The sequence below is a fragment of the Actinoplanes couchii genome, assembly GCF_016862075.1.
Taxonomy (GTDB): domain Bacteria; phylum Actinomycetota; class Actinomycetes; order Mycobacteriales; family Micromonosporaceae; genus Actinoplanes; species Actinoplanes couchii.
This window is the reverse complement of record NZ_BOMG01000074.1, coordinates 1-55,900: the sequence shown is the minus strand read 5'-3', so window position 1 is coordinate 55,900 and position 55,900 is coordinate 1. Positions and strand designations below refer to the sequence as shown.

General features: G+C 69.8%; 52 protein-coding genes (1 of these 52 cut by a window edge). 30 read left to right on the top strand and 22 right to left on the bottom strand.

Annotated features, from left to right (window positions below):
• The 3 genes in view from Aco03nite_RS30010 to Aco03nite_RS53250 are tightly spaced (at most 38 nt apart) and all read right to left on the bottom strand, a layout consistent with a single transcriptional unit that may run on beyond the window.
• On the bottom strand, positions 1-450 hold the 5' portion of the coding sequence (locus tag Aco03nite_RS30010) for a GNAT family N-acetyltransferase (RefSeq protein ID WP_203800697.1). It extends 291 nt beyond the left edge of the window; 450 of the gene's 741 nt are visible here — the first part of the coding sequence; it begins with the start codon at positions 448-450; its stop codon lies beyond the left edge, outside the window.
• 38 nt (positions 451-488) lie between these two features.
• Positions 489-719: a DUF4229 domain-containing protein gene (locus Aco03nite_RS30005; protein WP_203800694.1), complete on the bottom strand. Its 231-nt coding sequence runs from the start codon at positions 717-719 to the stop codon at positions 489-491.
• 35 nt (positions 720-754) lie between these two features.
• Positions 755-2,236: a family 43 glycosylhydrolase gene (locus Aco03nite_RS53250; RefSeq protein WP_239145543.1), complete on the bottom strand. Its 1,482-nt coding sequence runs from the start codon at positions 2,234-2,236 to the stop codon at positions 755-757.
• A gap of 165 nt (positions 2,237-2,401) precedes the next feature.
• Between Aco03nite_RS53250 and Aco03nite_RS29995 the strand changes: the two genes are divergently transcribed.
• The 4 genes from Aco03nite_RS29995 to Aco03nite_RS29980 all read left to right on the top strand — a co-directional run bounded on the left by Aco03nite_RS29995 (position 2,402) and on the right by Aco03nite_RS29980 (position 7,339).
• Complete coding sequence (locus tag Aco03nite_RS29995; protein WP_203800690.1) at positions 2,402-3,829, top strand: family 43 glycosylhydrolase; 1,428 nt, start codon at positions 2,402-2,404, stop codon at positions 3,827-3,829.
• Between the two features lie 253 nt (positions 3,830-4,082).
• Positions 4,083-5,693 (top strand): lysyl oxidase family protein, encoded by a 1,611-nt coding sequence (locus tag Aco03nite_RS29990; protein WP_203800687.1) that lies wholly within the window; start codon positions 4,083-4,085, stop codon positions 5,691-5,693.
• 53 nt (positions 5,694-5,746) lie between these two features.
• Complete coding sequence (locus Aco03nite_RS29985) at positions 5,747-6,541, top strand: SAM-dependent methyltransferase (RefSeq protein WP_203800683.1); 795 nt, start codon at positions 5,747-5,749, stop codon at positions 6,539-6,541.
• Between the two features lie 69 nt (positions 6,542-6,610).
• Positions 6,611-7,339 carry an SDR family oxidoreductase gene (locus tag Aco03nite_RS29980; protein ID WP_203800680.1) on the top strand — a complete coding sequence of 243 codons (729 nt, stop codon included), beginning with the start codon at positions 6,611-6,613 and terminating at the stop codon, positions 7,337-7,339.
• A gap of 338 nt (positions 7,340-7,677) precedes the next feature.
• On the opposite strand, the gene Aco03nite_RS29975 is transcribed toward Aco03nite_RS29980, so the two are convergent.
• Positions 7,678-8,823 (bottom strand): aromatic ring-hydroxylating oxygenase subunit alpha, encoded by a 1,146-nt coding sequence (locus Aco03nite_RS29975; RefSeq protein ID WP_203800679.1) that lies wholly within the window; start codon positions 8,821-8,823, stop codon positions 7,678-7,680.
• A gap of 53 nt (positions 8,824-8,876) precedes the next feature.
• Between Aco03nite_RS29975 and Aco03nite_RS29970 the strand changes: the two genes are divergently transcribed.
• Positions 8,877-9,437 (top strand): TetR/AcrR family transcriptional regulator, encoded by a 561-nt coding sequence (locus tag Aco03nite_RS29970; RefSeq protein WP_203800677.1) that lies wholly within the window; start codon positions 8,877-8,879, stop codon positions 9,435-9,437.
• A gap of 4 nt (positions 9,438-9,441) precedes the next feature.
• Here Aco03nite_RS29970 and Aco03nite_RS29965 read toward each other — a convergent pair whose 3' ends face one another.
• A complete protein-coding gene (locus tag Aco03nite_RS29965; protein WP_203800675.1) occupies positions 9,442-10,059 on the bottom strand; it encodes a DUF5701 family protein in 618 nt (205 codons plus the stop codon).
• Between the two features lie 82 nt (positions 10,060-10,141).
• Between Aco03nite_RS29965 and Aco03nite_RS29960 the strand changes: the two genes are divergently transcribed.
• Positions 10,142-10,888, top strand: coding sequence for a TetR/AcrR family transcriptional regulator C-terminal domain-containing protein (locus Aco03nite_RS29960; RefSeq protein WP_203800673.1), 747 nt, complete (start codon positions 10,142-10,144; stop codon positions 10,886-10,888).
• Here the strand turns inward: Aco03nite_RS29960 and Aco03nite_RS29955 are convergent.
• From Aco03nite_RS29955 to Aco03nite_RS29945, 3 genes are read right to left on the bottom strand one after another with little or no spacing between them, the layout of a single operon-like run.
• The gene (locus Aco03nite_RS29955; protein WP_203800670.1) at positions 10,874-11,518 is read right to left on the bottom strand and encodes a hypothetical protein; all 645 of its coding nucleotides are present in this window, start codon (positions 11,516-11,518) and stop codon (positions 10,874-10,876) included. The two genes, Aco03nite_RS29960 and Aco03nite_RS29955, sit on opposite strands and share 15 nt — an antisense overlap.
• A 4-nt stretch (positions 11,519-11,522) precedes the next feature.
• A complete protein-coding gene (locus Aco03nite_RS29950; RefSeq protein WP_203800667.1) occupies positions 11,523-12,305 on the bottom strand; it encodes a hypothetical protein in 783 nt (260 codons plus the stop codon).
• 34 nt (positions 12,306-12,339) lie between these two features.
• Entirely contained in the window at positions 12,340-13,167 is an 828-nt protein-coding gene (locus tag Aco03nite_RS29945) for a DeoR/GlpR family DNA-binding transcription regulator (RefSeq protein WP_239145542.1), read from the bottom strand.
• 300 nt (positions 13,168-13,467) lie between these two features.
• On the opposite strand from Aco03nite_RS29945, the gene Aco03nite_RS29940 reads away from it, so the two are divergent.
• The 6 genes from Aco03nite_RS29940 (at position 13,468) to Aco03nite_RS29915 (ending at position 19,623) form a co-directional block, all read left to right on the top strand.
• Positions 13,468-14,751, top strand: coding sequence for an ABC transporter substrate-binding protein (locus tag Aco03nite_RS29940; RefSeq protein WP_239145541.1), 1,284 nt, complete (start codon positions 13,468-13,470; stop codon positions 14,749-14,751).
• A gap of 64 nt (positions 14,752-14,815) precedes the next feature.
• Positions 14,816-15,721 (top strand): carbohydrate ABC transporter permease, encoded by a 906-nt coding sequence (locus Aco03nite_RS29935; RefSeq protein WP_203800664.1) that lies wholly within the window; start codon positions 14,816-14,818, stop codon positions 15,719-15,721.
• Between the two features lie 3 nt (positions 15,722-15,724).
• Positions 15,725-16,567 (top strand): carbohydrate ABC transporter permease, encoded by an 843-nt coding sequence (locus Aco03nite_RS29930; RefSeq protein ID WP_203800662.1) that lies wholly within the window; start codon positions 15,725-15,727, stop codon positions 16,565-16,567.
• Positions 16,568-16,602: 35 nt separating this feature from the next.
• Positions 16,603-17,466: a ketose-bisphosphate aldolase gene (locus Aco03nite_RS29925; RefSeq protein WP_203800660.1), complete on the top strand. Its 864-nt coding sequence runs from the start codon at positions 16,603-16,605 to the stop codon at positions 17,464-17,466.
• Between the two features lies 1 nt (position 17,467).
• The gene (locus tag Aco03nite_RS29920) at positions 17,468-18,679 is read left to right on the top strand and encodes an ADP-dependent glucokinase/phosphofructokinase (protein WP_203800658.1); all 1,212 of its coding nucleotides are present in this window, start codon (positions 17,468-17,470) and stop codon (positions 18,677-18,679) included.
• Positions 18,676-19,623: a class I mannose-6-phosphate isomerase gene (locus Aco03nite_RS29915; protein ID WP_203800656.1), complete on the top strand. Its 948-nt coding sequence runs from the start codon at positions 18,676-18,678 to the stop codon at positions 19,621-19,623. Before Aco03nite_RS29920 ends, Aco03nite_RS29915 begins: the two co-directional genes overlap by 4 nt.
• Before the next feature lie 6 nt (positions 19,624-19,629).
• Here Aco03nite_RS29915 and Aco03nite_RS29910 read toward each other — a convergent pair whose 3' ends face one another.
• On the bottom strand, positions 19,630-20,043 hold the full coding sequence (locus Aco03nite_RS29910; protein ID WP_203800654.1) for a VOC family protein: 414 nt from the start codon (positions 20,041-20,043) through the stop codon (positions 19,630-19,632).
• Between the two features lie 75 nt (positions 20,044-20,118).
• Between Aco03nite_RS29910 and Aco03nite_RS29905 the strand changes: the two genes are divergently transcribed.
• A complete protein-coding gene (locus tag Aco03nite_RS29905; protein ID WP_203800652.1) occupies positions 20,119-20,523 on the top strand; it encodes an SRPBCC family protein in 405 nt (134 codons plus the stop codon).
• Here the strand turns inward: Aco03nite_RS29905 and Aco03nite_RS29900 are convergent.
• On the bottom strand, positions 20,495-21,412 hold the full coding sequence (locus tag Aco03nite_RS29900; RefSeq protein WP_373872643.1) for a S1 family peptidase: 918 nt from the start codon (positions 21,410-21,412) through the stop codon (positions 20,495-20,497). The two genes, Aco03nite_RS29905 and Aco03nite_RS29900, sit on opposite strands and share 29 nt — an antisense overlap.
• A 141-nt stretch (positions 21,413-21,553) precedes the next feature.
• On the opposite strand from Aco03nite_RS29900, the gene Aco03nite_RS29895 reads away from it, so the two are divergent.
• Both Aco03nite_RS29895 and Aco03nite_RS29890 read left to right on the top strand, forming a co-directional pair.
• Positions 21,554-22,213 (top strand): response regulator transcription factor, encoded by a 660-nt coding sequence (locus Aco03nite_RS29895; protein WP_203800646.1) that lies wholly within the window; start codon positions 21,554-21,556, stop codon positions 22,211-22,213.
• Positions 22,210-23,280 carry a sensor histidine kinase gene (locus tag Aco03nite_RS29890; protein ID WP_203800643.1) on the top strand — a complete coding sequence of 357 codons (1,071 nt, stop codon included), beginning with the start codon at positions 22,210-22,212 and terminating at the stop codon, positions 23,278-23,280. Before Aco03nite_RS29895 ends, Aco03nite_RS29890 begins: the two co-directional genes overlap by 4 nt.
• Here Aco03nite_RS29890 and Aco03nite_RS29885 read toward each other — a convergent pair.
• Positions 23,270-25,927: a TIM-barrel domain-containing protein gene (locus Aco03nite_RS29885; protein WP_203800641.1), complete on the bottom strand. Its 2,658-nt coding sequence runs from the start codon at positions 25,925-25,927 to the stop codon at positions 23,270-23,272. The genes Aco03nite_RS29890 and Aco03nite_RS29885 overlap by 11 nt on opposite strands.
• A 155-nt stretch (positions 25,928-26,082) precedes the next feature.
• On the opposite strand from Aco03nite_RS29885, the gene Aco03nite_RS29880 reads away from it, so the two are divergent.
• Together Aco03nite_RS29880 and Aco03nite_RS29875 are read left to right on the top strand one after the other, a co-directional pair.
• Entirely contained in the window at positions 26,083-27,084 is a 1,002-nt protein-coding gene (locus Aco03nite_RS29880; protein WP_239145540.1) for a serine hydrolase, read from the top strand.
• Entirely contained in the window at positions 27,084-27,251 is a 168-nt protein-coding gene (locus Aco03nite_RS29875) for a hypothetical protein (protein WP_203800635.1), read from the top strand. The genes Aco03nite_RS29880 and Aco03nite_RS29875 overlap by 1 nt, the downstream gene beginning before the upstream one ends.
• A gap of 162 nt (positions 27,252-27,413) precedes the next feature.
• On the opposite strand, the gene Aco03nite_RS29870 is transcribed toward Aco03nite_RS29875, so the two are convergent.
• Positions 27,414-28,202 (bottom strand): carbonic anhydrase, encoded by a 789-nt coding sequence (locus Aco03nite_RS29870; RefSeq protein WP_239145539.1) that lies wholly within the window; start codon positions 28,200-28,202, stop codon positions 27,414-27,416.
• Between the two features lie 182 nt (positions 28,203-28,384).
• Here Aco03nite_RS29870 and Aco03nite_RS29865 point away from each other — a divergent pair, with 182 nt between their 5' ends.
• The 3 genes from Aco03nite_RS29865 (at position 28,385) to Aco03nite_RS29855 (ending at position 31,236) form a co-directional block, all read left to right on the top strand.
• Entirely contained in the window at positions 28,385-29,677 is a 1,293-nt protein-coding gene (locus Aco03nite_RS29865) for a sensor histidine kinase (RefSeq protein WP_239145538.1), read from the top strand.
• A complete protein-coding gene (locus Aco03nite_RS29860; protein WP_203800629.1) occupies positions 29,674-30,330 on the top strand; it encodes a response regulator in 657 nt (218 codons plus the stop codon). The genes Aco03nite_RS29865 and Aco03nite_RS29860 overlap by 4 nt, the downstream gene beginning before the upstream one ends.
• Positions 30,331-30,408: 78 nt before the next feature.
• Positions 30,409-31,236 (top strand): CPBP family intramembrane glutamic endopeptidase, encoded by an 828-nt coding sequence (locus Aco03nite_RS29855; RefSeq protein ID WP_203800626.1) that lies wholly within the window; start codon positions 30,409-30,411, stop codon positions 31,234-31,236.
• 11 nt (positions 31,237-31,247) lie between these two features.
• Here Aco03nite_RS29855 and Aco03nite_RS29850 read toward each other — a convergent pair whose 3' ends face one another.
• Both Aco03nite_RS29850 and Aco03nite_RS29845 read right to left on the bottom strand, forming a co-directional pair.
• Positions 31,248-31,697, bottom strand: a complete 450-nt coding sequence (locus Aco03nite_RS29850; protein ID WP_203800622.1) for a hemerythrin domain-containing protein — start codon at positions 31,695-31,697, stop codon at positions 31,248-31,250.
• Positions 31,698-31,797: 100 nt separating this feature from the next.
• Positions 31,798-32,805, bottom strand: coding sequence for an alpha/beta hydrolase family protein (locus Aco03nite_RS29845; protein ID WP_203800618.1), 1,008 nt, complete (start codon positions 32,803-32,805; stop codon positions 31,798-31,800).
• A 288-nt stretch (positions 32,806-33,093) separates the two neighbouring features.
• Between Aco03nite_RS29845 and Aco03nite_RS29840 the strand changes: the two genes are divergently transcribed.
• A complete protein-coding gene (locus Aco03nite_RS29840; protein ID WP_203800616.1) occupies positions 33,094-33,858 on the top strand; it encodes a PaaX family transcriptional regulator C-terminal domain-containing protein in 765 nt (254 codons plus the stop codon).
• A 3-nt stretch (positions 33,859-33,861) separates the two neighbouring features.
• Here the strand turns inward: Aco03nite_RS29840 and Aco03nite_RS29835 are convergent, their stop codons facing one another.
• Together Aco03nite_RS29835 and Aco03nite_RS29830 are read right to left on the bottom strand one after the other, a co-directional pair.
• Positions 33,862-34,059, bottom strand: a complete 198-nt coding sequence (locus Aco03nite_RS29835; protein WP_203800613.1) for a hypothetical protein — start codon at positions 34,057-34,059, stop codon at positions 33,862-33,864.
• Between the two features lie 66 nt (positions 34,060-34,125).
• On the bottom strand, positions 34,126-34,584 hold the full coding sequence (locus tag Aco03nite_RS29830) for a hypothetical protein (RefSeq protein ID WP_203800610.1): 459 nt from the start codon (positions 34,582-34,584) through the stop codon (positions 34,126-34,128).
• A 205-nt stretch (positions 34,585-34,789) separates the two neighbouring features.
• On the opposite strand from Aco03nite_RS29830, the gene Aco03nite_RS29825 reads away from it, so the two are divergent.
• From Aco03nite_RS29825 to Aco03nite_RS29800, 6 genes are all read left to right on the top strand, one after another.
• Positions 34,790-36,766: an elongation factor G gene (locus Aco03nite_RS29825; RefSeq protein ID WP_203800607.1), complete on the top strand. Its 1,977-nt coding sequence runs from the start codon at positions 34,790-34,792 to the stop codon at positions 36,764-36,766.
• 134 nt (positions 36,767-36,900) lie between these two features.
• A complete protein-coding gene (locus tag Aco03nite_RS29820) occupies positions 36,901-37,170 on the top strand; it encodes a DUF2277 domain-containing protein (RefSeq protein ID WP_203800739.1) in 270 nt (89 codons plus the stop codon).
• 65 nt (positions 37,171-37,235) lie between these two features.
• Positions 37,236-38,114, top strand: coding sequence for a carbohydrate ABC transporter permease (locus Aco03nite_RS29815; RefSeq protein ID WP_203800604.1), 879 nt, complete (start codon positions 37,236-37,238; stop codon positions 38,112-38,114).
• Entirely contained in the window at positions 38,114-38,938 is an 825-nt protein-coding gene (locus Aco03nite_RS29810; RefSeq protein ID WP_203800601.1) for a carbohydrate ABC transporter permease, read from the top strand. The genes Aco03nite_RS29815 and Aco03nite_RS29810 overlap by 1 nt, the downstream gene beginning before the upstream one ends.
• A 9-nt stretch (positions 38,939-38,947) precedes the next feature.
• Complete coding sequence (locus Aco03nite_RS29805; RefSeq protein WP_203800598.1) at positions 38,948-40,228, top strand: ABC transporter substrate-binding protein; 1,281 nt, start codon at positions 38,948-38,950, stop codon at positions 40,226-40,228.
• A gap of 106 nt (positions 40,229-40,334) precedes the next feature.
• Positions 40,335-41,795, top strand: coding sequence for a GGDEF domain-containing protein (locus tag Aco03nite_RS29800; protein ID WP_203800594.1), 1,461 nt, complete (start codon positions 40,335-40,337; stop codon positions 41,793-41,795).
• A 5-nt stretch (positions 41,796-41,800) separates the two neighbouring features.
• On the opposite strand, the gene Aco03nite_RS29795 is transcribed toward Aco03nite_RS29800, so the two are convergent.
• Positions 41,801-43,150, bottom strand: coding sequence for a DUF6114 domain-containing protein (locus Aco03nite_RS29795; protein ID WP_203800591.1), 1,350 nt, complete (start codon positions 43,148-43,150; stop codon positions 41,801-41,803).
• Between the two features lie 11 nt (positions 43,151-43,161).
• On the bottom strand, positions 43,162-43,776 hold the full coding sequence (locus tag Aco03nite_RS29790) for a DUF6230 family protein (protein ID WP_203800588.1): 615 nt from the start codon (positions 43,774-43,776) through the stop codon (positions 43,162-43,164).
• A gap of 332 nt (positions 43,777-44,108) precedes the next feature.
• Here Aco03nite_RS29790 and Aco03nite_RS29785 point away from each other — a divergent pair, with 332 nt between their 5' ends.
• Entirely contained in the window at positions 44,109-46,043 is a 1,935-nt protein-coding gene (locus Aco03nite_RS29785) for an ATP-binding protein (RefSeq protein WP_203800585.1), read from the top strand.
• A gap of 65 nt (positions 46,044-46,108) precedes the next feature.
• Here the strand turns inward: Aco03nite_RS29785 and cydC are convergent, their stop codons facing one another.
• The 4 genes from cydC to Aco03nite_RS29765 all read right to left on the bottom strand — a co-directional run bounded on the left by cydC (position 46,109) and on the right by Aco03nite_RS29765 (position 52,227).
• On the bottom strand, positions 46,109-47,833 hold the full coding sequence (gene cydC, locus Aco03nite_RS29780; protein ID WP_203800583.1) for a thiol reductant ABC exporter subunit CydC: 1,725 nt from the start codon (positions 47,831-47,833) through the stop codon (positions 46,109-46,111).
• Positions 47,834-47,874: 41 nt separating this feature from the next.
• Positions 47,875-49,731, bottom strand: a complete 1,857-nt coding sequence (gene cydD / locus Aco03nite_RS29775) for a thiol reductant ABC exporter subunit CydD (RefSeq protein WP_203800582.1) — start codon at positions 49,729-49,731, stop codon at positions 47,875-47,877.
• Positions 49,732-49,830: 99 nt separating this feature from the next.
• Positions 49,831-50,826 carry a cytochrome d ubiquinol oxidase subunit II gene (gene cydB, locus Aco03nite_RS29770; RefSeq protein ID WP_203800581.1) on the bottom strand — a complete coding sequence of 332 codons (996 nt, stop codon included), beginning with the start codon at positions 50,824-50,826 and terminating at the stop codon, positions 49,831-49,833.
• Between the two features lie 12 nt (positions 50,827-50,838).
• Entirely contained in the window at positions 50,839-52,227 is a 1,389-nt protein-coding gene (locus tag Aco03nite_RS29765; protein ID WP_203800579.1) for a cytochrome ubiquinol oxidase subunit I, read from the bottom strand.
• A gap of 154 nt (positions 52,228-52,381) precedes the next feature.
• Between Aco03nite_RS29765 and Aco03nite_RS29760 the strand changes: the two genes are divergently transcribed.
• Entirely contained in the window at positions 52,382-53,134 is a 753-nt protein-coding gene (locus Aco03nite_RS29760) for an FAD binding domain-containing protein (protein WP_203800574.1), read from the top strand.
• Entirely contained in the window at positions 53,131-55,803 is a 2,673-nt protein-coding gene (locus Aco03nite_RS29755) for a molybdopterin-dependent oxidoreductase (RefSeq protein ID WP_203800571.1), read from the top strand. Before Aco03nite_RS29760 ends, Aco03nite_RS29755 begins: the two co-directional genes overlap by 4 nt.
• Positions 55,804-55,900: the final 97 nt, after the last annotated feature.

The following is a 55,900-nucleotide window of genomic DNA, read 5'->3' as shown; positions in this document are numbered from 1 at the left end:
GGCGATCGTCTCCGGCCCGCAGATCGCGTCGAGGAGCTTCGGCTCGTAGCCGTAACTCGCCGCCGCGCAGTCCACGAACTCCCGCACGGCCTCGACACTGCGGGCGACGTCGATGGTCAGGCCGCCGGCGACCGCGGTGGCGTCCTCACTGGCGACCGCATCCCGGCTGAGGATCGGGTACAGCGGCTCCCGCTCGACGCCCCGGACCGTGGTGACCGTCGCCGGACCGGAGCTGACCAGCCGCCAGGGCAGTTCCCGTTTCCCGAAATAGCCGGCCGCCTCGGCGATCGACTCCTCGTCGTCGGCCCGGCAGTGCACCTGATTGAAGGCCGGCCCGGCGATCCCGGTGTCGACCATGACCCCGCGGTCCAGCTTCCAGTACGTCCCGCCGGTGCAGCGCGCGAGGTGGAGCCAGAAGGACAGGTGGTTCGTGTGTAGTTCCCGTAGCACCCCAGCATGCTACTGGCCTGGTCGAGGCCGTCCGGCGGCTACTTCTTCGCGGCCTTGGCGGCGCGGCGGCGGTCGATCGAGTCGACCAGCTTCTCGCTGACGTCCTGCCGGGCCTTGCGCAGCAGAAAGACCGAGAGCAGCATGCTGACCGCCATGGCGATCAGGGCCCGCAGAAAGATGTCCATCCCCAGCGGTAGCAGGGTCAGCACGAGAAAGACCACCAGAAACAGCCCGAGCCGGGCAGTACCGAGGAACAACACGGAACGCATGCCCCCCATCATGACCGACCGGCTCGGGCCGAGTCTCAGCTGGTGCGGCGGAAGGTGGCGTCGGACCGGGCCGAGGTGGTGGTGATGGGGTCCATGCGTAGTTCGTAGTTGCTGTGCCGGATGTAGCGGTCCGGGAAGTTGTAGGACTGGAACGACTGCCAGGACGCGTCGGCCAGGCCCGCTGTCTGGCGGAACGTGGCGTCCTGGCGGAACGTCGCGGTGCCCGGGTTGGGGTCCAGGCGCAGGACGTAGTTGCTGTGCCGCAGGTAGTGGCCGGGGAAGTTGACCGATTCGAAGCTGATCGCGGACGTGTCGGCCAGGCCCGGGACGACGCGGAACCGGGCGTCCAGCGCGGGACTCACCGACGGGTCGATGCGGACGGCGAAATTGCTGTGCCGTACGAAACGATCCGGGAAGTTGTAGGACTGCAGCCGCTGGACGGTGACCGCTCCGGGGTTGCCGGACTCGCCGGACGGGCCGGCCAGGACCGTCGCGTTGGAGACCGGGACGCCCAGGTCGGGGGTGCCGTCGGCGTTCCACGAGATGCGCTGCGCGCGACTGGTCCGGGTGGTTCCGCAGCCCTGCGACGCCGCGTCGTTGGCGTGGTAGACGATCCAGTCCTCGGTGCCGTCGGGGCTCTTGAAGAACGTGTGGTGGGCCGGGCCGTACACGCCGTTGCTGTCGCTGCGCTGGAACAACGGGGTGGCGGTCTTGGTCCACGAGCCGCGGGCCAGCGGGTTGGCGCCGGTCAGCTCCAGGGAACCGATCTTGTAGTCGGGGGTGCCGCAGTAGCTGGCCGAATACGTCAGGAAGGTGCGCCCGCCACGCTGCAGCGGGTACGGCCCCTCGTTGACCGGATTGCCGACCTTCTCCCAGGCGTACGTCGGTTCGGAGATGATCGTGCCGAGCGCCGCGGGCGTCCACGGGTTGGTCAGGCGGGAGATGAACAGGCTCTGCAGGCCGCCGTTCTCGAAGCCGCTGTTGTTGTTGAACGCCGAGAACACGAAGTAGTTGACGCCGGCGACGGTCAGCACGCTGCCGTCGATCGACCACCCGTTGTTCGGCATCAACACCAGGGCGCCCTTGTACGTGTACGGGCCCATCGGATCGGTCCCGGCGCTCTCCAGGACGTGCTGTCGTTGCCCGCCGCAGCAGGCGGCCGGCCCGGCCGAGTAGTAGAGATACCAGCGCTGCCCGTTCGGCCCGTCGAGCAGGTGCATGCTGGGCGCCCACATGTTGGAGACCGCGTTCGGCTGGGACATGGTGAAGACGGTGGTCTCGGCGGCGGTGCGCAGCCCGGCCAGGGTGGCCGACTTGCGGATGTAGATGCGGCCGGTCCACGTGGTGGCGGTGTAGTAGTAGCTGCCGTTGTAGTAGCCGAGCCACGGGTCGGCGCTGTTCGGCGTACCGACGACCGGGTTCTGGAAGTTGGCTCCTGGTGCCGCGCGCGCGGGAGTGGGTGCCGGGGCCACTACGGCGAGGACGATCATCATCAGGAATGCGGCGAAGGCACGCATGCGGCTCCGTTCGGGGGCACGTTAGCGCTCACATGGTTGGCCGGAATATTACAAGCATCGATATCCGTACGCAACGAACTGATTTCCTGGATGTTTCTTGACGTGACATCGCATCGACGGGCATGTTAGCGATCACACGTCCCCGTACCCCCGAGGAAGTCACCGATGAGAAGACTCGTCACGGCCGTGGTGGCCGTCGCGGTGATGATGCTGGCCGGATTCGCCGCCCCGGCGTCGGCCCAGTTCATCACCGTGAACAACCCGGTCGTCAACCAGCGCGCCGACACGGCGATCTACAAGCACACCGACGGCTACTACTACATGACCGCGTCCGTCCCCGACTACAAGCGGGTCGAGCTGCGCCGCGCCACCACCCTGCAGGGGCTGGGCAGCGCCGCCACCAGCAACGCGTTCGTCGCCCCGAGCAGCGGCGCGCTGAGCGGCTGGATCTGGGCGCCGGACATCCAGTACGTGGACGGCGCCTGGTACATGTACTTCTCGGCGTCCCCCGGCACCGCCCGGTTCGACCAGCGGCTCTACTGGATCCGCAACACCAGCGCCAACCCGATGACCGGGACCTGGAGCGCGCCGGTGCGGTTCAACACCGGCTGGGAGTCGTTCCAGCTGGACGCGGCGTCGTTCGTCAACCGTGGGGTCCGCTACTTCACCTGGGCGCAGGACAGCCCGTCGACCGACTTCAACAGCCACATGTACATCGCCCGGATGAACGGGCCGACCGCGATCACCGGCACCGCCGTGGAGATCGCCCGGCCGACCGTCGCCTGGGAGAAGGAGGGTGTCGCCGGAGTCGTCGAAGGCCCGTCGCCGCTGGTCAAGAACGGGCGGGTCTACATCGCCTACTCGGCGTCGGCGACCGACTCCCGGTACAAGCTGGGCCTGCTCTCCTCGTGGGACAACGTCGACCTGCTGAACCCGGCGTCCTGGTACAAGCACCCGAACCCGGTGTTCCAGACCGCGAACGGCGTCTACGGCCCCGGGCACGGCAGCTTCACCGTCGCCGAGGACGGGGTCACCGACATGCTGGTCTACCACGCCCGGGACTACGCCACCCCGACCCCGGACGCGCTCACCGACCCGAACCGGCACACCCGGATGCAGCAGCTGCTGTGGCGGGAGAACGGCGACCCGTTCTTCGGCCAGCCGATCCCCAGCACCGTCGTCAACCCCGGCATCCGGGGCCAACACAGCAACCGCTGCGTCGACAACTACAACCGGGACACCACCCCCGGCGCGCTGGTCCGGCTCTACGACTGCAACGGTGGCACCGCCCAGCAGTTCGAGCTCAACTACAAGGCGGGTACGTACTACGAGATCCGCAACCGCAACACCGGCACCTGCCTGTCCAACGTGAACGCCGGCACCGCGCTGAACGCCGACGTCGGCCTCTCCACCTGCACCGGCTCCACCGCCCAGCAGTGGATCGTGCAGGACCGGGGCAGCGGCTGGTTCTCCCTGAAGAACGTCGCCGGAAACATGTGCCTGGACAACTTCGAGTGGAACGCCGCCAACGGCGCCCGCCTGTCCCTCTACACCTGCAACGGCCTGGCCGCCCAGAACTGGCGCCTCGGCTGACCCGCCTGTGAGGGCCGGGGCTTTCCACGAGTCCCGGCCCGGTGTCTCCTGCGCTCATGTCCACAACCAGCGCCGCAGCGGCGATCGCATAGCGCCCCGGGTGCTGTAGGGCGTTGGGAGCGCTACCGCCGAGGATGCGACTCTCCCCGATTCGTGCCAACGGGTATCTATTTCACAGGAAACTCATAGGTGTCCGATTTGGATGGTCCGGCAGCGGCCGGAGCACCGCCGGCCGCACGACCGGAAGGACAGCATGACCGATCCGACGAACCATCGTCGCCGACGTTCCCGCCTGCTGACCTTGGGTGCCGTCACCGGCACGCTCGCTCTCACCGCCGCCGGAGTGGGGGTGGCCCAGGCCGCCGCCGCCCCGCCGGCGCTCTCGTTCCGGGCCTCGACCAGCGCGGTCACCGCCGAACGGTACGAGTACGAGGGCACCTCCTGGCTCTCGTTCGACCTCGGCCTGCACGTGGTCGCCGGCCAGGACGCGTTCGAGATCTGGGCGAAGCGCACCGGCTACGACAAGCCGATCACCGCCGAGCGGGTGGTCACCCAGAACGGCAAGAAGAAGAAGGTGGCGCTGCCGGCCGGCACCGTCACCGACTTCTGGGGTCTCAAGGACTTCACGAAGATCACCATCGTGGACGAGGCCGGGAAGCCGGTCACCGAGTACACGACGGCGTTCTGCGGCAACGCGTGGACCTCCGCGCGTACCCGTCCGGACGCCCCGGCCGCCAACCCGTACCCGACCAGCTGTGGCGGTTACAACCCGTTCACGCTCGGCCAGGTCTGGGGTGTGCAGGCCGGCTGGAGCGCCAACGTGCCGGACCAGCCCGTGTACGACGGCACCGGCCCCGAGTTCGACCTGGCCCCCGGAAAGTACACCGCCACGGCCACCGTGAACCCGGCGTACCAGCAGATGTTCGGTATTCCGGCCGCCTCGTCCACCGCCACCGTGGCGGTCACCGTGGTCGACGAGTCCCGCGGCGGTGAGGCGGGCCTGCTCGCCGCCCGCAAGGCCGACACCGCCCGGGAGCCGTCCAGCGCCCCGCCGCTGGAGGACGAGCACGCACTGCACGCCGGTCAGGGTGACGCCGCCCGCCAGGTGTCGTCGTACCTGCCGGAGTTCCGGGCGCCCGCGAAGCGCCCGGCCGGCACCCTGAAGGCCGCCCCGGCCAGTGGACCGAAGCCGGACCTGCGGTCGCTGCCGGCCTGGGGCATCTCGCTCTCCGAGGAGGAGGGCCGGACCTTCATCAACTTCGGCGCCACCGTCTGGAACGCCGGAACCTCGCCGCTGCTCGTCGACGGGTTCCGCCGCTCCGGCGCCGACTCCGGGCTGATGGACGCCTACCAGTACTTCTTCGACGCCAAGGGCAACCAGGTCGGCTCGAAGGAGGCGGGCACCATGGAGTGGGACCCGCGGGAGGGCCACAAGCACTGGCACTTCACCGACTTCGCCCAGTACAACCTGCTGGCCGCCGACAAGGCCCTCGCCGTGCGCAGCGGCAAGGAGGCGTTCTGCCTGGCCAACACCGACGCGGTCGACTTCACCATCGCCGGCGCGAAGTGGCGTCCGGAGAACACCTCGCTGGAGACGTCGTGCGGCGCGGACACCGTCGTCGCGGTCCGGGAGGTGCTCGACATCGGCAACGGTGACACGTACACCCAGGACCGTCCCGGCCAGTCGTTCGAGATCACCGATCTGCCGAACGGCACCTACTACATCGAGGTGCTGGCCAACCCGGACAACAAGCTCGCCGAACTGAGCACCAGCAACAACACGGCGCTGCGTGAGGTCATCCTCGGCGGCACGCCGGACGCGCGGACGCTCGTCGTCCCGCCGGTGCACGGCATCGATGGTTAGTTGAGGCGGGCGGGGGTGTGAGAGCCCCCGCCCATCCCCTTAGGATCTGCGCCGTGACCTTCGACAGGCTCGACACCGGCGTCGCCCACCCGGCCCGCCGCTACAACTACTGGCTCGGTGGCAAGGACAACTTCGCCGCCGACCGCGAGTCGGGTGACCTGCTCGCCAAGTCGTACCCGGCGGCCCGGATCGCCGCCCGGGCCAACCGGGCCTTCCTGCGCCGCGCCGTCGCGCACCTCGCCGGTGAGGCGGGCATCCGGCAGTTCCTGGACGTCGGCACCGGCCTGCCGACCGCGGACAACACCCACGAGGTGGCACAGCGGATCGCGCCGGACAGCCGGATCGTCTACGTCGACAACGACCCGATGGTGATGGTGCACGCCCGGGCGCTGCTGACCAGCTCCCCGGAGGGCGAGACCCGGTACATCGAGGAGGACCTGCGCGCGCCGGAGAAGATCCTGGCCGCCCTGGAGATCCTCGACCTGACGAAGCCGGTCGCGCTGATCCTGGTCGCGGTGGTGCACTTCCTGCCGTCGCAGCAGGAGTCGGTCGGCATCGTCCGGACGCTGCTCGACGCCCTGCCGTCCGGCAGCCACCTGGTGATGACACTGGCCACCACCGACCTGCTCACCCCGGAGCTGAAGGCGAACTGGGACGAGTCGTTGCGGTCCGGGCGGTCGGACGTGTACCCGCGTACGCGTACCCAGGTCGAAAAATTCGTCGTTGACCTGGAACTGGTCGAACCGGGCATCACCGCGATCAGCGAGTGGCGCCCCGACCCCGCCGACGAGGAGCAGCCGACCCCGGTCGAGGCGTCGTTGTTCGGCGTGGTGGCGCGGAAGCCGTAATTCGCCGTCACAAACGGCGGTGCTGCGTCGTCCCACTCTCGTACAGCGTCTACGAGAGTGGGAACGACCATGAGGATCGCGGTTGCCGGTGGCACGGGACTGACCGGGCGGCTGGTGGTGCAGGCCCTGGAAGCGGACGGGCACACGCCGGTGCCGCTGTCCCGGGCCACCGGCGTCGACCTGACCACCGGCACCGGGCTGGACGCGGCGCTGGCCGGCGCCGGCGCGGTGGTCGACGCGAGCAACGTCACGACCATGAGCAAAGCGGTCGCGGTGTCGTATTTCGATCAGGCCGGCCGGCACCTGGCCGACGCCGCGCAGCGTGCCGGGGTCCGGCACCTGGTCAGCCTGTCGATCGTCGGGGTGGACCGGGTGAAGCTCGGCTACTACACCGGCAAGCTGCGGCAGGAGGAGATCGTCCGGGCCGGTGCGGTGCCGTGGACGATCCTGCGCGCCACCCAGTTCCACGAATTCGCCGGTCAGACGCTGGACCGGGTTCCCGGCCCGGTCGCGGCGGTCCCGTCCGGCAAGATCCAACCGGTTGCGGTACGCGAGGTGGCCGCGTTGCTGGCCACGCTGGCCGCCGGGGAGCCGCACACCGCGATCCTGGAACTCGCCGGCCCCCGGGTGGAATCGCTGCCGGACATGGCCCGCCGTCTGATGGCCGCCGGGCGCGCGCCGCGACGGCCGGTCCTGCCGGTGTACTTCCCCGGCGGCATGAGCGGTGGCGGCCTCCTGCCGACCGGGGACGGCCCGCGCGGCACCCAGACCTTCGAGGACTGGCTGGCTGACCGGTAACGATCAGAGTTGGACGGCCTTGGTCTCGAGGAACTCCTCGAGGCCGGGCCGCCCGAACTCCCGCCCGTTACCGGACTGCCGAGGACCGGTGTCAGGCCAGCCTCGACCGCCCGCCGGAGGTACCCGCCGACCTTCTCCCGGTGCTGTTCGGAGGCCATCGGCCGGGCTGCCGCGGGGCCCGCGCCGGCGCACCGCGGACTGCGCCGGGAGGACGTCGCGAAGCTGTCGGGCACCCCGCCCGGCCGGTCGCACGCCGGCCACGTCAACCCGGCATGCGGCGCATCCTCGACGGTCTCGGCGACGCGGCCGCGACGGTGGTGAACAACGTCGGGGATCAGTCACAGGCCCTGGTCGTGCACACCGCCACGCCCGGCACCGAGAGCCACCGCGCGCTGGTACGCCTCCAGAACCAGGCCGTGGAAATGGTGCACCCCGTGCTCGGAGAGACCGGACTCGTCCGGGTCGTGGACGATCCGGCCCTGGTCGAACGCCGGGGTCGACATGCCGCGCTGGACACTCTCGACGATGGTGATGTCCTGCTGCTGTAGCACCTCGTCGATGTATTTGACCGCCTCCACCTCGGCGGGCTCCAGCTCGGGTGTCTCGAACCAGAAGTCCCAGGTCTCCCGGGTGCGGTCGGGGCCGTCCGGCAGGATCTGCAGCACCATGAAGTTGCCGCGGCCGGGGTAGCGCAGCAGGCAGGTGTTCGGCCACAGCCACCACACGGCGTGCTCGGTCACGGACGCGCCGGTCACGTCGTACGCCGGATTGTCGGCCTTGCCCGCCTCGGCGAAATGACTGGACCAGATCCCGTGCGTGCGCACCTGGTAGGTGCTCATGTCGACGAGCGCGACGAACTCCCGGTGCGCGATGTGGCAGTGGTAGCACTCCAGGAAGTTGTCGACGACGTTCTTCCAGTTGGACCGGATGTCGTAGGTGAGCCGTTTCGCGTGCGTCAGCCCGGCGACGTCCGGCGCCCAGCGCTCGATCTCGGCGGCCAGGTCGGGAGCCTGCTCGATCAGCGGCTTCGCGCCCGGATCCAGGTTGACGTAGACGAACCCACCGAACTCCTCGACCTGGATCCGGTCCAGGCAGATGCCGCTCTTGTCGAACTTCGCCAGCCGGGCGTTGCGCAACTTCCCATCCAGGTCATAGACCCAGGCGTGGTACGGGCACACGATGGTGCCCGTGGTGCCCTCGCCGCTGAGCAGCTCGTGGGCGCGGTGCTTGCACACGTTCCAGAACGCGCGCAGCACACCCACCCTGTCCCGGACCACGGCGATCGGCATCCCGCCGACGGTCGTCGCGAGGTAGCTGCCCGGCTGCCGGAGTTTCTCCACGTGACAGACCCACTGCCAGGTGCGGCTGAAGATCGCCTTCTGTTCCAGCGCGAGCCACCGCGGATCGACATAGGCCTCGGACCGTAGGGACATCGATCGTGCCGGGTCGGGGTCGTAACCTGCCGCGATCGCTTCGACATCCATACCGATCAACATAGATGAGTTTGTACGATCGTTCAAACACTAGGATGTGCCGGGTGGATGACGGTCGTGGAAGTCGGATCCTGGACGCCGTCCTGGCGCTGCTCGCCGAGAACGGCATCTCCGGGGTCAGCATCCGGGCCGTGGCCACCCGGGCCGACGTCGCCCAGGGCCTGGTCAACTACTACTACGGCGACAAGGTGGGGCTGATCCGGGCCGCCCTGGAACGCATCGAGGCCCAGGACCTGGCCCTGGTCACCGCCGACCCCGAACTGCCGCCCGAGGAACGCCTGGTCGCGGCGCTGCGCCGGATCGCCGCCCCGGAATTCCTGACCCCGGCCTACCTGTCGCTGCGGTTGCAGCTCTGGGCCCTGGCGTCCGCCCACCCCGACTACGCGGAGATCAACACCCGGGCCCAGTCCCACTACCGCGCCGAACTGTCCGCCCTGATCCGGGCGGCCCGCCCCGGCATCCCGATCACCGAGGCGAACCGCCGGGCCGCCGACGTCGACGTGACCCAGAACGGCCTGTGGCTGACCGCCCTGCTCGGCTTGGACACCCCGTCCATCCAGCGCACGGTGACCCGCTGCGAGGAGATAGCCCTCGCCGGCGCCTGACCGGTCACCCCTGAGGGCGATGATCGATGCGCTGGGTGGTGGAGGCGAAGCCGAGCCAGGTGTGGCGGTTGCCGGCCCAGCACCAGCCGACCTTGGGGGCTCCTCGGTTCTCCTTGCCGTCCCGGCCGGTGCCGCCGCTGATCCACAGGGCGGGGGTGCGGGCGTCGGACGGTTTGCGGGACGCGATGGTCATGAAGCAGTGGTTGGGTTCCAGGATCGTCGGGTTCTGCAGCAGCCAGCTGATGCCCTCGTGGATGGTCAGCGGGGTGCGGCCCCGGTCGCGGATCGCCGGCAGGGCCTCGTCGGGGCTCCAGTTGCGCATGTCGTCGCCGCGGTCCGGTTCGGTGATCAGATAGAGCGGATTCTGCGGTACGTCCACCCCGGTGATCGGCTGGAACTGATCCAGGTCGGTCATGTCCTCGACCACAAAACCGGGCTTGCCGCTGCGGGACAGCAGTGGCGCCAGCTGGTGTGCGGTGGCCAGTGCCGGGTGCACCACCAGCACGCCGCCGGGGGTGTCGGGCAGGTCGGCCGTGCAGGCGGTCAGCTCTGCCGGGGTGCGGCCGGTGACGTCGGCCAAACCGATCTCCAGCAGGCGATTCAGCTGTTGGATCAGAGTCATCTGCGGCTCCCACTGTAACTCCGTGTGGCGTACGGAAAAGGCGTCTTGAAACACCGTACACCCAACGGGGTATTGTCTTGAAATGCCGAACGACGACATCGACCGCACGCTGGGGCTGCTCTGGCGGCGCACCCTCGGCACGCCACAGGGCTCCCGCGGGCCCAAACAGCGGTTCAGCGTGGACGAGGTGATCCGGGCGGCGATCGTGGTGGCCGACGACGAGGGGCTGCCGGCGTTCTCGATGCGCAAGGTCGCCGACCGGCTCGGGCTCAAGCTGATGTCGATCTACACGTACGTGCCGGGCCGTTCGGAACTGATCGGTCTGATGGCTGACGAGGTGGCCGGTGAGCGGGAGCTTCCGCCGCACGAGGGTGCGCTCCGCGGGCGGCTCACCGGGGTGGCGCTGGAGATGTGGGACCGGTTCCATCGGCATCCGTGGCTGCTGCAGGTGGAGGACAGCCGGCCCTGGATCGGGCCGAACAGCTCCGATCTGTACGAATGGCAGCTGTCCGCGATCGAGGGCGCCGGGTTCACCGACCTGGAGATGGATCAGGTGATCACGCTGCTGACCAGCTTCACCGCGGGCGCCGCCCGGACCTCGGTGGACACCCGCCGCACGGCCCAGCGGTCCGGGATCTCGGACGCCGACTGGTGGGCGATCAACGCGCCGGTGCTGGAACGGGTGATGCCGCCGGGCGCCTACCCGATCTCCGGCCGGGTCGGGCAGGTCGCCGGGGCGGAGTACGACGCGGTGGACGATCCGGGGCGGTCGTTCCGGTTCGGCCTGGACCGGGTCGTCGACGGGCTGGAGCGGCTACTCGAGAGGTGAGTACGTCGCGTCCAGATCACCGTCGTACAGGCGGTGGTGGAACCTGTTCATCCGCTCGGCGGCGGGGGAGTGCCGGGCGATGATCGCGGCGTTGGCGGACGGGTCGGCCAGCAGGGCTGAGGCATCGGCGGGCAGGTGTTGCAGGAACAGCACCAGGCTCGCGGTGGCGCCGGCCAGCGCCTCCAACCTGGCCCGGATCGCGCGGTCGCCGCCGAACTGGTCGACCACCGCGTCGATGTCCCGGTGTTCGGGGGCTACCGGTGGGCGGCCGGGGAGCACCCGCCAGTGGTACAGCAGCGGGAACAGTGCGGGCTCCCCGGCGAGGATGCCTTCGGTCACGATCTGGTTCGCGGCCAGTTCGCGCCAGGCGTTGAAAGCGGGGACGGGGAGGCGGTACATGCCGTACTGATGGCGTACCGGCAGATCGAAAAGGTTTGTGGTGTGGCGGGGTGCGGCCAGCTCGCGGTCGGTGATCGGGATGCGTTTGAGGAAGACCGGCACGCCGTCGACGTCGGCTGTCGCGGTGCCGCCGCCCACACCTGTGCCGTCGGGGGTGGCGGCTTGCACCAGATGCAGCAGGTCGCGGTCGCTGTGTGCGGCCAGTGCCGCCGTCGTCGGTAGTCCGGGCATCGGTTCACAGTAGATCCCACTCGGCGGTGCCCAGGTTGCCCTGCGGGTCGAGGCTCACCCGGAGCCGGACCGGGGCGGCGCGGGTCGTGGTGCCGAAGGTGACGGTTCGGGTTGCGTCGCGGCCCGGTCTCAGCCACAGCCAGGGGAAACGGGCCGCCGTCGCCGGTTGCCAGCCGCCGGGGCGGAACGAACCCCAGACCACCGGGCGTACGTTCAGGCCGAAAGGCTCGATGCCCTGATAGGTGAAGCGGAGGCGGAACGCGTTCTTCGGCAGCCGGGTGGCGGTCACCTCGACCAGCTGGCCCGGGCCGCCGTTGGAGAGGAGCGCGGTCTCGCCCGGGGTGCCGCTCCAGCAGGCCGGGAAGCCGAGTTCGCCCGGTGGGATGACGCCTTCGGGTGGCAGGGACGGTTGCTCTTCCCACGACAGTGGCTCGCCGGTCATCCGGCACGGCGGGTCGGCGGGGTACGACGGCGACGGGAACGGGCGGACGGACGGGGAGGGCGCGGGTGCGGGGCGGGCGGTCACCGGGACCGGTGGAGTCCGGGTGAAGACCAGGGCGATGGCGGCCGCGATCGCCGTCAGGGCCAGCGCCAGAGCGAGAAGGCCGACCGGCTGCCTCGCGGGTTTCTCGACGGCGACGGGTTCGGGGTCGACAACCACGACCTCAGCGGGTGGCGGCTGCCGGAAGAACCGCATCGCCGCCGCGGTGCCGACGGCGAGAGCGATCACGATCGCGGTTGCCCACGCCCATGCCCGGACCCGGCGTCTCCGCGACGACGTCACCATGACCCGATCGGCAGAGCGCCGCCCGGGCTGAGGGTCAGCGCGGGCGGGGCACCGGCGCCGGGGTGATCACCTCGACGCCTGCCGCGTCCAGGGCCTCCTGCAGTGACGGCGGCGGTGCCGCGTCGGTGATCAGGTAGTCGGCCGCGCTCAGCTCGCTGACCTGGGCGAACAGCCGGCGGTCGAACTTCGAGGAGTCGGCCAGTATCGCGACCCGGGCGGCCCGCGAGATCATCTCCTGCATCATCGCGGCCTCGGCGATGTTGCTGGTGGTGAAGCCGGCGTCGGCCGCGACCGCGCCGACCCCGATCAGCGCCAGGTCGCAGGTGATGTCGAGGTCGGCGCCCCCGGCGGTGCGGAAGCTGACCGGCCCGACGGTGGCCAGGGTGAGTTGCCGGACGGCGCCGCCGAAGACGTAGATGTCCCGGACGGCGGTGACCGGCAGCGCGCCCGGAACCAGCAGGTTGTTGGTGGCGATGGTGAGGTCGCGGTGCTGCCCGAGCCGGCGGGCGGCGGCCAGCGTCGTCGTACCCCCGTTGATCATGATGGTCGAGGCGTCCTGGACCAGGTCGGCGGCCAGTGTTCCGATCTTGTCCTTTTCCTGCTCCATGAACGCGAGCCGCTGATCGACGGCGCGGTCGGTGCGGGAGGCGGTGGAGAGGCTGACGGCCCCGCCGTAGGTGCGCACGAGAGCGCCGTCCGCGGCCAGCTGATCGAGGTCGCGGCGCACCGTGTCGATCGAGACCTTGAAGCGTTCGGCCAGCTCAGCCACGGTGACCTGGCCGGCGTCGGCGACGAACGCGGCCAACTGTGCCTTGCGCCCGGCGGGCAGGTGACGCTGACGCTCGTCTTTATCGACGGCCACGGTTCCCTCCTTCGTCAGTGCGGCAGTATGCCACAACTTCGCACACGATACGCACACTACTCGCACAAAGCTGCAAGGAACCGCAAGTTGCAGCAAATGCCTGGTGGATAGCGGTGCAGGCGGCACATCTTGCAGGATGATGGCCCTACAGGGAACCCCGCTTCCGGACCCCTGCCGCCGTAGTATGCGGTAGTCCGCAGTTTTTTGCAGTTCTTCTCTTGTTTACGCCGGTAACACGCTGCTAACGTGGCCGACACCACAGCAAAGAACAGAAAGACTTAGATATAGAAGGAGCTGGCCATGGCAGTTCGTTCCACCCGGCTGAAGAAGCTGATGGCGGCACTGGCAGCGGCAACTCTGGTCGGATCGATGGCCGCGTGCGGCGGATCGAGCGACGAGAGCTCGGACGGCACCGTCACCCTCGAATTCGCCCAGTGGTGGGGAGCGGAACTCCCCGCCGGAGATTTCGACGAGATAATCAACGACTTCACCACCGCGAACCCCAACATCAAGATCAAACTGCTGAGCGCGCCGTACGCGTCGACCAAGCAGCAGCTCGTCACCGGTGCTGCCTCCAAGACCCTGCCGGACGTGGTGGGACTGGACGGCGCCTGGGTCAACGACTTCGCCAAACAGGGCGCCATCGCTGACATGTCCGCGCTGATGACCGAGGCCGGCTACGACCAGAGTCAGCTCGCGAGCCAGATTCAGCTCGACGGCAAGACCTACATGGTTCCCGTCGTCAACTTCGTCTACCCGCTCTTCGTCAACAAGGACCTGCTGACAAAAGCGGGAGTCGCCGCGGTGCCGACCACGCGCACCGAGTTCTCCGACGCCGCCAAGAAGATCACCGCGACCGGCTCCGACGTGAAGGGCTGGGCCCTCCCGCTCGACACCGCGGTCCCGAACGGGATCCAGAACGACGTGATGTCCTGGCTGTGGGCCTCCGGCGGCAGCATGCTCGCCGACGGCAAACCGAACCTGACCAGCCCCGAGGTCAAGGCCACCGTCGAGTACGTGAAGAGCCTGAACGACGCCGGCGTGATCGCTCCCGGCGCGCTCACCATGAAGGAGCAGGACAAGGTCGAGAAGTTCACCAACGGGCAGGTCGGCATGATGATCGACTCGCTGGCGCACATCAACCTGATCAAGGAGGGCAAGCCGGACCTGAACTTCGAGGTCGCGGCGCTGCCCGCGGTGGACGGCTACTCCGGCAAGCGTGGTATCCCGTACGCCTCCTGGGGCATCGGCATCTCCGACTCTACCGAGCACAAGGCCGAGGCCTTCAAGTTCGTGTCGTACCTGATGGACCAGAAGACCAACGCGAACCTGGCCACCATCGCGAACGGGTTCCCCGGCAACAAGAACGCCAAGCCGGACTTCAGCAACTCCGACCCGCTGTTCGAGAAGGCCTTCGAGATCTACCAGGCGGGCACCCCGGCGAACGAGTTCGTCGGCCTGCCGAAGTCCGAGGAGCTGATGCGCAGCTTCGACGAGCAGCTGCAGCTGGTGCTGACCGGTAAGACCACCGTCGACGAGGCCCTGGCCAAGTCGCAGGCGAGCTGGTCCGAGGTCATCAAGTAGTCGGTTGTTCGGCAGGGCGCCGCACCGGTCTCGCCCGATGCGGCGCCCGATCAAGGAGACAGCAATGACTACGAAGGCCGCCCCCGCCGTGCCCCGTTCCGGCCGGCTCCGGAGCCTGATCCCCTTCGGTTACCTGTCACCGACGCTGCTGCTGATCTTCGTCCTGATGGTCATCCCGATCGTCATGGTGATCAGCTACTCGCTACGGGACAACGTGATCGTCACCGCGAACCCGGTCTTCGCCGGTTTCGCCAACTACACCAAGGTCCTCACCGACCCCGACTTCATCGCCGCGCTGAAGAACACCGCGATCTTCATCTCGGTCAGCACCGTCGCGCACCTGGTCCTCGGGCTCACCTTCGCGATGATGCTGAACACCAAGCTGCTCAGTGGCGTCACCAAGGCGATCTTCCGGATCGTCTACATCCTCCCGTGGCTGTTCACCATCGCGGTCATCGCGGTGATCTGGCGGCTGCTGCTCGACCCGGCCGGCGTCGTCAACTACATCCTGCAGACCCTCGGTGTGGTCCAGGAGGGGATCGGCTGGTTCTCCGACCCGGACATCGCGCTCTGGGCGGTCACCTTCGTGAACGTCTGGTCCGGCTACCCGTTCTTCATGATCAGCCTGCTGGCCGGTCTGCAGGGCATCCCGGCCGACCTGTACGAGGCCGCCTCGGTCGACGGCACCACCTGGTGGCAGCGGTTCCGGCACGTGACCCTGCCGCAGCTCAAGCCGGTGATCATCAGCATGGCGGTGCTCGACCTGATCTGGACGTCCCAGCAGTTCGCGCTGATCTGGATGACGACCGGCGGCGGACCGCTGAACACCACCGAGATGCTCAGCACGTACGTCTACAAACAGGCCTTCAGCGAGTACGAGTTCGCGACGGCGTCCGCCGCGGCGGTGATCGTCCTGCTCCTCACCATGATCCTGGCCTTCTTCTACGTTCGTTCACAACGGGAGCGGTGAGACATGGCCTCCGTCCAGACCCGCCGCACCCTGGCCAAGGCCGGCGTCATCACCGGGCTCGTGCTCGGTGGGCTGTTCGCCGCACTGCCCGTGCTGTGGATGCTGTCCACCTCGCTGAAGAGCAACGGTGAGGTGTTCCAGAACCCGCCGCAGCTGATCACCGACAGCTTCTCGTTCGACGCGTACACCGCGATCCTGACCGATCCGGCCCAGCTCCAGTTCTTCCTCAACAGCTACATCGTCGCCGGCTCGGTCACCGTCCTGACACTGCTGGTGGCCATTCTCGCCGGGTACGCGTTCAGCCGCTTCACGTTCCCCGGCTCCAGGACGATCAACGCGGTCATCGTCAGCGTCCAGGCGGTGCCGCCGATCACGCTGGTCATCCCGTACTTCGGGCTCGTCGTCGCGCTCGGCCTGTACGACACCTATCCCGGACTGATCCTCACCCACATGGTGTTCACGCTGCCGTACGCGATCATCATGATCACCGCCTATCTGAACACCCTGCCGAAGGAACTCGACGAGTCCGTCAAGGTCGACGGCGGCAACGGCTGGACCGCACTGTGGCGGATCCTGGTGCCGATCTCGGTTCCCGGGCTGATCGCGGTCGGCGTCTACACCTTCATGATCTCGTGGAACGAGTACCTGTTCGCCCTGGCGCTGACCCGTACCGACGAGATGCGCACCGTCCCGATCGGTATCCAGCTCCTGATGGGCCAGCACTCGTACGAGTGGAACCAGATGATGGCGATGAGCATCCTCGGATCGATTCCCGTCCTGGTCCTGTTCCTCATCTTCCAGCGGCGATTCATCGGCGGCCTGACCGCCGGCGCCGTCAAGGCCTGACCCCGCACACCCCTAGTAACAAGGAGAAACACGAGATGCTGACCACCGGCAAGGCGATCCTCGACGTCGCCAACGAGCACGGTTTCGCCGTGCCCGCCTTCAACATCAGCGACTGGGCGATGTTCAAGGGCATCGTGGAGATCAGCGAGGAGACGAACGCTCCGCTGCTCGTCGCGATCCACCCGGACGAGGTCTCGCACATCGGCCGCGACCTGGTCAAGGCGATCGCCGAGCGCGCCCACCGCTCGAGCGTGCCGATCGCGATCCACTGGGACCACGGCGCCACCTACGAGCAGATGCTCGAGGCGTTCCAGTTCGGCTTCACCTCGGTGATGATCGACGCCTCGATGAAGCCGTTCGACGAGAACGTGGCGATCTCCAGGAAGGTCGTCGACGCGGCGCACGTCCTGGGCGTCTCGGTCGAGGGCGAGCTGGGCACCATCGGCGCCAACGACAGCTACGCCGAGGGTGGCTCCGCCACCATCATCTACACCGACCCGGACGACGCGGTCACCTTCGTCGAGCAGACCGGCGTGGACAGCCTGGCGATCGCGATCGGCACGTTCCATGGCTTCTACCCGGCGCACCTCAAGCCGGAGCTGAAGCTGGACCTGCTCAAGGAGATCAAGAGCCGGGTGCAGATCCCGCTGGTCCTGCACGGCGGCTCGAACAACCCGGACGACGAGATCCGGGAGGCCGCCCGGATCGGCATCAACAAGATCAACATCTCGACGGACATCAAGGTCGCCTACCACCAGAAGATGCGCGAGATCCTCGGCGACGACCCGAAGACCCGCGAGCCCAACGCCATCCAGCCGGCCTGCATCGAGGCGATGAACGTGGTCGCCGCGCACAAGATCGAGCTGTTCGGCGCCGCCGGCAAGGCATCGCTGTACTGAGATGGCTGACGCGTCCCGTGTAGTCCTGGGCCTCGGCGGCTGTGTCGACTACGAGCTGAGACTGACCGCCGGCGTCCTGGAACAACTGGTCACCGAGTACGGCGTCACCGCCGCGGAGCTGTCGTCGCCGACCGCGGTGACCAGTGAACGGGACCTCGTGGTGTCGATCCTCTCCTACGTGGCCCGTGGTGGCGGCGGCGAGCACTACGTCGCCTCCGCCGCGGCCCTGGAAAGTTTCGCCAACCGTTACCCGCACCGCGCGACACTCGGGGGCACGTCGGTGCGGGCCGGAATCCTGATGAGCCGGCTGGGTGTGCCGTCCACGATGCACCTGGTCAGCGTCAACGACACGTTCCGGCGCCTGCTGCCGGCCGGCACCGAGTGGATCAACAGCGGCACCGAGGACACCACCTACCCGCACCTGATCGTCCAGTACGACCGGGGCCTGCACGTCCGGGCCGGTGACATCGACGTCACCGCGCCCTTCCCGAACCGCCTGATCTACGTCAACGACCCGGCCAACAGCGCCATGCTGCTCACCGACGAACTCGGGCCGCGGCTCGCCGGCGCCCACGTCTTCCTGATCTCCGGCTTCAACGCCATGCGCGACCGGGACGAACTCGACAAGCGGATGGCCCGGCTGCGCGCGCACATGCTGCACCTGCCGGCCGGGGCGGTGACCTACTTCGAGGACGCCGCCTACCACGAGCCGGCCTTCAGCAGCCGGGTCCGTTCGGCGCTGCTGGACACGATCGACGTCTACGGGCTCAACGAGGACGAGATGCAGAACCACCTCGGCCGTACGGTGGACCTGCTCTCGCCCACGGACATCGCCGACGCCCTGGCCGAGCTGTCCACGCTGATCCCCGCGCCGACGCTGGTGCTGCACACCAAGTACTGGGCCCTGGCGTACGGCGACCATGCCGTGACCTGGGCCATCGCCCTGGACCTGGGCACCGTGACGGCAGCCGTCCGCTACGGCCACGGCGACGACTTCACCGACGCCGACGTGGCCGAGCTGCGCAGCCGCCCACGCCGATCCGCATCGGTCACGTTCGCGGCAGATCTGGAGCAGCTGCTGGGCAGCCGGGTCCACTGTGTCCCGGCATTCGCCCTGGACGTCCGGAACCCCACCACGGTCGGCCTGGGCGACACTTTTGTCGGCGGCTTCCTGACAGCCGTGGCCCGGTCATCGTCGGAGGAGACCCCGTGAGCATCCTGAAACTGCCGGCCAACCAGCCCGAGACCTTCTACTCCGGTGCCGGCCGGATAGCCGCGTTCCGTGGTGAGGAGGGTCTGCCCGACCGCCCCGAGGACTGGGTCGGCTCCACCACCGCCCGCCACGACCTGCACCCGTCCGGCCTGACCACCCTGCCCGACGGAATCCTGCTGACCGACGCGATAGCCGCCGAACCCGCCCGCTGGCTGGGCCCCGGCCGCGACGACACCGGTGTGCTGGTGAAACTCCTGGACGCCGGCCAGCGACTGCCCCTGCACGTACACCCCGACCGGCGTTTCGCCACGGACCATCTGGCCAGCCCGTACGGAAAAACCGAGGCCTGGGTGATCGTGGACGCCAGACCGGACGCCTACGTCCACCTGGGTTTCGCCCGGGACGTGGAGCCGGAGGAGCTGGCGGGTTGGGTGGCAGCCCAGCAGACCACCGAGATGCTGGCCGCCACCAACCGCATCCCGGTGTCCGCCGGCGACGCCATCCTGTGCCCCGCCGGGGTGCCACACGCCATCGGCGACGGAATCCTCCTGGTGGAGGTCCAGGAGCCGACAGACTTCTCGGTCCTGCTGGAGTACGAGGGCTTCGCCCTGACCGGAGGCCACCTGGGCCTGGGCTACGACCTGGCCCTGCAGTGCGTGGACCGCACCGCCTGGACCCCCACCCGCCTCGAAACCCTGAAAGGCACCGACCACCTCCTACCCGACTCCGCAGACCCGTTCTTCCGCGCCACCCGCTACCGGGGAGGCGACCTGGTCCCGCAGTCCTTCGCGATCGCGGTGGCCGTCTCCGGCCGGGGCCGCCTGACCACCCCCACCGAAGGCCTGAAGATCAAGACCGGAGAAACCCTGCTCATCCCGTACGAGTCCGGCCCGGCACGCCTCTACGGCGACCTCGAACTGATCCACCTGACCGGAGCCCTCTGACAGTCGTCAGTGGTGGCAGACGGCTTCCAGGTTGATGCCGTGTGGGTCGAGGACGAAGGCTCCGTAGTAGTCGTCGTGGTATTCGGGGTGTACCGCCGGTGGGTGCAGGTCGGTGGCTCCGGCTTTCAGGGCCGCGTGGTGGAAATCGGTCACCGCTTCTCGGGTCTCCACCGTGAAGGCCAGGTGCATGTTGGAGCCGACCGTGCCGCCGTCGATGAGCCAGAAGTAGGGCTTCACCCCGGCCAGGCCGAAACCCGTCATCGCGGTCGGCTGGTGGGGCCTGGCGTTCGGCGGGATCTGCAGCATCTTCGTGATGCCGATGGCGGCCAGCACCGGTTCGTAGAAGGCGACCGCGGCCGCCAGGTCCGGGACGGCGACGTTGAGGTGGTCGATGCGGGAACCCGAGCGATCAGGAGTCATGCCCCCAGCCTGCCCACGATTGCGGTCAGAATCGGTCCGTTATGGTCCTCCGGTACCGCATCGAACGGGGGAATCGTGGCAACTGTCAGTGTGGCGGTCGGGGTTGCGGCTTCGGCTGCGGTGGTCTGGGACGCCGTCTCGGACGTGGGGAACGTGCACCGGCGGATGTTGCCGGGGCGGGTTGCCGACGTCGTCATGGACGGGGACGTCCGGGTTCTGACCATGCCGGACGGGCATCTGGTCCGGGAGCTCGTTCTCGCCGTCGACCATGAGCTGCGGCGGATGGCCTACACCGTCACCGATGGGCAGCGCCTTCCCCTGACGTACCATCATGCGGCCTTTCAGGTTTTCGAGGACGGTGAGCACAGCCGCCTCGTCTGGACCACCGACGTCCTCCCGCACCCGGCCGCCGCCCTGGTCCGGCCGCGGGTCGAGATCGGGATCCAGGAGATCAAGGCCGTCCTGGAAGCCGGGCGGTAGACCGCCGGGCGCCGGACTGCCGGGCGGTGGACCGCCGGGTGGTGGACTGCCACACCAGCAGCGCGACCAGGGCGAGGGCCACCGCCGGGAGCGCGATCAGAAACGGTAAGGGCAGGAACGGGAAACCGGGGCGGTCCGACGTGGTGTCGGCGATCCAGCCGGCCAGGGTGTCGACGCGCGCGCTGAAGTCGGGGCCGGGGTGCGGGCAGCCGGGGCCGGTGCTGACCACCGCCACCAGGGCCGGCTCGCCGCCGGGCGTCTCGCGGAAGTACGGGCCGCCGGAGTCGTGCGGGCACGGGCTGGTGTCCGGGCGCGGCGCGGTGCCCGATGCCTCGACCAGGGTGTCGCCGACGGCGTTCACGGTGAACAGGCCGGTCTGCATCCGGGTCGCCGGGACCAGGCCCGACGCGTCGGTGACCAGACCGAAACCGGTCAGCCGCAGCGTCTCGCCGGAGACGGCCGGGGTGTCCGACAGCCGGATCGGGGTGATGCCGGTGATGTCGGCGGACAACTCCGCGAGGGCCACGTCGGTGTCGTCGGCCTGGTGGACGTCGACCACCTGCGCCTCCTGGCCGCCGGTGCCGGACAGGTCGGACCGGCCGACGACGGCGGTGGTCTTCTCGGCGACGGTCCGGCTCACCTTGCGGCCGTCGGCGTCCCGGAAACAGTGTCCGGCGGTGATCACCCAGCGCGGTGCGATCAGGGCCCCGGAGCAAGAGCTGTCCCGGGTGCCGCCGTCGTCCGCGGGCAGGCCGGTCATGGTCAGCAGGACCGAGAACCGGTAGTCGCCGTCCCGGGCGTCCTCGCCGTTGGCGATCGCCGCGGCGGGGCGGGGGAAGGCCAGCGTGGTCACGAGTACGGCCAGGAGAACCGTGAGATTCTTGATCAAGGGGGCCATCCGTACGGTCGATCGGCAGGACGCATCGATGGTTCCCGGTGGACCGTCGGGGGAACGTCATCGCCGTCCTTATCCACCGTTGACGAACGGTGTGCGAGCCTGAACGACGGGGAGCCGTCGAAAAGGGGACGAATGCGCGTGCTGGTGGCCGACGACGAACGACTGTTGGCCGACACGGTGGCCCAGGGCCTGCGGCGGCTCTCGATGGCCGTCGATGTGGCGTACGACGGCGAAGCAGCCTTTGACCGTCTGGGTGTCAACCGTTATGACGTGGCCGTCCTCGATCGGGACATGCCGGGGCGCACCGGGGACGAGCTGTGCCGGTGGATCGTCGACTCCGGCGCCACCACCAAGATCCTGCTGCTGACCGCCGCCGCCGGCATCCGCGACCGGGTCGAGGGGCTCGGGCTCGGTGCCGACGACTACCTGACGAAGCCGTTCGCGTTCGCCGAACTCGCCGCCCGGGTGCTCGCGCTGTCCCGGCGCAGTGCCCCGGCGCTGCCGCCGGTCCTGGAACAGGACGGGATCGTGCTGGACAGCACCCGGCACACCGTGTCCCGCGACGGGCAGGTGCTGTCGCTGTCGTCGAAGGAGTTCGCCGTCCTGCACGTGCTGATGCGGGCCGGCGGGCGGATCGTCAGCTCCGAGGAACTGCTCGAACAGGCCTGGGACGAGAACGCCGACCCCTTCACCAACACGGTACGCATGACGGTGATGACGTTGCGGCGCAAGCTCGGCGATCCGCCGCTGCTGCACACGGTCCGCCGGGCCGGATACCGGCTGGGCGCATGAGACGCCGGCTCCTGCTGCTCTGCGCGATCGTGCTGGTCCTCGCCCAGGCGGTGCCGACCATCCGGAACCTGCTGATGACCCTGCTCCGGAACGTGATCACGCTGGACTGCCCGTCGACGCTGTTCGCCCCGGACCAGAACACCTCACTGCCCTGCACACTGCTCTACATCTACCCGAGCATCCCCGAGACCGTGGCGCTGCTGCTGGCGCTCGCCCTCGCCCTGGCACTCTGCTACCCGCTGGTGCGCTGGGGGCTGCGCCCGCTGCGCGACCTGGGCCCGGTGATCGCCGCCGTCGGCCCGCAGAACCTCGGCCACCGGCTGCGCCCCGGCCCCGGACGGGACGAACTGGCCGAACTCGGGCGCGGCATCGATGAGATGATGGACCGGATCGCGGTCGGGTACGAGGCGCAGCGCCGGTTCGCCGCCGACGCCTCGCACGAGTTGCGCACCCCGCTCGCGGTGCAGCGTGCCCTGATCGAGGTGAGCATGGCCGAGGAGCTGACCGCCGAGCAGCTCGCCCTGCTCACCGAGCAGTTGCTGGACACCAACGTGCGCAACGAGCGCCTGATCGAGGGCCTGCTGGTGCTCAGCGAGAGCGACCGCGGGCTGGTCGCCCGCACCCCGTTGCGGCTCGACGAGATCACCGCCGACGTGCTGCGCGCGCACCGGAGCCGGGCCGCCGAGGCGGGCGTGACGGTGACCAGCGAACTGGAGCCACGGCTGGTCCCCGGCGAGCGGATCCTGCTGGAACGCCTGGTCACCAACCTGGTGCAGAACGCGATCAAATACAACAGGCCCGGCGGTACGGTCGACGTCCGGGTCGGCGTGGACCCGGCGCTGGTCGTCGTGAACACCGGTGAGGACGTGCCGCCGGAGGAGGTGGCCGCCCTGTTCGAGCCGTTCCGGCGGCTCGCGGGCACCCGCATCGACCACAGCGGCGGGGCTGGGCTGGGGCTGTCCATCGCCCGGTCGATCACCCAGGCCCACGACGGCCTGATCACGGCGACCTCCACCGGCCGGGACGGCCTGACGGTGGAGGTCGCCCTGCCGGGCGTCAGCGCCTGACGAAGACCGGCATGGTGTCCAGGCCCGTGGTGATCGTGGCGGTGGTGCCGCCCCGGTATCGCTTGCCGGTGAAGTAGTCCTGCCAGGTGTCGCCCGGCGGGAACCACACCGTGGTGGCCGCGGTCGTGCCCGGTGTGGTCACCGGGGCGACCAGGAAGTCCGGGCCGTAAAGGTACTGGCTGCCCGCCGTGGCGTAGGCCTCCTGCTCGTTCGGGTAGGCCAGATACATGGCCCGCACGATCGGCGTGCCGGTGCGGGTGGCCTCGGCCGCCGCGGCGTAGGTGTAGTTCTGCAGCTTCTTGCGCAGGTTCAGGAACTTCTTCGCCGACGCCTGCGCGGCCGGGCCGTACTGCCACGGCATCCGGTCGCTGTGGTTGGAGTGCAGCCGGTCGATCGGCTGGAAGGTGCCCGCCTGCACCCACCTGGCGTAAAGATCGTCGGGCAGTTTGGTGGTGCCCGGTTCGGCGCCGGGCTCCTGCAGGCCGCCGGTGTGGCCGCCGATGTCGTGGCTGACCGCCGCCAGACCGGTGGCCGCCGACTCACCGGGGGTGTAACCGACGGTGAAGCGCAGGGTCGCCCAGTTGGCGATGGTGTCCCCGGTGAAGTGCAGGGTGGTCCGCTTGTCGGCCCACGGCCCGCCGGCGACCGGGCCGGGGTTGGCGTAACCGCCGGTCTGCAGCGCTCCGTAGGCGCGGGAGAACGCGAAGCCGGTCCGGTCGGCGTACTCCTTGTTGATCAGCGCGTCCGAGCCGCGGGAGGCGTCGCAGCACCAGTCCAGCCACCAGAAGTCCAGGTTCGCGCCCATCTGTTCGTGCAGCCAGAAATAGGCCTTGAGCTGGTCCGGGTCGTCGAAGTCGAAGACATGACCGCGACTGGACGGGGTGAGCTTGCCCTTGGCGATCTCCTGCGCCTTCGCGAAGAGCGGATCCGACTCGGAGATGCTCGGGTGGATGTTCAGCCCGGTGTGGACGCCCTGCTTCTTGAGCCGAGCGGCGAAGGCGTTCCAGTCCGGGAAGCGGGTGGTGTCGACCGACCAGCCGTTCCACTTGTCCGGCGCCTTGAAATCGGTGTCCACCACCAGCACGTCCAGCGGCACACCCTCGGCCTTGAACTTCGCCACGATGCCGTCGAACTCGGCGGCGGTGCGGTCGATGTACTCCGAGTACCAGACGCCGTAAGCCCACTTCGGCAGCAGCTTCGTCGGCCCGGTCAGCACCGACAGCTCCCGCAGCGCGTGCCGGTAATCCGTGCTGTAGGCGAAGACGTACCCGTCCTGGCCGGTGCCGGGCGAGTAGTGGGAGTCGTCGAGCAGCGACCAGCCGTCCTGGTAGAGCAGCCCGGCGTAGGTGCGGGCGCCCCCGTCGACGTTGTCCAGGCCACGCCGGTAACCACCGAGCGGCGCGTGCGGGGACAGCAGCGCCGCCTTCTCGGCGGTCACCGCGATCGTGTCCACGTTGACGTGGCAGGACTCCGCCGTGGGACAGCCCAGGGCGACCGTGTTGGTGCCGGCCTTCAAAGACACCTTCACCGCTTGGGTACGCCAGAAGTCCCAGCCGCTGGTCGGTGCCAGGGTGGCGGTGGCCGTTCCGACCGAGACCGTGCGCGCCTGCAGGGGCGCGTTGCCGGCCGGGCCGTTCGCGTACCGCAGCTGCACCTGATAGGTGCCGGCGGCGGGCACCCCGGTCACGGTGAAGGCGGCCCCGTCGCCGGTGCCCTCCAGCCCGGCCAGGAAACCGTCACCCGAGTGACCGTTGTGGTCGTCGGCGAGCTTCGCCCGGCCGGTGAACTGCCCGGTCTCCGCCTCGCACAGCGTCCCGAACACACACGGCACCGGAGCCGGCGGGGTCGGCGCGGGATAACCGGCGCCCGGCTCGACCACGGCCAGGCTGTCCACGTTCACGTTGCCCGAGTCGGTGGCGGTGCGGACCAGGCTGACGTCGTGCCGCCCGGCGCTCAGCGGCAGCGGCAGCGAGGCGAGACCCCAGGTGTCCCAGTTGCCGGTCGGCGGCAGGGTCAGGGTGCCCGCGACGGTGCCGTCCACGGTCACCGACAGGGTGCGGGCCACGTTCTGGCCGTCGCCGCCGGTGCTGTTGGCATAGCGGACGGTCAGCTGCCGGGCGCCCGGGGTCGCCGCGGTGACGGCGAACCTCACCGCGGCGCCGGTGCCCTCGAAACCGGCGGCGAAACCACGCCCGGTGAAGTCCCGGTGGTCGGTGGCCACACTCGGGCCGTCGAGTGTCAGCGACTCGGCCTCGCACAGCGCGCCAGGCGTGCAGACGGGACCGCCGGTCCAGGGGGAGGCGGTCGTGTTCTTCACCCGTACCGACAGATTGTCCTCGGTGAACTGACCGGAACCGACCCGGTACCGCACCGTCGCCGCGCCGGTGTCGATGGTCAGCCAGCCGCGCGAGATCGTCGACGTGAAGCGGGTGCGCTTGAAGTCGTCCCGGCCGATGACGTTGAACGTGTCCGCGTTCGTGAACCTCCCGGTCGGGGAGTACTCGGTGCGGATCAGGGTGGGGGAGAGGACCTGGAAGCGGGCGTTGCCGGAGATCACGTCGCGGGACGCGGCCTGTGCCGGGGCGACCGGTGTGACCAGGAGGAGGGCCGCGGATACGGCGAGCCCCCGGATTATGCGCTGGCGCACGGGGTGTACCTCATCGATCTGGTAAGAAACCTGACGATGATCAAGCTGTCATCCACGGGTAACCGAAGTCAATGACCCATCTGCATGTGCGGATGTGGTGTACCTTCCCGCAGGATCGACTGTCCATCCACATAGGGGGAGCTTTGTCCAGCAGCATGTCCCGTCGCGCCGCCCTCGGGCTCGGTGCCGCAGCCGCTGTCGCCGGAGCCGGAGTGAGCAGTCCCGCCCAGGCCGCGGTGACCGGAAACGCCGCCATCACCAAGGTCTACAACAAGGAGAAGAAGAAGGCCGGCGGCGTGTGGCACACCCACATCGCGGCCCTCGACTCGACCGGTGCCATCGCGCCGATCGTCGAGGACGACGCCGACCACGTCACCTACGGGTACAGCGTTCAGAAGCTCTTCGTCGCCACCGCCGTCATGGACAAGATCGACCGTGGTGAGCTGACCCTCGGCACCAAACTGGACCTGCCGGCCGGCATCATCCTCGGCGGCTCCGGCATCTACCACCTGCACCGGGTGTGGGGCGACGACATCACCGTCGCCAACTTCCTCACCGCGATGCTGCTGGTCTCCGACAACACCGCGGTCCGCATGTGCGGCCGGGTGGTGCCCGCCCTGGAGATCAACCAGATCCTCGCCGCCAAGGGCTGGACCCACACCCGGGTCGAGCCGGTCGCCAACCCGAACCGCTTCTACCTCGGCACCACCACCCCGCGCGAAACCCACGACATGCTCTGGCGGCTCGCCACCAAGACACTGCTCAGCCCGTCGTCCTGCGACTTCCTGCTGAGCATCACCCGGTGGCTGAACGGCTACCACGACGGTGTCCGCCGGGTCATGTCGTCCAAGGAGCGGGAGCGGGTCGCCACCAAGTACGGCGCCGACTTCAACGACCTCGGCGAGTCCCGCCACGAGGCCGGCATCATGTTCAGCGCCGACGGACTGCCCCTGCTGACGTACGCGATGTTCGCCGAAGGACTGGGCGAGCCGGAGAACTACGGGGCCACCCACCCGGCCGTCGAGGCCCACGCCAAGATCGGCCGCACCCTGTTCGACAACCTGCCGGCCGTCCCGGCGACCCTGTCGACGGCCCGCAGCGGTTCGTCGCTGCCGCGCACCCTGCCGAAGCCGTTCGCCCCGGTCAACGGCGGCTGATGTCTTTCCGGACCGAGGCGCTCGCCCTGCTGCTGGTGGGCGTCGCGTGCCTGGCCTTCGGCATCCTGGTGCTGGACAAGCCGTGGCCGCTGGCCCTGCTGCTGGTGGGAGCGCCGTTCGGTTCCGCCGCTCTGGTCCTGCTGGCCCGCAGCCGCCGAGACAAGTGATCGGGCGGTGTGCTCCCGGCCGCCGGGAGCACGCCGCGCGGTTCACCGGATCGTCACCGGGCCGGGGTCCAGGCCGCCTGCCTTACTGGATCGTCACCACACCGGTGTCCAGCTCGCCTTGCTTACCGGAACGTCGCCGGGCCGGTATTCAGGTCGTCTGGCTTACAGGATCGTCACCAGGCCGGTGTCCAGGTCGTAGCGGGCGCCGACGACGGTGGTGTGCTCGCGGATGATGTCGCTGCGGGACTTCAGGGCGGCCACCTGGGCGAGGACGTTGGCGCGGACCGCTTTCTCCACGCCGTCCGGGTCGGTCACGAACGGTTCGACGATCGGGGTCAGGGTGTCCACGATCGACTGGATGTGGCCTGGGGCGGTGGTGCCGGTCGTGATCGCGTTCAGGGTCGCCGATATCGCGCCGCAGCGTTCGTGGCCCAGCACCAGCAGGATCGGGGGACGGAACTCCTCGACCGCGTACTCCATGCTGCCCAGCAGCAGATCGTCGACGATGTTGCCGGCCACCCGGTCGTCGAACAGGTCGCCGATGCCCTGATCGAACAGCAGCTCGGGGGACACCCGGGAATCGGCGCAGCCGAGCAGCACCGCGAACGGATGCTGGCCGGCCGCCACCTCGTGCAACCGGTCCACCGTCTGATGCGGATGCCGCGCGCGACCGCTGACGAACCGGCGGTTGCCGTCGAGCAGCGCCTTCACCGCGGTGTGCGCCGTGGTCGGAGCCGGAGCCGGAGCCGTGGTCGGGGTCGTGGTCGGCTTGGTCATGGGAGAGGCACCGGTAGAGGCACCAGAAGAGGCGCCGCGCGAGGCTGCGGGACCGGCGGCGCCCGGGAGGGCTGCCGAGGCGGGGGCGGTTCGCACCGCACCGGCCGCGATCGAACCGATGGCGGCCCCGCCGGCGGTGAACAGCGCGCGCCGGCGGAGGGATGAGTTGATCATCGAGGCTCCTCAATATTGACAACGGTCGGATCATCCTCTCGATCGCCGTCACCCGGAAGGCCGTCATGAGGGCCGCCAGGAAGGGGACTGGGTCGAGGGTCGGGCTTGTGGTGAGGTGCGGACCGTGCGTGACCTTGGGATGCGGTTCGGGGTGGGTGGGTTTGCGCGACTACGCTGCCCGCGTGCGTTGGTGGAGAGGGCTGGATCCGCTGATCAGGGACGCTGCCGGGGCGGTGTCGCTGATCGTGGCGGCGTTTGTGCCGGGAGTCGCGGAGCTCGGGCTGGAGATCGGCGAACTCCACCTTCGGCCCGACGATGCGGTCAGCCTGGCGCTGCTGCTGGTCCAGGCCGGTGGGCTGACCCTGCGGCGACGCTGGCCGGCGATCTGTCTGGCCCTCGTCGGTAGCGCGTTCGTCGCCCATCAGGTGATCGGCTACCCGCCGACGGTCGCGGGGATGGCGCTGCTGGTGGCGCTCTACAGTGCGGGCGCACACCAGGACCGGTTCCGCCGGACCACGGCGGTCGTCGCCACCGGCGTCTACGCCGGGCTGGCCGTGACGTTGCACCTGCGCGGCGCGGCCGAACGGCCGGTCGACTTCCTCACCTTCGGGGCGGTGCTCGCCGCCAGTGCCGGGGCCGGTGCCTGGGTGCGGTCGCGGCAGGTCGAGGAGCAGCGCAAACGGCAGGCCGTGGTGGGCGCGGCGATCACCGCCGAACGGGCCGGCATCGCCCGGGAACTGCACGACGTCGTCACCCATCACGTGACCGCGATGGTGGTGCAGGCCGACACGGCCGGGTTCCTGATCGGGCCGCAGCCGGAACGGGCCGGGGAAGCGGTCGCCGCGGTCAGCGGGGCCGGGCGGGAGGCGCTGACCGAATTGCGGCGGTTGCTGGGCGTACTGGAAAGCGGGGATCTGTCGTCCGAACCGGCCCAGGGGCGCCTCGCCGACCTGGTGGAACGCATCCGCCGCGCGGGTCAGCCGGTCGAGTTCAGCGAGGAGGGCGGGCCCGGGCCGGAAGGTGGGCTCGGGCTGGCGGTGCACCGGGTGGTCCAGGAGGGCCTGACGAACGCGATGAAACACGCGCGCGGCCGGCCCACCCGGGTGCGGGTGCGGCACGGTGGCACGGGCACCGAGATCGAGGTGGTCACCGAGGGTTCGCTGCGCGGGGCGGTGCGGCCCGGTCGCGGCCTGACCGGCCTCGGCGAAAGAGTCAAGATCTTCGGCGGTACGTTCGATGCCGGCCGTGGCTCCGGCGACGATTTCGCGGTACGCGTCTTCCTCCCAGCCGCGGGGAACGCCACGACGAATGCCGCGGGGATCGCCACGTCGAACGCCGCGGGGAATGCCACGACGAATGCCGCGGGGGTCGCCACGTCGAACGCCGCGGGGAACGCCACGACGAATGCCGCGGGGAACGCCACGACGGACACCGCGGGAAGCGCCACGGCGAACGCTGTGGAGGGCGCCTCGTGATCCGGGTGCTGGTCTGTGACGATCAGGCGCTGATCCGGGCCGGGTTCGTGACCGTTTTCGGTCTGCAGCCGGACATCGAGGTGGTCGGCGAGGCGTCGGACGGGGAGGCCGCCGTCCGCCAGGCGTCGCGGCTGCGCCCGGACGTGGTGGTGATGGACATCCGGATGCCGGTGCTGGACGGCATCGAGGCGACCCGCCGGCTGGCCGGCCCCGGTGTCGAGCAGCCGGTCCGGGTGCTGGTGGTGACCACGTTCAACCTGGACGGCTACGTCTACGAGGCACTCCGCGCCGGCGCTAGCGGCTTCCTGCTCAAGGACGCCCAGCCGGCCGAGCTGATCGAGGGCATCCGCACGGTGGCGCGTGGCGACTCACTGCTGGCGCCCGCCGTCACGAAAGGCCTCGTCGGCCGGTTCGGTGACCGGCTGCGGCCGACGAAGTCCGGAAACGATCAGAAGCTGGCGGCGTTGACCGCACGCGAGGCGGAGGTGTTCCGGCTGATCGCCGAGGGGCTGTCGAACGCCGAGATCGCCGCGTCCCTGGTGATCAGCCACGAGACGGTGAAGACCTACGTCTCCCGGATCCTCACCAAACTGGACCTGCGGGACCGCGTGCAGGCGGTGATCCTCGCCTACCAGACCGGGCTTGTCGCGTGACCATCCCTCGCGGGAGCCACCCCGGGTGTCCACCGCGGGGCGATGAGAGTCGATGCGTGAGTTCCTAGATTCGTACTCATGACATCGATCCGGCCTTTTCTGCTCCTCCCGCTCTTCCTGATCCTCGACATCGCGATGGTCTCGCTGATCGGCGCCATGTCGGGCAGCGCGATCCTGTCACTCGCGGCAGGCTTCCTGGGCGCGGTCGCGACCATTCTCCTGTACGGGTGGGCCTCGCGCCGTCTCGAGGGGCGGAACCCGGACGACGTACCGAAGAAGGGCCGTTGGGGTGCCCTGGCCCGGGGAACGCTCGGCGGCATCGGTCTGTTCACCACCACCGTCCTGCTGATCGCGATCTTCGGTGGTTTCGGCATCGACGGCTGGGGCTCGTTCGGCGGCATGCTGTCCGTTTTCGGTCTCATGATGGCGGTGGCGACGGTCGAGGAGGTGCTGTTCCGCGGCCTGCTGTTCCGGATGGTCGAGGACCGGCGCGGCACCTGGTTCGCGATGGCCGTCTCAGCGGCGGTGTTCGGCCTGCTGCACCTGGTCAACGACCCGACCGCGATCGGCGGCGCCCTGGCGATCATCGCCGCCGGCCTGATGGTGGCCGCCGCCTACGTCGCGACCCGCGCCCTGTGGGTGCCGATCGGCCTGCACCTGGGCTGGAACTTCGCCGAGGGCGGCCTGTTCGGCGTCGAGGTCTCCGGCTCCGGCGACGGCGCCCCCGGCCTGCTGAACGGCGTCTTCGACGGCCCGGCGATCCTGACCGGCGGCGCGTTCGGCCCGGAGGCCAGCATCTTCGCGGTCCTGGTGAACCTGGCCGCTTTCTGGTGGTTCCTCCGCCTGGCCCGCCGCCGCGGCAACCTCCGCACCCGCCCGGCGGCCGAGCCCACCACCATCGGCTGATCAAAACGGCGTCAGAGCGGACCCAGGGCCTCGGCCGGATCGGCGTCCAGGTTCAGGGTTTCCAGGACTCCGAGGATCTGGCGTTCCTCGTAGCGGAAGTGGCTCTCCATGATCGCGCCGATGCCGTCGATGTGCCGGCGCAGCTCGTCCGGGTCGGCGTTGTTATGGACGGCGTGGTTCAGGGCGCCGATCAGATACCCGATCATGGAGTGGTCCTGTTCCAGTTTTCGCAACACCGGGCGTAACTCCGGGTGGGCGGCGGCGATCGCCGGGAACAGCGTGTGGTCCTCGCCGCGGTGATGGCCGTCGAGGGCCGTGCAGAAGCCCCGGCAGTACAGCAGCAGCTCGTCGAGGACGGCGTGATCGTCCTGGACGAGGGCCAGGGCCCGGCGCAGGCGGGAATGCACCTGGCGCATCTCATGACTCCAGGCCACCAGCCTGGTCGTCTCGCGCTCAGACACGCGCGGACGAAGGTCGCGACGACAGCACGCCGGTCTCCTTCGAATTCGGCGCCTCCATACCTGACACGGCCTGCCACCGGTACGCGACGCTGACCCGACCCTACCGCACCGCGAACCCGGCCATCGCCTCCACGTAGCCGGGCACCATCAGGTCACGGGGCCGGAAGATCGCGGTGAGCCACAACCGGGCCCGGTTGTCCTCCACCTCGGAGCGGACCATCGAGTGGTTGGCGTCGGCGAACCAGCGTACCGAAAGCTGTTTCTCTCCCAAGATTTTCTGGTACGTCTTCTCGGTCTCGTGCGCGTCCACGTTGCGGTCGTTCCCGGCCAGCAACAGCAGCACCGGTGTCTTCGCCTTGGCCAGGTCGTGCAGCGCCGGGGTGGCGTCGGACCGGAAGTTGCGCAGCACGAAGTCCCACCGGGCCCGGCTCATCACCTCGCCGTACGGCTGGGCCAGCAGGTAGTCGTCGTAGCTGCGACTGCCGGACAGCACCCGGTCCACCCGGTCCCGGGCGGCCAGCGCCTCGGTGCGGGTGCCCTGGTCGGCGCCGTCGTGGGCGAGCGTGGCGGTCAGGTTGAACTCGCCCTGCCGCATCCAGTTGATCGCCGGCGAGACCGCGATCACGAATCCGATCCGGTGATCCGCCGCCGCGACCGCGGGCACCACCCATCCGCCCTGGCTGGCGCCCCACAGCCCGATCCGGTCGGGGTCGATCTCGGCCCGCTGCCGCAGCGCCTTCACCACGGCGGCGGTCTCCCGGGCCCGGTCGGCCTGATCCTGTTTCAGCCAGTCGCCGTCGGATTCGCCGACTCCGGGTTTGCTCCACGACACCGAGGCCACGCCGGCTTTCGCTAGCGCCTCGAACTGCGGCCGGTACAGCCCGTCGTGGGTGGCGTCGACCGCGCCGTCGCCGTGCACGAACACCACCGCCGGAACCGCCGCGCTCTGTTTCTCCGGCAGCACCAGCACCCCGTCGAGCGCCCCGTCCGGCCCGATCAGGGTGATCGCCTCCTCCTTCATCGCGAAGTCGTTGCCCCACACGGCGAGCCCGCCGAGCCCCGCGACGACGAGCAGCACCGCACCGAGAAAGACAACCCACCGCCGCATGATCTATCCTTTCGCCAACGACCGTTTCTCGAACGATAGGTTATGCAGACGAGTCCCGGATCCCGGCCGGGTGCTGGGCGCGACGACGGTGCGTGCGCCGTTCCGGAGCTTCGGGCCGCGAGCCCTGGCTCCATTACCCCTCGCCCGGCCCCCTCGGCGGGGCGAATTGCCGCTCCACGGCATCGTCGCTCGTCCCGAGGCGCCAGGTCGGGGCGCCGGGACCGGGGTGATCGGGTGGCTCTACGGTGGCTTCGGGTCCGGCACGGGGATGGTCGGGGAGGTGCCGTCGTGACCGAGGTGACGAGCCGGTTCGTGGTGGAGGGTCTGCTCCGGGCGGACCGGACCGCCGCGCTGGCCGAGGTCTACGACGTGGGGAACGCGCTCGGGATCGCCGACCAGCCGATGCGCCTGACGATCCGCCGGCTGGTCGCGGGCGGCGACTGGGTGCAGGAGGGCCGCGGGCGGGCCGGAGTGCTGCGGCACGTCGGCGAGGCCGGGCGGCACGACCCGGAGTTCGTCCGGTTCGCCTACCGGCGTGACGCCGGGGAGCACCCCTGGGACGGATGGTGGCACCTGGTCGTCTTCACGGTTCCGGAGAGCGAGAGAGCCAGACGCGATGCGGTACGCCGGAACCTGCTCCGTCTCGGCGGCGCACCCCTGCACCCCGGCGTGTACGTCAGCCCCGACGGTTTCGCCGACGTGCCGGAGGGCGCGTGGACCGCGAGCACCAGGGACCTGCGCCACGAGGGCGTCCACCACCCGCCGGAGTTGGCCGCGCGACTGTGGCCGCTGGACGAGATCGCTCTCCGGTACGAGCGACTGGCCCTGCTCAGCGCCCAGCCGCCCCCCACCGGCCGGATCGAGTCGTTGCGCCGGGCACTGGAGCTGGCCGCCGCGTTCGACCACGCGATGGTCCCCGACCCACTGCTCCCTCGCGAACTGCTGCCCGAGAACTGGCCACCGGCGACGGCCCGGGCGGCCTTCCGTGACAGGTGGGCGGCGCTGCGAAAGACCGGGGGCCACCGGCTGTTCGAGAACTACGACGTCTCGTGAGGGTCAGCGGGATCTCGGGCCGTTGTCGGCGTACTCGAAAAGGCGGTTGAAGTCGACGTCGTCGAGGTCTCGACCGGGGGAGACCGAGGCGAGGAACGGGCGGCCGGTGCTCTGGACCGGCGCGGCCTCTGCTGTCGACAGGATCGGCCGCGCCGGTGTACCCGGTGGTGTGCGCAGGGACAGTGCCACAGTGGTTACCACGGCCAGGAGATTCCTGCGTCGTCCCCCCCAGGAATGCGTTTTCCCGGGAGGGGTCCTATCGATGAATCACGATATCGCGCGAGCGATCTGCTTCCGGCCGCGGCGGGCGAAACCGGGAGCCGCCGGCCGCGAGCTGCCGGACCGGGTGAGGATCTCGGCGGACCCGGGCTTGGTGCGGTTGACGGTCCGGCGCAGCCCCGGATGCTGGGTCTCCCAGGCCTCCCGGATCCGGACCGGCAGATGCAGGTCCCGCCACACCCGGCGCAACGTGCCCGGGTTGATCAGGTCCTCCACCTCACGCGGGCCGGCGGCCTCGCACAGCACCTGCTCGTACGCGTGCCGTAACTGGGCCGGATCGTCCAGCTCGTAGCGGCGACGGCTGGGATGCCCGGCGGCCATGTGATGTGGCACCTCGAGGACCCCGAGGCTGTTGCCGTGCAGGTCCTCGATCCGGTCGGGGATGGCGGGAGCCCGGTTCGCGGCGTCGCGGTGCTTACGGCCGTCTCGGGCGGGGACGAACGACATGCCCATCAGGCTAGGCCCGCACATGCCCTGCTCAGGGCGTTCTCGCGGCGACCGGTGACACGAGAACGCCCGAGTGGAAAATCGGTGGCGGAGTGGCGGGTGCGGTGCCAGGGTGGGCCGTAGACCTGTCATCCGATCCGAGGAGAGACCATGCGAGCAGCTTCCACGCTCCGGACCCCGACCCGTCTGACCGTGGAGACCTGCTTTGTCATTGTTGAACCTCGGAATCGTCGCCCATGTTGACGCCGGCAAGACCAGCCTGACCGAGCGGCTGCTGTTCGAGGCCGGAGCGGTCTCGCGCCCCGGCAGCGTCGACGACGGCACCACCCGCACCGACTCGATGGACCTCGAGCGGCAGCGCGGCATCACCATCCGGGCCGCCGTCACCTCGATCCGTCTCGGTGACCTCACCGTCAACCTCCTCGACACCCCGGGCCACCCGGACTTCATCGCCGAGGTGGAGCGGTCGCTCGCCGTGCTCGACGCCGCCGTGCTGGTGGTGTCGGCCGTGGAGGGTGTCCAGCCGCAGACCGTCGCGATCTGGCGGGCGCTGCGCCGGATCGGTGTGCCCACCCTGTTCTTCGTGAACAAGGTGGACCGCCGGGGCGCCGACGTGGACCGGGTGGCCGACCAGATCCGCCGTCGCCTCGGCACCCGTCCGGTCGTGCTCACCACGGTCACCGGCCAGGGTGACCGGGAGGCCCGGGTGCGGGCGCTCGCACTGGACGCCGAGCCGATCGTCGAAGCAACTGCGGAGATCAACGACTTGGTCGCCGTACGGTGGGTGAACGGTGAGCCGGCCCGGATCCGTGACGTGCGGCGTGCCGTCCGCCGTGCGGTCCGGTGCGGTGACCTCAGCCCGGTCGTGTGCGGTTCGGCGATCACCGGCGCCGGTGTGCCCCAGCTCCGCCGTTTCCTGGCCGATCTGCTGCCGCGCTCCGCTGCTCCGGAGGCTCCGGCCGCCTCTCCTGTTGCCCCTGCCGCCGGCACGGTGTTCGCCGTCGATCGTGACGGGCAGGGCCGCCGGGCCTGGGTGCGCCTGTGGTCGGGCAGTCTCCGGGTGCGCGACCGGGTGACGATCGGCGCGGGCCGTCCCCAGACGGTGACCCAGATCGCGGTCAGCGAACCCGACGGTGTGCGGGTGCGACAGTCCGCGTCGGCCGGTCAGATCGTCGCCGTCCGCGGCCTGTCCGCGCGGATCGGCCAGCACGTCGGCGAGCCGCCCCGGCGCTCGTTGTACGCCTTCCCGCCGCCGACCCGGCAGGCCACCGTCGAACCGGTCGACCCGGCCCGGCGGCTGGCCCTGTTCGCCGGGCTCGCCGAACTCGCCGACGAGGACCCGCTGGTCGATCTTCGACTCGACGAGATGCGATCGGAAGCGGTCATCCGGCTGCACGGCGAGGTGCAGAAGGAGGTGATCGCGGCACTGCTGGCCGAGCGGTACGGCGTCGAGGTCCGGTTCTCCGGCACCCTCACCGCCTGCATCGAACGGGTCGCCGGGACCGGCAAGGCTTCCGAACGTGTCAAGGAGCGCGGCAACCCGTACCTGGCCGGGCTCGGTCTGCGGATCGAGGCGGCGCCGGTCGGGCACGGCATCGAGTTCCGGCCCGGCCTGGAACCCGGGCGGCTGCCGGCGGCGTTCGTGTCCGCCGCCGAGGAGGGCGCACGGGCCGGGCTGCGGCAGGGCCGGTTCGGCTGGCCGGTCACCGACTGCGTGATCAGCATGACGTCGTCGCAGTACTGGCCCCGGCAGAGCCGCCCGCACCAGAAGTTCGACAAGTCGATCTCGACGATCGCCGCCGATTTCCGCAATCTGGGCCAGGTGGTGGTGGCCGCGGCGCTGCGGGAGGCGGGCACCCGGGTGTGCGAGCCGGTGGAGCGTTTCGACGTGAACCTTCCCGAATACGTGGCCGACGCGGTGACCGCGCTGCTGGGCCGTTCCGGCGCCCTCATCGACGACACCACGGTGGCGGGCGGTTACCTGGAGGTGGCCGGAACCCTGCCGTCGGCCCGGATCCCGGCACTGGTGGCCGCCCTCCCGGACCTGACCGGCGGCGAGGCGGTCCTGACCACCCACTTCGACCACTACGCCCCGGTCCCGACCGCCCACCCGCCGACCCTGCCCCGGCGCGGTCCCGACCCGGCGTGCCGCGAGGAGTACTTTCGCGCGGTGCCCCGCTGACACCGGCCACCAGCCCTCGGGGGCACGCCGGGCTCCGGACCAGAGCCGGCCCGGCCTCCGTGTCGCCGGATCCGGGCGGTGCGGGATCGTAGGGTGGACGAGTTCGTGAGGTGTCTGCCGTCGAGGGGGATCACATGTGCCGGAGCATCCATCAGCTGCACAACTTCGAGCCGCCGGCGACGGAGGACGAGGTGCACGCCGCCGCGCTGCAGTACGTGCGGAAGATCGCCGGGACGACCAAGCCCTCGCAGGCCAATCAGGCGGCCTTCGATGCGGCGGTGGCCGCGGTGACCGCGGCCACCGCGGAGCTGCTCGCCGCGCTGGTCACCAACGCGCCGCCGAAGAACCGGGAGGAGGAGGCGGTGAAGGCGCGGGCCCGGTTCGAGGCGCGCAACCGGGGGTAGACGCGGGCGGGTGACAACGGACGGTAAACGACGCCGTCACACACCCGATCTATCATCCTTCTTCTATGGGATCACGGGGATTTCCGGTACGCCGCACGCTCACCGGCTACGCGTTCCTCGCCCCGAGCCTGCTCGGCGTGATCGGGTTTCTGCTGGTCCCGGTGCTCGTGGTGATCGGCATCAGCCTGCACCGGTGGGATCTGGTCAGCCCGGCCCGCTGGGTGGGGCTGGACAACTACGCGGCGCTGCTCGACGATCTCGCGTTCTGGCAGTCGCTGCTGATCACCGGCATGTTCGTGGCGCTGGTCGTCCCGGCGCAGGTGGTCCTCGGGCTGCTCACCGCGGTGCTGCTGGACCGGCGGCTGCCCGGTTCTGTGGTCTTCCGGACGGTCTTCGTGCTGCCCTGGATCAGTGCCCCGCTGGCACTCGGCGTGGTCTGGCGGTGGATCTTCGACCCGTCGGACGGCGCACTGAACGCGTTCACCGGCGTACGCGTCGAATGGTTGTCCGATCCTGATCTGGCCCTGCCGGCCGTGGTGGTGGCGACCGTCTGGCAGCACGTCGGCTACGTGGCGCTGTTCTTCCTGGCCGGACTGGCCGGCATCCCCGCCCAGTTCCCGGAGGCGGCCCGGATCGACGGCGCGAACGCGGGGCAGGTGTTCCGCCGGATCACCCTGCCGCTGCTGCGCCCGACGATGTTCTTCGTGGTGGTCACCGGTCTGCTGACCACGTTCCAGACCTTCGACACGGTGTACGCGATGACCCAGGGCGGACCGGCCGGCGCCACCGACGTGATCGCCTCGCTGATCTACCGGGAGGCGTTCACCAACTTCCGGATGGGCCGGGCCGCGGCCATGTCGGTGGTGCTGCTGCTCCTGTTGATCACGGTGACGGTGGCGCAGCAGCTCTACTTCCGCAAGCGCACGACGTACGAGGTGAGCTGATGTCCCGCCGGATCGCGAACGTGGTCACCTACCTGCTGCTGGGCATCGGCGCGGTCATCACGCTCGCGCCGTACCTGCTGAGCGTGCAGACGTCGCTGAAGACGCCGGAGCAGTTCGCCGCCGCGTCCCCGCTGGCCCCGCCGTCCCCGGTCAGCGCCGGCTCGTACGCCGAGTTGGTCGTCGGCGACCACACCCTGGTGCCGCCGTTGGTGATCACCGTGCAGGTGGTGATCCTGGTGGTGCTCGGGCAGCTGACCTGCTCGGTGCTGGCCGCGTACGCCTTCGCCCGGCTCGACTTCCCCGGCCGTGACCTGCTGTTCTGGGTCTACCTCGGCACCCTGATGGTCCCGCTCGCCGCGACGTTGGTGCCGCGGTTCGTGCTGGTCAGCGGGCTCGGGCTGCGGGACACGTTCTGGGGGATCGTGCTGCCGACACTGTTCGGTTCGCCGTACGCCGTCTTCCTGCTCCGTCAGTTCTTCCGCGGCATTCCCACCGAACTGCTGGACGCGGCGCGCATCGACGGTGCCGGGCATCCCCGCGTACTGCGGCATGTGATCCTGCCCCTGAGCCGTCCCGTCCTGGCCACGCTGCTGATCATCACGGTGGTGGCGCACTGGAACGAGTTCCTCTGGCCCCTCGTCGTCACCAGCAGTGAGCGCTGGCAGGTGCTGACCGTGGCGGTGTCGGCGCTGCAGAGCCAGTATCACGGCAACTGGACCCTGGTCATGGCCGCCACCACACTCGCCACGCTGCCGCTGCTGGTCTTGTTCGTGCTGTTCCAGCGGCACATCGTCAAGTCGATCACGATCACCGGGATGAAATGAGGTCGATCCATGCGCGTGCTCGTCGTGCTCCTTCTCCTGCTCTCCGGCTGTTCGATCGCGGGCGGTGCGACGGACGGTGACCGGACCACCGTCACGTTCCGGCTCTGGGACGAGCAGGTGGCCAAGGCGTACGAGGAGTCGTTCGCCGCCTTCGAACAGCGCAACACCGGCATCGACGTGACGGTGCAGCTGGTGCCGTGGGCCGACTACTGGACCAAGCTGCCGGCTGACATCGCCGCGGGCACCGCCGCCGACATCTTCTGGACCAACACCAGCAACTACGGGTTGTACGCCGACAGCGGGCACCTGTTGCCGATCACCGACGGGCAGCGCTCCGGGTGGACAAGATCGGTCGTCGACCTCTACACCCGGGGCGGCACGCTGTGGGGCGTACCGCAGCTGTGGGATTCGATCGCGCTGTTCTACAACAAGGAACTGGTCGAGCAGGCGGGCGTCGATCCGGCCACGCTGACCTGGAACCCGTCCGGCAACGGTGACACGTTCCTGCCCGCCGCCCGCAAACTGACCGTCGACCGGGCCGGGAAGAGCGCGGACCAGAGCGACTTCAACCCCGGGACCATTTCCCGGTACGGGTTCAACGCCAGTTTCGACAGTCAGGCCGTCGGCTGGAACTTCGTCGGCTCGAACGGCGGCACGTGGCAGAACGGTGACGCCTTCGACTATGCCGACCAGCCGAAAACGGTCGAGGCGATCCAGTACGTCGTCGATCTGATCAACAAGCACCACGTGGCCCCGTCGGCGGCCGACACCAACACCAACGGGGACAAGACGCTGCAGCTGTTCACCCAGGGCCGACTCGCGCTGTTCCAGTCCGGCCCGTACCACCTGAAGAACGTCCAGGAGGGCGCGAAGTTCCGATGGGGCCTCGCGCCGCTGCTCACCGGCCCGTCCGGGCGGGTCGGCGTGGTGCACGGGGTGGCCGCCGTGGCGTCCGCGAAGACCCCGCACCGGGAGGCCACCGAGAAGGTGCTGTCCTGGATCGGCTCCGCCGACGGCGCCCGCCCGATCGCGGCCGGCGGCTTCGCGTTCCCCGGGGTGGTCGCCGCCGAACCGGACTTCACCGAGTACTGGCGCCAGCAGGGCGTCGACGTCACCCCGTTCCGGGACGCGGCGAACGGCGTCACCTTCCCGGCCCCGGTCGGCCCGCGGGTCCAGGCCGGCGCCACCGCCGCCCAGCCGATCCTGCAGCAGATGTTCCTCGGCCGGCTCCCCGTCCCGGACGGCCTGCGCCAGGCCCAGGCCGCCGCGAACAAGGCGATCGAACCCTAGCGGCCAACGGCCATCCGTAGCGTGGCTAACCCACCGCGAGGGGTGATCCCTGTGCCATACTCGCCCTCTTGATCGAGTGCCGCGGTGCTGGGAATCCGGAGTGGGCATGCGGTTGCGGACGGCGTTACCGGCGGCCCTGGTCGTCGCCGCGGGGATGCAGTTGCTGTACCCCCTCCTGCCCGCCTGGGGACAGTTCGTGCTCTCCGACACGGTCATCGCCGTGGCCAGCGGATACGCGGCGTTCCACTACCGCCGGCGGGCCGCCGACCCGGAGACGATCCGGCGGATGCGGATCGCGTTCGGCTGCGGCGCGGGGGCGTGCGCGATCTGGTCGATCGGCAACGTGGTGCTGCTGCTCTCCACCGTCGGCGTCGACTTCCTGGCCGGGGTGGGCGGGCTGCTGTCGACGGTGGCGGCCGGGTTCGTACCCATCGCCCTGATCCTCGCCGCACCCCGCCCGCGCGGGCTCGCCGCGGTCCGCCTGCTGATCGACGTCGCCGCGGTCTTCGGCGCCGTGTTCGCGCTGGCCTGGGAGTTCGTGCTGTCGTCCGGCCCCGGGCTGACCGGCGAGATCGGCGGCGAGGGCTACCGGGTGACCATCGTCGGGCTGCTGGTGCTCGGCGCGGTGATCGCCCTGGTCACCCTGGCCTCCGCCGAGCCCGGGCAGAGCGGCAGCGCCCAGCAGTTGCTGGCGATGGCCGCGCTGGTCCAGGCGGTCACCCTGCTCGCCGCCACCCGCAACGACCTCAACGACCTCCTCTGGTACGCGGACGGGGTCGGCGGCGGCTACATCCTGGCCGCCCTGATCATGGCCGCGTCCAGCCGTCTCGCCACCTCCCGCCCCGGCGTCGAGCGCGGCGGGGCGCTGGTGTTCCGGGGCTGGGCGCTGCTGCCGTACGTCCCGGTGGTCTTCGCCGTCGCGACCGCGGCCGCCCGCCAGGCCGGGAGCGGGCAGCTCGACCCGGTGCTGGTCTGGACCCTGCTCGCCACGTTCTCGCTGGTCCTGGTCCGGCAGTTCCTCACCCTGGCCACCCTGGGCCGGATGACCGAGGTCCTCGAGGAGCAGCGCGACGCCCTCGAGCACCAGGCCAGCCACGACGCGCTGACCGGGCTGCTGAACCGGGCGGCGTTCGACACCCGGGCCGCCGAGATCCTGGCCTTCTCGTCGGACGGGGTGACCGCGATGATCCTCGACCTGGACGGGTTCAAGCCGGTCAACGACACCCTCGGGCACGCGGCCGGCGACGACGTGCTGGTCGTGGTGGCCCGTCGGCTCGCCGCCGAGCTACGCGCCGGTGACCTGGTCAGCCGGATCGGCGGGGACGAGTTCGCGATCCTGCTGACCGAGGCGGCCGACGCCCCGGAGGTGGCCGGGCGCCTGCTGCGCCGGATCGGCGAGCCGATGCGGGTGCACGGCCACACGGTCACCGTCGGCGGCAGCATCGGCCTGGCCGCCGCCGAGGACGGCGACCTCAACGGCCTGCTGCGCCGGGCCGACACCGCGATGTACGAGGCGAAGGCCGCGGGCAAGGGCACGGTCCGCCGGTACGACCGGGCCGCGGCCTGACCCGGCTACTTCTCGACGATGTCCAGTGGTTCGGCGGTCAGGACATCGCTGCGGACGTACGCCAGGTCCACGGTCACGTCGGTGAACCAGAGGACCGGCAGCGTCAGTGGCGGCGGGGACTCCGGGGTGAACACCACCGGGATCAGGCCGAACAGCTTGCCCTCGAAGCGGGGGGTGTAGAACTCGACGGCGCCGTCCAGGATCAGTTCGCCGCTGTCGATCACCGTGGTCGCGTCGCCCGGCTCGTCGATGGTCAGCTGGAACGGCTTGTTCACCACCTTGTCCATGCTGAACTTCAGCGACCGGATCGGGCCGTCGCCGGTCGGGACCTCGGCCACACCGTCGTAGGACGACTCGTACATGGTCATCGAATCCGCCTTGACGATCCCGGGTTTCGCCCCGGCGCGGGGGAGACCGTCGTCGTCGGCGAGCAGGCCGAGCTGGCGTTCGCCGAGGCAGGGGATCTCCTCGGCCTTCTTGCTCCTGCTGGGGGACGGGGAGGCGCTGGGCGTCTTCTCCGGGTCGGGGGTGGCGGCCGGCGGTTGCGGCGAGGGCGCGGCGGACGTCGACGGTTTTCCCGCGGGCGTCTCCCGGTCTTCCTTCTCGTTCCCGCCTTCCTCCTTCTCGTCCCCGCCGCCGATGCCGATCAGGTCGCCGACGCCGTCCCAGAAATCGTCGATGCCCTCGAGTATCGGGTTCCCGCCCGCCGATTCGCTGACGCTGGGGGAGACGTCGCTCGCGCTGGGAGAGGGTGAGGGCTCGGCCGATGCGGACCCTGAGGTGGAGGGAACCGGATCCGTGGTGGGTTTGTCCGTGGTGGGCGGTTTCGGGGAGGCGGAACTCGAACTCGGGGAGGCACTCGGCTTGCGGGACGGCAGCCCGGCCGGGCACTCGGCCGCCTCGGCGGGCCGGTTCCCCGCGACGATCACCCCGGTGGCCAGGAGCAACGGCGCCAGGATGATCAGCGCCTTGCGAAGTGGTGCGGTCGAGTCCCCGGTCTTTGTCGCGGGTGGGCCCCAGGCGATGGCCAGGGCGCCGCCGATGATGCCGAGCAGCATGCCGGCGATCCAGCCGCCCAGGTTCAGACCGATGAACGAGTACAGCGCCGTGATGATCCCGACGACCCCGTAGAACAGGCGTTGCGCGGGGGAGTACCAGGTCAGCACCCCGGCGGCGATCAACATCACCGGCAGCAGGTACGAGTAGAAGCCCTGTGGCCCGATGTGGATCTGGATGTCGTCCAGTTCCATGTTCGCGCTGCCGAACATCTCCAGCCCCGCCAGCAGCAGGAACAACCCGCCCCAGAACGGGCGCCCGCGCCGCCACCGGCGGAACCGGGCCCTGACGTCAGTCACGGATCCCCCGCTCAGTAGCACTCGTGGTCGCCGCCGATGTGCAGCTTCAGATCCATGCCGTTGAGCGTGAACGTGGAGGCGGAGGTGTAGTACGCCTCCTGCCGCAGCCCTTCGATGGTGACGGTGCGGGCCTGCTGGCCGAAGGAGAGCGGGGCGCCGTGGGTCTCCGCGCCGTCCCGGGTGAGGGTGGAGCCGTCCAGGCCGATCTGGATGTCCTCGAAGGTGGCGTTGCCGCTGAGCGTGGACATGCCGATGAGCAGGTCGTCGGCGTGCACCGGGTTCGCCGGATCGTTACCCGCCTCGATACGCAGGGTCACCGGCCCGACGGCGACCGACTGGCAGAGCCCGAACAGGTCGGCGCTGTGGATGCCGGACATCGCGGCCGGGACCGTGCCGCCGGGGTGGTTCTCCGTGTCGTCGGTCGACAGCTGCCCGCTGTACTGGGTGAAGCCCTCGCCGACGAGTTTGTCGGCGGACAGTTTGAACTGCTTGCCGGAGACGGTGAAGTTCGCCGCCAGAGCCCCCTCGGCCAGCGCCAGGACCAGTCCGCCGGCGACGACCGCGGGCACGCCCACCGCGACGGCGAAGCGCCGCCAGTTGGTGCGCCCGCTCTGCGACTCCTCCACGGAACCTCCTCAGGGATGGGGCCGTCGTAGCGAGAAGCGTCGATGGCCCCGGTCGTGATGTGCCGGAGATGTTGCTCCTGAAGGAGGCTGCGGACAAGGGCTTCGTTTACCCGTCAGTAACCCAGGTCACCGAGATCAACATGACGCTCGGTGATGCTCGCCACCCTGGTGTCCGATATTTCGGATATTGAGATCAGTTACCCGTTACCCGGGGTACGCAAGGCTAGATTTATTGCGGTCGGATAACGAAACTAAATCAGGGCGGGGTGACTTAGGTCGCGACCCCAACCTGCCGAACTGAGAGGCATGACCGCCCGCGAGGTTCGCCGCCGATGAGTGTGCAGCGTCGCCTCAATGTGGGCTCCCTGGCCATGCTCGGGCTCTTCATGGTTCTGCTGCTCGTCCAGTTCGGGTTCGGCACCCTGCTGCGGGCCGAACAGGACAGCGAGGCGGCCGGCTCCACCCGCGCCGAGATCGCCAACGATCACGTGATGCAGGAGATGACCGACGCCGAGATCGGGGTACGCGGGTACCGGCTCACCGGGGACGCGAGCTTTCTGGGACCGTACGAGAAGAGTCGTGCGGCAGTGATGAAGGCCCTCGACGAGATCAGTGCCGGCAACTCCGGCTCCCGGGTCGCCGCCCTGATCGGCAGGCAGCGCGAGGCGGTCCAGGCGTGGCTCGACGGGTACGCCGTACCGATCGCCACGGGCAAGGAGCCCCCCGCCGATGGGGAGCAGCTCTTCACCGAACTGCGCCGGATCAACACCGCCATGGACGAGGCGCTCGCAGCCGACCGTACCGACATGCTCGCCGCCGCCGCCGGGGACCGCCGTGAGATGACCATGCTTGCCGCACTCCTGGTCGTGGCGATCCTCGCCATCGGGTACAGCGTCGCCCGCACCGGCCGCCGCCAGCTGCTCGTGCCGCTCGGCGACCTGGCCGTCACCATCCGGCGGCTGGCCTCCGGCGACCGGTCGATCCGCGCCGAACCGGCCGGCTCCACCGAGCTGCGCACCGTCATCGAGGCGCTCAACGACCTGGCCGCCCAGACCGAGACCCTGCTCGTCGCCGAACACGCCCGCGCCGCCCGGGCCGGACTGCGCCAGGCCGTCGCCGCCGAGATGCAGGAGCTCGGCGACATCGACCACACCGCCCGCCGGATCACCGAACTCGTCGGGATCGCCGTCGGCGCCACCGCCGTGCACTGCGAACTGGTCGTCCCCGGTCGCGGCGAGATGCGCTCCGGCTGGCCGGACGGCACCCCCGACCTGCCCGCCGAACGCACCGTCGAGCTGCTCACCGGCCAGTCCTGCACCCCGCGGTGCGGCTCCGGCGGCAACGTCTGGATGACCGTCGGCGGCGACGCCGAGTGCATCCCCGGGTACCTGCACCTGGACCGGCCCGGCAACCCGGTCTGGACCGACGCCGAACAGCGCCTGCTCGCCGGGGTCGGCCGGGAGATCGAACGAGCCCTGCGCCAGCTCAACCTGCAGAACAACCAGGCCCGCCTGATCACCGAACTGCGGATGCTGGACCAGCGCAAGGACGTCTTCATCCAGACCGTCACGCACGAGCTGCGCACCCCGCTGACCAGCATCCTCGGCTACACCGAGATGATCGCCGACGAGGACGGCGCCGCGCTCACCTCGGTCCAGCAGCGCGCCCTCAACGCCATCCTGCGCAACGCCCACCGCCTGCACGACACCATCGGCGACCTGATCCTGCTCGACCGGCCGGACAACGGGGCCGCCGTGACCGCGGAGACCCTGGACCTGGGCACGGTCGCGGTCACGGTCCGGCACGAACTGGACAACGCGGCCCGCGCCAAGAACCTGACCGTCACCTTCGACGCCGACGAGGGCTGGGTCCGCGGCGACCGCACCCAGTTGCAGCGGGCCCTGCGCAAACTCCTGGAGAACGCGATCAAGTTCACCCCGTCCGGCGGCAGCGTCACCTGCCGGATGGCCGCCGACGCCCGCACCGTGGCCATCTCGGTCACCGACACCGGCATCGGTATCCCGGCCGAGGACGTGCCCGGTCTGTTCACCCCGTTCCACCGGGCCGGGAACGCGATGGACCAGGCGGTTCAGGGCCCCGGGCTGGGCCTGGCCATCGTCCGCGACATCGTCCGGGACCACGGCGGCACCATCGCCGTCCAGTCGGTGGTCGGCCGGGGCACCACCTTCACCCTGACCCTCCCCGCCGCCCCGGCCCCGGCGAAGACGGTCGCACTCACCGCCGGCGTCCTCACTTCCAGCGGATGACGGCCGTCCTCACCGCCGACGTTCTCACTTCCGGCGTTCTCACTTCCAGCAAATGACGGTCGTGCTCACCGGAGGCGGGTGACCGCCAGGCCGGTCAGATCGGTCCGGTGGGTGATCAGCAGAACCGTGCGCTCACCGGCCGCCGCCATCAGGTCGCGGGTCAGCGCGGCGGCGGTCTCGTCGTCGAGGTGCTCGGTCGGCTCGTCGAAGATCAGCACCCGGGCGTCGCCGAGCAGCAGCCGGGCCAGGGCGAGGCGCCGCCGCTGCCCGCCGGAGAGCGCCATCCCGTGCTCGCCGACCAGCGTGTCCAGCCCGTCCGGGAGAGTCTCCACCCAGTCCAGCAGCCGCGCCTGGCGCAGCGCCTCCCGCAGGTCGGTGTCGCTCGCCCCGGGCCGCCCGATCCGCAGGTTGTCGCCGATCGTGGTGTCGAACAGGGAGGAGTCCTCCGGCAGATAGCCGACGACCCGCCGCACCTCGTCCGCCGGGATCTCCCGCAGATCCCGCCCGTCCATGGTCACCCGTCCTTCCCGCGGGTCCAGGAAGCGCACGAGCAGCGCCGCGACGGTGCTCTTGCCGGAGCCGCTGGGCCCGACCAGAGCCACCCGCCCTCCGGAGGGCAACACCAGGTCAACCCCGTTGATTGCGGTACGCCCACCGACCCAGCCCGCGGTGACCCCGTCGACCCGCATCTCCGGCACGGCCAATCCGCTGTTTCCCCGCGCAGGCCCGGGGCTCGCGTCGTCGTTCTTCCGCGCGGCCGCGGCCGTGGGCGTGGAACTCGGGTCGTCGTGGATCGGGTCCGGGGTCTGCCAGAGTTCGGTCAGGCGCCGCAGCGAGACCCGGGCCGTCGCCCAGCGCTGCGCCGCCGTCGGAAGCGGTGCGGCGATCTCGAAAACCGCCAGCGGTGTCAGCACGATCAGCGCCAGCAACTCGCCGGGCAGTGATCCGGAACGGACAGCGACGGCACCCGCGACCAGCCCGGCCAGTACCGCGGCCCCGGTGCTCAGGGCGGTCACCGCGGCGCCCAGCCCGGCGGTGGCGGCGGACCGGCGGGACGTGTCGGTGAGCCGGGCGTCGACGGCGGCGAGGCGGTCGAGACGGTCGCGGGTGGCACCGTACGCGGCGAGATCGGGCAGACCGTGCAGCAGATCGACGACCCCGGTGGCGAGTTCGGCCCGCAGCGGCGCCAGCCGTCCGTCGGCACGCCGGGCGGCGGCCCGCTGCAGCACCGGCACACCGGCGCCGACCACCAGCAGCGCGACGGCCAGGGCCAGCCCGGCCACCGGGACCAGCACCCCGACGACCAGGACCGAGGCGAGCCCGATCACGCCGGCCACCGCGTACGGCAGCACCACCCGGGTGATCAGGTCGAGCACCGCGTCGACGTCGGCGGCGAGCCGCCGGGCCAGGTCGGCGCGGCGGAAGTCGGCGAGCCCGGCGGGCGCGAGGCGTTCCAGGCGGGTCCAGAGCCGCACCCGCACGTCGGTCAGGATCCGGAACGCGGCGTCGTGCCCGACCAGCCGTTCCAGGTAACGCAGCACACCCCGGCTGAGCCCGCAGGCCCGGACCGCGACGATCGCCACCATCAGATGCAGGACCGGCGGGTGCAGGGCGGCCCGCGAGATCAGCCACGCCGAGCAGGCGGTCAACGCCACCGCGGCCCCGGCGGCGCCCACCCCCGCGAGGACGGCCAGACTCAGCCGCCCGGCGGCCGGCCGGATCAGGGAGCCGACGGAGATGGCCGCGCCACTATCAGGTCGTCGGTCCGGGGCGACGGTGGAGATGACCATGCCGGCACCAGGGTGGCGGTCAGAGGGGACGGCGGAGACGGTCATGCCGGCACCAGGTTCTCGGTCAGGGGGACGACACGGTCGGCGAGAGCGATCAGTTCCGGACGGTGCGCGGCGATCAGCACGGTGCGTCCGGCGGCCAGCCGCCGGATCGCGGCCATCACCTCGGCGGCGGTCCCGGCGTCCAGGTTGGCGGTGGGTTCGTCGAGCAGGACGATCGGCGCGTCCCGCAGAAAAGCCCGGGCCAGCGCGATCCGCTGCCGTTGCCCCGCGGACAGCCCGGTCCCGTCGTCCCCGAGCACCGTCGAATAGCTCTCCGGCAACTCCCGGACGAACCCGTCGGCCCCGGCCGCCTGCGCCGCCGCGACCACTTCAGGAAAGGGAACAGGCGCGGCCAGGCCGTCCGGCAGCGCGATGTTGTCATAAACCGACGACGCGAAGAGATGCGGTCGCTGAGGCACCCACGCGATGCGCCGCCGCCAGGCTTCAAGATCAAATTCCTGTTGCGGTACGCCACCGACGGTCACCCGTCCCGCCGTAGGACTGACGAAGCCGAGCAGCACGTTCAGCGCCGTGGACTTCCCGCACCCCGACGGCCCGGTGAGCGCGACGATCTCCCCGGTCCTGATGGTGGCGTCGAGCCGCAGAGCAGTCCCCGACCGCCCCGGAAACCGAACCTCCACCCCGTCGAACACGATGTCCCCCGAGACCGGCGCACGTTTCCCGAGGACCGGGAGCGGCGTCTCCAGCACGGCGAACACTTCTTCGGCAGCGGCCAGTCCTTCGGCGCTGGCGTGGAAGTGCGCCCCCACTTCACGAAGGGGCCGGTAAGCCTCGGGGGCAAGGATCAGCACGAGCAGGGCGGTGGCGAGATCAAGGTTCCCGGACACGAGCCGAAGCCCGATCCCCACGGCGACGAGCGCAACGGACAGGGTGGCAAGCAGTTCCAGAACAAGCGAGGACAAAAAGGCGGTCCGCAGCGTACGCATGGTGTGCCGCCGCTGCTCATCACTGATCCGCCGAATGATCCCGGCTTGGGCTCGTGCCCGCCCGAAGAGCTTGAGCGTGGGAAGCCCGGCGACAACATCAAGAAAGTGATGGGAGAGCCGCGAGAGCAACCGGAACTGCCGCCGGTTCTGAGCCTCGGTATGCATCCCGACCAGAGCCATGAACAACGGAATCAACGGCAACGTGACCGCAATGGTCCCCACTGCAACAAGGTCAGCAGGCAAAAGCCGGCTCAGCAGAATCCCCGGAACCAGAACAGCAAGCACAAGCTGCGGAAGATACTTCGCAAAGTAGTCGTCAAGCGCATCCAGCCCATCCCCAGCCAACGCCACAACCTCCCCAGCAGCAAGCCGCCCAGCCCCCCTCGCCTCACCGTCCGCGGAAAGCTGCCCGGCGCCCCTCGTTTTGCCGTCTGCGGAAGGCCGCTCGCCGTCCTTCTCTTTGGCCTCCGTGGGAAGCCCCGCGGTGTTCCCCGCCTTGCCTTCGGTGAGCGGTCGGTCGATGCCTTCTTCCTTGTCCCTCTTTTCGGTATTTATCGGGTCAGGGTGTGGGGCGAGGGCGGCGACGTGGGCGAGGAGGCGGTTGCGGAGCTGGCTCTTGACCGCGGCGGCCGAGCGAGCCGATGCGACCTCCTGGAGCCAGGCGACCGCCGCCTTCGCGGCGATCACCGCGACCAGCGCCACCAGCACCGGAGTGGTGAATCCGAGGATCCCGGTGGTCAGGTCACCGATGCCGGCGCCGTCCAGGAAGACCGCGGTGATCGCGTCGGCGAGCAGGACAGCCTGGGCGATCAGCAGCACGGCATGGATCCCGCCGAGGACGACGGTCGCCGCGAGGTAGGTCCGGGTGGCACGCGCATACCTGAGGAGCCGGGGGTCCAGCGGCTTCATCGGGTTCCTTCCGGAGCCCCGCCCACCGAACAACGGCGAGCGGGAAGGGGCGAGGCGGTCAGGTGTGGCGGCTGGAAGGTGAGGAGCTGGGTCGGTGGGTCAGGCTGGGATGTCGCTCAGCTTCAGGCGTTTGCGGAAGACCCAGTAGGTCCAGGCCTGGTAGAGGAGGACCAGTGGGGTGAACAGGACGGCCACCCAGGTCATCACCTTCAGGGTGTAGGGGGTGGAGGACGCGTTCAGGACCGTCAGGCTGTTCGCGGGGTCCAGGGTGGACGGCATCACATTGGGGAACAGGGTGGTGAACAGGGCCGCCACCGCCAGGACGATGGTGGCCGCGGTGGCGGTGAACGCCCAGCCCTCGCGGCGGATCCGGGTCAGCTGGACCGATGCCAGCAAGGTGAGGGCCGCCAGCACGGACAGGGCGATGCCCCAGTCGTCCGGGTCGGTGATGGCGGTCCACGCCAGGAAACCGGCGGCGATCGGGACCGCGGCCAGGGCCAGCCGGGTGGCGAGTCTGCCGGCTTCGGCGCGCATCGGGCCGTCCGTCTTCAGGGCCAGGAACACCGCGCCGTGCAGGGTGAACAACGCGAGGGTGGTCAGGCCGCCGAGCAGCGCGTACGGGTTCAGCAAATTGACGAAGCCGCCGACGTATTCGTGCTGGGCGTCGATCGGCACGCCGCGGACGATGTTGCCGAACGCCACGCCCCACAGGATCGCCGGGACCAGGCTGCCCCAGAAGATGCACAGGTCCCAGCCCTGCTTCCAGCGTGCCGACTCCCGCTTGTGGCGGTATTCGAAGGCGACCCCGCGGACGATCAGCGCCACCAGGATCAGCAGCAGCGGCAGGAAGAAGCCGGAGAACAGGGTGGCGTACCACTCGGGGAACGCGGCGAACGTGGCGCCGCCGGCGACGATCAGCCAGACCTCGTTGCCGTCCCAGACCGGGCCGATGGTGTTGATGGCGAGCCGCCGCGACCTGTCGTCCCTACCGAGGACCGGCAGCAGGATGCCGACGCCGAAGTCGAAGCCTTCGAGGAGGAAGTAGCCGGCCCAGAGGACGGCGATCAGGATGAACCAGAAGGTGGTGAGTTCCATGTCAGAAGGCCCTCAGTAGGCGAACGCGAGCGGTTTGTCGGCGTCGTCGTCCGCGGCCGGTGGCTCGATCGACGGGGCGCCGGCTTTGGCGTACTTGATGAACAGCGCGAACTCGACGACGGCCAGCGCCCCGTAGACCACGGTGAGCACGATCAGACCGGTCGCGGCCTCCGCCGTGGACACCGACGGCGACGCCGAGTCGGCGGTCTTGAGCAGCCCGAACACGCTCCACGGCTGCCGGCCCATCTCGGTGAAGATCCAGCCGAACGAGTTGGCCAGCAGCGGCATGGCGACGGTGGCGACCCCGGCGATCCAGAGCCAGCGGGACTGCGGGCGCCGGCCGCCGCGGGTGAACCAGAGGACCGCGGCCGCGATCACCATGGCCAGCGCGCCGAATCCGATCATCAGCCGGAACGACCAGTACGAGACCGGAACGTTCGGCACGTAGTCCCCGGCTCCGTACCGTTGTTCGTACTCCCGCTGGATGTCGTTGATTCCTTCGACCTCTCCGGACGGGTCGCCGGTCGCCATCAGGGACAGCAGGAACGGCACCCGGACCGACCAGATCTCCTCGGAGCCGTCCAGCGAGCCGACGGTGAACGCGGAGAACGACGCCGAGTCGGTGGTGTCGTAGAGCGCTTCGGCGGCGGCCATCTTCATCGGCTGCTGTTCAGTCATCACCCGGGCCTGGATGTCGCCGGTGATCATCACGCCGAGCCCGGCGATCAGGGCCACCCACGCGCCGAGTTTGAGCGACGGCCGGAACACGTCGTCGGAGTTGCCGCGCTTGACGTGCCAGGCGCTGACCGCGATCAGCAGCGCGCCCGCGGTCAGGAAACAGGCGGTGACGGTGTGCGGGAACGTGACCAGGGTGGTGGAGTTGGTGAGCACCGCCCAGATGCTGGTCAGCTCGGCACGGCCGTCGCCCATGGTCCAGCCGACCGGGTGCTGCATCCACGAGTTGGCGGCCAGGATGAAGTAGGCCGACATCAGCGTGCCGGTCGCCGCGATCCAGATCGTCGCCAGGTGCACACGTTTCGGCAGCCTGTCCCAGCCGAAGATCCACAGGCCGAGGAACGTGGATTCCAGGAAGAAGGCCAGCAGCCCCTCGATGGCCAGTGGCGCCCCGAAGATGTCACCGACGAAGCGGGAGTACGCCGACCAGTTCATGCCGAACTGGAACTCCTGCACGATCCCGGTGACGACACCGATCGCGAAGTTGATCAGGAAGAGTTTGCCCCAGAACTTGGTGGCCCGGAGGTATTTCTCCTTACCGGTACGGACCCATGCCGTCTGAATACCCGCTACCAGGAAGGAGAGCCCGATCGTTATCGGAACGAAGATGTAGTGATACACGGTGATGATGCCGAACTGCCACCGCGAGATATCGAGCGCGTCCACCGCTGTCCTTTCCCCAATGTCATGCCCACTCTTGACCAGGCACTTCACCCGTGATCAGGGCCGAAGGTCCCGACCGGTGGGAGCGGACGGCAGGTTCTGCCGGGGCTCGAAAAGATCGCCGGGAACAGAAACATGAGGCGCGTAGCGTGTTTTTGTGGATCTGCACACGGTCACCGAAGTGGTCAGCCCCGCCACGCCCGGCCAGTGGCGGCCCGGGGACGCCTGGCTGGGCGGCGGCACCGCGCTGTTCGGCGAGCCACGACCAGAGATCAACCGGCTGCTCGATCTGACCGCCGCCGGATGGCCACCACTCACGTTCCGTGACGATCATGTCGAGGTCGCGGCCACCTGCACCATCGCCGAGCTCGCCGAGGGGCTGGCGGCCTATCCGCTCGTCGGGCAGTGTTGTCACGCGTTCCTCGCCTCGTTCAAGATCTGGAACGTCGCCACCGTCGGCGGGAACCTGTGCGCGGCGCTGCCGGCCGGGCCGATGATCTCGCTGAGCGTGGCCCTCGACGGCACGTGTGTGCTGGTCGGGCCGGATGCGGTCGAGCGTCTGGTGCCGGCTGCCGCGTTCGTGACCGGGGTGGGGACCACGGTGCTGCGGGACGGCGAGTTCCTGCGGGCGATCCGGTTGCCGCTGGCCACGCTCACCGCTCGGACGGCGTACCGCCGCGGGTCGTTGTTTCGTCATGGCCGGTCGGCGGCGCTGGTGATCGGGCGGATCGACCCGGGCGGTGGGGTGTCACTGACGGTGACCGCGTCCACCGAGCGGCCCCATGTCACGCAAAATCTGGACGAATTGCGCGATTGGGTTGACGACGTGCACGGCAGCCCGGCCTGGCGCCGACATCTCACCCGGCTCTACGCGGCACAGATCATCGCTGAACTCTCGGAGACCGCATGACGATCGAGATCAATGGGACTCCGCACGAGCGGGCACCGAAAGCCGGCCAGTGCCTGCGCACCTACCTGCGGGAAGAGGGCTGTTCCGGGGTCAAGAAGGGCTGCGACGCGGGGGACTGCGGGGCGTGCACGGTGCATGTCGACGGCAAGCCGGTGCACTCCTGCGTCTACCCGGCCTTCCGCGCGCTGGGGCATCAGGTCACCACGGTCGAGGGCCTGGCCGGGCCCGACGGTGAACTGCACCCGGTTCAGCAGAACTTTCTCGACGCGCAAGGCTTCCAATGCGGGTTCTGCACCGCCGGCATGATCATGACAACCGCTGCTCTGACCGATGCCCAGCGTGACGATCTGCCACGATCCTTCAAAGGCAACCTCTGCCGCTGTACGGGATACCGAGCGGTCCTGGACGCGGTGGAAGGCCGGGCGGCTCCCGCTTGCACACGCGGCGGCCCGGTCGTCGGCTCCAATCTCGGGGCACCAGCCGGGCCACAGGTCGTGACGGGAACCGCGCGGTACACGTTCGACGTAGACGTACCGGAGCTGCTGCATTTGAAGGTCCTGCGGTCGCCGCACGCGCATGCCCGGATCGTCGACATCGACACCAGCGACGCGCTCGCGGTGCCGGGGGTGGAGGCGGTGCTCACCCACAAGGACTCGCCGGACCGGCTGTTCTCCACCGGGCAGCACGAGCGGGAGGCGGAGGACCCCTACGACACGCGCGTTCTCGACGAGGTGGTGCGCTTCGCCGGGCAGCGCGTCGCCGCGGTGGTCGCGGTCTCCGAGGCGGCCGCGGAGGAGGGGGTGCGAAAACTGCGGATTTCGTACGACGTACGCGAAGCCGTCCTTGATCCCGCTCTTGCCATGCTGCCGGGGGCGCCGCTGGTGCACGGGGACAAGGGCGCCGGTCAGGGGATCGCGCGGGCGGACGCGAACGTGGTGGGGGAGTTGCACGCGTCGATCGGGGACGTCGCCGCCGGGTTCGCCGAGGCTGATGCCGTCTGGTCCGCGACGTTCCGGACACCTCGGGTGCAGCACGCGAGCCTGGAGACGCACGGTGCGGTGGGGTGGCTCGACGACGACGATCGGCTGGTGATCCGGTCGAGCACGCAGACGCCGTTCCTGACCCGGCGGGCCGTCGCCCGGCTCTTCGGCTTTCCTCTCGACAAGGTGCGTGTTGTCGCCGGGCGGGTGGGCGGTGGATTCGGGGGCAAGCAGGAGATGCTCGCCGAGGATCTGGTCGCGCTGGCCGTGCTGCGGACCGGGCGGCCGGTGAAGTGGGAGTTCACCCGGGCGGAGCAGTTCCACGGGGCTACCACGCGGCATCCGTTCGTCGTTTTTGTCAAGGCCGGCGCCCGCCGCGACGGGACCATCACCGCTCTACAGCTGAACGTGCTGGTCAACACGGGGGCATACGGCAATCACGGCCCTTCGGTGATGCACCACGGTTGTCACGAGACGGTCGCCGTGTACAAGTGCGGAAATATCCGGACAGACGCGTATTCCGTCTACACCCACACCGTGCCCGCCGGGGCTTTCCGTGGCTACGGGCTGGGGCAGGTCACGTTCGCCGTCGAGCAGACCCTCGACGAGGTGGCCCGGATGATCGGGATGGACCCGGTCACGTTCCGGGAGATCAACGTGGTGCGGCCCGGCGACGACCTGACCGCGCCCGGCGGCCACGTGCCCGACCTCGGCATCGCCAGCTACGGCCTGGACCAGTGCCTGGACCGGATGCGTGCCGCCTACGCCACCGCCGACGAGGGCCCGCCCGGCTGGCTCGTCGGCGACGGGATGGCGATCGCGATGATCGCGGCCGGGCCGCCCGGCGGGCACTACGCCGACGCCTCGGTGGCGCTGCTGCCGGACGGCCGCTACGAGCTGTCCGTCGGCACCGCCGAGTTCGGCAACGGCAGCACCACCGTGCACGCCCAGATCGTCGCCGACGAACTCCGCACCAGCCCCGACCGGATCGTGATCCGCCAGTCCGACACCGACGTGGTCCGGCACGACACCGGGGCCTTCGCCAGCACCGGCGTGGTCGTCGCGGGCAAGGCGGTGCTGCTGGCCGCCCGTTCGCTGCGCGCCCAGCTGCTGGCGCTCGCCGACCGCACGCCCGCCGAGGCGCACTTCCTCAGCGCCTCCGGCGTCGGCCCGATCCCGCTCACCGACCTGGTGGTCAAGGCAGGCGGTCCGGTCGTCGCACACGGCCATTTCGACGGTACGCCCCGGTCGGTCGCGTTCAACGCCCAGTTCTTCCGGGTGGCCGTCGACCCGGAGACCGGCGAGCTGCGGATCCTGCGGTCGGTGCACAGCGCCGACGCGGGGACCGTGATGAACCCGCTGCAGCTGCGCGGCCAGATCGAGGGCGGTGTGGCGCAGGCGCTGGGCGCGACCCTGTCCGAACACGTCGACCTGGACTCCTCGGGCCGGGTGACCACGGCGGCGTTCCGTCAGTACCACCTCCCGACGATGGCCGACGTTCCGTACACGGAGGTCCACTTCGCGCGGACCACCGATACGATCGGGCCGCTGGGCGCCAAGTCGATGAGCGAGTCCCCGTACAACCCGGTGTCACCGGCCCTGGCCAACGCCCTGCGTGACGCCCTCGGCATCCGCCTGACCGAACTCCCCTACACCGCCGACCGCATCTGGCAGGCCTTGCAGGACTGACCGTCCCGCCCACCGTTTCCGGCCCGGCCGGCCGTTCCCCCGCCCACCGCTCGCCCTCCCGGCCCGCCGCTTCGCGCCCCGCTGGCGGTTTCCCCTC

Excerpts from the sequence above, each read along its gene's own strand:
- Aco03nite_RS30005 (WP_203800694.1), bottom strand. The coding sequence starts at position 719 with ATGCGTTCCGTGTTGTTCCTCGGTACTGCCCGGCTCGGGCTGTTTCTG.
- Aco03nite_RS53250 (WP_239145543.1), bottom strand. The coding sequence starts at position 2,236 with ATGCGTGCCTTCGCCGCATTCCTGATGATGATCGTCCTCGCCGTAGTG.
- Aco03nite_RS29995 (WP_203800690.1), top strand. The coding sequence starts at position 2,402 with ATGAGAAGACTCGTCACGGCCGTGGTGGCCGTCGCGGTGATGATGCTG.
- Aco03nite_RS29990 (WP_203800687.1), top strand. The coding sequence starts at position 4,083 with ATGACCGATCCGACGAACCATCGTCGCCGACGTTCCCGCCTGCTGACC.
- Aco03nite_RS29980 (WP_203800680.1), top strand. The coding sequence starts at position 6,611 with ATGAGGATCGCGGTTGCCGGTGGCACGGGACTGACCGGGCGGCTGGTG.
- Aco03nite_RS29975 (WP_203800679.1), bottom strand. The coding sequence starts at position 8,823 with ATGGATGTCGAAGCGATCGCGGCAGGTTACGACCCCGACCCGGCACGA.
- Aco03nite_RS29965 (WP_203800675.1), bottom strand. The coding sequence starts at position 10,059 with ATGACTCTGATCCAACAGCTGAATCGCCTGCTGGAGATCGGTTTGGCC.
- Aco03nite_RS29960 (WP_203800673.1), top strand. The coding sequence starts at position 10,142 with ATGCCGAACGACGACATCGACCGCACGCTGGGGCTGCTCTGGCGGCGC.
- Aco03nite_RS29955 (WP_203800670.1), bottom strand. The coding sequence starts at position 11,518 with ATGCCCGGACTACCGACGACGGCGGCACTGGCCGCACACAGCGACCGC.
- Aco03nite_RS29950 (WP_203800667.1), bottom strand. The coding sequence starts at position 12,305 with ATGGTGACGTCGTCGCGGAGACGCCGGGTCCGGGCATGGGCGTGGGCA.
- Aco03nite_RS29940 (WP_239145541.1), top strand. The coding sequence starts at position 13,468 with ATGGCAGTTCGTTCCACCCGGCTGAAGAAGCTGATGGCGGCACTGGCA.
- Aco03nite_RS29935 (WP_203800664.1), top strand. The coding sequence starts at position 14,816 with ATGACTACGAAGGCCGCCCCCGCCGTGCCCCGTTCCGGCCGGCTCCGG.
- Aco03nite_RS29930 (WP_203800662.1), top strand. The coding sequence starts at position 15,725 with ATGGCCTCCGTCCAGACCCGCCGCACCCTGGCCAAGGCCGGCGTCATC.
- Aco03nite_RS29925 (WP_203800660.1), top strand. The coding sequence starts at position 16,603 with ATGCTGACCACCGGCAAGGCGATCCTCGACGTCGCCAACGAGCACGGT.
- Aco03nite_RS29920 (WP_203800658.1), top strand. The coding sequence starts at position 17,468 with ATGGCTGACGCGTCCCGTGTAGTCCTGGGCCTCGGCGGCTGTGTCGAC.
- Aco03nite_RS29910 (WP_203800654.1), bottom strand. The coding sequence starts at position 20,043 with ATGACTCCTGATCGCTCGGGTTCCCGCATCGACCACCTCAACGTCGCC.
- Aco03nite_RS29895 (WP_203800646.1), top strand. The coding sequence starts at position 21,554 with ATGCGCGTGCTGGTGGCCGACGACGAACGACTGTTGGCCGACACGGTG.
- Aco03nite_RS29890 (WP_203800643.1), top strand. The coding sequence starts at position 22,210 with ATGAGACGCCGGCTCCTGCTGCTCTGCGCGATCGTGCTGGTCCTCGCC.
- Aco03nite_RS29880 (WP_239145540.1), top strand. The coding sequence starts at position 26,083 with ATGTCCCGTCGCGCCGCCCTCGGGCTCGGTGCCGCAGCCGCTGTCGCC.
- Aco03nite_RS29875 (WP_203800635.1), top strand. The coding sequence starts at position 27,084 with ATGTCTTTCCGGACCGAGGCGCTCGCCCTGCTGCTGGTGGGCGTCGCG.
- Aco03nite_RS29870 (WP_239145539.1), bottom strand. The coding sequence starts at position 28,202 with ATGATCAACTCATCCCTCCGCCGGCGCGCGCTGTTCACCGCCGGCGGG.
- Aco03nite_RS29855 (WP_203800626.1), top strand. The coding sequence starts at position 30,409 with ATGACATCGATCCGGCCTTTTCTGCTCCTCCCGCTCTTCCTGATCCTC.
- Aco03nite_RS29845 (WP_203800618.1), bottom strand. The coding sequence starts at position 32,805 with ATGCGGCGGTGGGTTGTCTTTCTCGGTGCGGTGCTGCTCGTCGTCGCG.
- Aco03nite_RS29830 (WP_203800610.1), bottom strand. The coding sequence starts at position 34,584 with ATGTCGTTCGTCCCCGCCCGAGACGGCCGTAAGCACCGCGACGCCGCG.
- Aco03nite_RS29820 (WP_203800739.1), top strand. The coding sequence starts at position 36,901 with ATGTGCCGGAGCATCCATCAGCTGCACAACTTCGAGCCGCCGGCGACG.
- Aco03nite_RS29815 (WP_203800604.1), top strand. The coding sequence starts at position 37,236 with ATGGGATCACGGGGATTTCCGGTACGCCGCACGCTCACCGGCTACGCG.
- Aco03nite_RS29810 (WP_203800601.1), top strand. The coding sequence starts at position 38,114 with ATGTCCCGCCGGATCGCGAACGTGGTCACCTACCTGCTGCTGGGCATC.
- Aco03nite_RS29805 (WP_203800598.1), top strand. The coding sequence starts at position 38,948 with ATGCGCGTGCTCGTCGTGCTCCTTCTCCTGCTCTCCGGCTGTTCGATC.
- Aco03nite_RS29800 (WP_203800594.1), top strand. The coding sequence starts at position 40,335 with ATGCGGTTGCGGACGGCGTTACCGGCGGCCCTGGTCGTCGCCGCGGGG.
- Aco03nite_RS29785 (WP_203800585.1), top strand. The coding sequence starts at position 44,109 with ATGAGTGTGCAGCGTCGCCTCAATGTGGGCTCCCTGGCCATGCTCGGG.
- cydC (WP_203800583.1), bottom strand. The coding sequence starts at position 47,833 with ATGGTCATCTCCACCGTCGCCCCGGACCGACGACCTGATAGTGGCGCG.
- cydD (WP_203800582.1), bottom strand. The coding sequence starts at position 49,731 with ATGAAGCCGCTGGACCCCCGGCTCCTCAGGTATGCGCGTGCCACCCGG.
- cydB (WP_203800581.1), bottom strand. The coding sequence starts at position 50,826 with ATGGAACTCACCACCTTCTGGTTCATCCTGATCGCCGTCCTCTGGGCC.
- Aco03nite_RS29755 (WP_203800571.1), top strand. The coding sequence starts at position 53,131 with ATGACGATCGAGATCAATGGGACTCCGCACGAGCGGGCACCGAAAGCC.